Raw genomic sequence first — 57,671 nt, 5'->3', positions numbered from 1 at the left:
AGCGACTTGGTCAGGCCGATGATGCCCGCCTTGGCCGCCCCGTAGTTGGCCTGGCCGATCGTGCCCTGCAGGCCGGCGGCGGAGGTGACGTTGATGATGCGCCCGGTGCCGTCCTCCGGCAGGTAGGGCAGTACGGCCTTGCTGCACACGTAGCTGCCGACGAGGTGGATGTCGACGATGCGGCGGAAGTCGTCTTCCTCGAGATTCGCGAACATCGCCGGTGCGATGGCCCCGGCGTTGTTGACCAGGATGTGGACGACGCCGCCGCCGAGGGCGGCGGCCTGTTCCGCCGCCGCGGCGGCCTGGGCGGTGTTGCGGACGTCGAGCACAGCGGCCTTGGCGGTACCGCCGGCGGCGGTGATCTCCGCGGCGACGGCGGCGGCCGCGTCCTCGTCGACATCGGTGACGAGGACGGCGGCGCCGGCGGCGGCGTATGCGTGCGCCACGGAGGCGCCGATTCCGCTGCCCGCGCCGGTCACGAGGGCGGATCTTCCGGTGAGTTCGAACATCAGTAGCTCCTGGGAAGGCCGAGCACGTGCTCGCCGAGGTAGTTGAGAACCATTTCCTGGCTCAGCGGCGCGATGCGCGTCAGGCGCGCCTCACGGAAGTAGCGCGCGACGTGGTATTCCTCCGAGTAGCCCATGCCGCCGTGGGTCTGCAGGGCGCGGTCGGCGGCCTGGAAGCCGGCGTCGGCGCACAGGTACTTGGCCATGTTGGCCTCCCGGGCGCAGGGGCGGCCGTTGTCGTAGAGCCAGGTCGCCTTGCGCAGGACGAGCTCGGCGGCGTCGAGGTGGGCGAGGGAGTCCGCGAGGGGGAACTGGATGCCCTGGTTCATGCCGATCGGGCGGCCGAACACCTCACGGTCGGTGGCGTACTGGGTGGCGCGGTGCAGGGCGGCACGGCCGATGCCGAGGGCCTCGGAGGCGACGAGCATCCGTTCCGGGTTGAGCCCGTCGAGGATGTACTTGAAGCCCTTGCCCTCCTCGCCGACCCGATCCTCGACGGGGATCTCGAGGCCGTCGATGAACAACTCGTTGGAGGTGACGGCGTTGCGGCCCATCTTCTTGATGGGGCGGATCTCGACCTTCGAGCGGTCCAGGTCGGTGAGGAAGAGCGTGAGACCGTCGGTCTTCTTCGTCACGTCCTCGAACTTGGTGGTGCGGGTGAGCAGGAGGATCTTCTCCGACTCCATCGCCTTCGAGATCCACACCTTGCGTCCGTTGACGATGTACTTGTCGCCGTCGCGCCGCGCGAAGGTGGTGATCTTGGTGGTGTCCAGGCCCGCGCCGGGCTCGGTGACCCCGAAGCACACGTGCAGGTCTCCATTGACAATCCGCGGCAGGGTGCGCTGCTTGAGTTCCTCGGAGCCGTGCACGATCACCGGGTGCATGCCGAAGATCGACAGGTGCATCGAGCTCGCGCCGTTCATGCCGGCGCCCGACGCGGCTACTTCCTGCAGCAGGATCGAGGCCTCGGTGATGCCCAGGCCGTGTCCGCCGTACTCCTCGGGGGTGGTGATGCCCAGCCAGCCGCCCTTGGCGAACGCGTCGTAGAACTCCGTGGGGAATTCGTGGGCGGCATCCTTGTCCACCCAGTACTGCTCGTCGAACTTGCCGGCGAGTTCTCGTACCGCATCTCGGATCGTTGCCTGATCCTCGGTCAGATCGAAGTCCACAACACAGTCCCGTCGTCGTCGCTACCGTTTGGCATTAAGTTACTAAAGGACAGACCATTTAGTCAACGGTGGGTCACCCGGCCGCCGGCAGCAGAGGCAGCTCCCGAGCGAGACGCTCGTTCCACACCTCCGGGCTCCCGAACAGCTTCTCGTCGAGCTTGGCGCGCTTGTAGAACAGCTGCAGGTCGTGCTCCCACGTGTAGCCGATGGCACCGTGCATCACGAGCGCACTGTCCGCGGCCTGGACCGCACTACGGGTCACCTGCGCCTTCGCGATCGCAGCATGCATCGCACCCTCCTCGAGACCGAGATCCACCGAGGCCGCGGCATAGTAGGCGATCGACCGAGCAGCCTCCACGGACACGAGAATCGTGGCGGCGGCGTGCTTGACCGCCTGGAACGAACCGATCGGCACACCGAACTGCTGGCGCGTGCGGCTGTAGTCCACCGCCAACCGGAGCATCCGCTCCATCGCGCCGAGCGCGTCCGCCGAGACGAGCACGGCCGCGCGCAACCCCGCGTCGGCCAGCGCGGCCGGCGCGTCGACGTCGAGGCGCTGCGCGACGACGTTGTCGAACCGGACGTCGGCCGCGCCCCGGGACGGATCGAGGAAACGTCGCGACGTGACCGTGACGCCCGGGTCTGCGACCCGAACGAGGTAGAGGGCTGTTCCGTCGCCGTCGTCGGCGGGCACGACGAGGCGGGCGGCCCGTTCGGCGCCGAGCACGGCGGACACGCGACCGGTCAGCGCCCCTCGCTCGTCGGCGCGCACGGCGTCGCGGAGTCCGAGGGGACGTCCGGAATCGACTGCCAGGGCCGCGAATTCACCGTTTCCGAGCAGCTCGTCGACGACATCAGGGGGCAGCAGGGGGGCCGCAAGCACCGACGCGGTCCATGCGCTCGCCGGCGCGGCGTGCCGCCCCAGAGCCTCGGCGGTCAGCGCGAGTTCGAGCAGACCGCCGCCCTGGCCGCCCATCTCCTCTGGCAGGCCGGCCGAGAACCACCCTTCCTCCACGAACCTGCGCTCGAATTCTGCGGGGTCACCCGATTCGTCCCACTTGCGGACGTTCGCGGGTGCCGCATACCGCTCGAGCCAGCCCCCGAGGGCTTCGGTGAACATTTCTTGCTCTTCTGACAGCTCCCAACGCATGGAACTGGTCCTCTCGATGAGTCGGGGAATACCCTGCAGGATGAATGCAGCGAGAATTCGATGGTATATTAGGTCTGACCGTTAGACCAGAGAGGCGGGGAGTCATGTCACCAGCCGCACCGAGCACCACCCGGAACGGACGTTCCTCCATCCAGCTGACTCCGATGGAGGTTCCCAAGGCCTCGGATGTCCTCGCCAACGAGCTGCGCGAACGCATCCTCAGCGGGGAATACACCGAAGGGACCCCGCTACCCCCGGAACGCGAACTCGTCGTCCAGACGAAGATGAGCCGCACCACGGTCCGCGAAGCCCTGCGCATCCTCGAGGTACAAGGCCTGGTACGCATCAAGGCGGGACGCGCCGGGGGTGCCTTCGTCCAGCGGCCCGGCGAGAAGTCGATGGCCGACACCGTGGCGCTGCTCATTCGAGGACGCCAGATCCGACTGGGCGCGCTACTCGAAACGCGCGAGGCAATCGAACCGTTCTGCGCACAACTGGCTGCCCGCCATCGAACCGACGAAGACCTCGCCCGCCTCGACGCCGCGAACAAGGACATCGCGGCCGCCGGCGACAAGCTCGACGCGTTCCTCCAGGCCAACGTCGACTGGCACATCGCCGTCGCCAGCGCGAGCCACAACGAACTGCTGTCGGGGCTGATGATCTCGCTGTCCCGCGCCATCTACGCCGCCACCGAGAACGAGGGCTTCATCGACGAGAAGGTCCGCGAGATCACCGTCAAGGCCCATCGCTCGGTCACCAAAGCGATCCGAGACCGCGACCCCGACGCCGCGGTCCGTCGCATGAGCCGGCACGTCCACTCGTACGCCGAGTCGATCCGGGAGTTCGAAGAACGCACCGACATTCCACTGGACCAGGAGCCCTGAGCCACGCCTCGGTCCAGGACTGAGAGAGTCCCTCTTCCCGAACGAAAACGATGGCCGCCCATACCGCTTCGGCATGGGCGGCCATCGCATTTGCCTACGCCCGTAGGGCACCCACCTCGGTACCGGTCACCACGGCGCGGATCTCCTCCACCGCCTCCGGGTTCTCGGCACCGGACAGGTCACCCGGATCGGTGCCCAACGCCGCCGCCCGCACCGCGCGGCGCAGGATCTTCGCCGACCGCGTCTTCGGCAGACGCGACACCCGGTGAACCACGCTGGGCGCGAACGGCTTACCCAGCTCCGCGGCCACACTGGCCGCCAGCTCACCCGAAATGTCCGCCCCGTCCGCGTCCGCGCGGGGCACCCAGAACGCCCAGACCGTTTCCCCCTTCTTCGGGTCCGGGACACCGACCGCGGCGGCCTCCGACACGGCCGGGTGCGCGGTCAGGACCGCCTCGACCTCCGCCGGGGCCAGGCGCTTGCCGGCCACGTTCATGACGTCGTCGGACCGACCCCGGATGTACCACTGCCCGTCACTGTCGACAAGCGCATAGTCCCCGTGCCGCCACATACCGGGGAAGGTCGACCAGTACGCTTCGAGGTAGCGCTCCTCGTCCTTCCACACCCCGCGGGTCATCGACGGCCACGGCTGCCGGCACACGAGCTCACCCTGTTCACCGCGCAACGGACGCCCGGCGTCGTCGACGACGTCCACATCCATCCCCAGCGACGGACCGCCCAACGAGCAACTGCGGATCGGCTCCACCGGATACGGCGCGAGAAACGATCCCCCGACCTCGGTACCGCCGGAGAAGTTGATGATCGGGACACGGCCACCGAACACCTCCCGTGCGAGCCACTCGTACGAGTCCGGGTTCCACGGCTCGCCCGTCGACCCGATCGTGTGCACCGAGGACAGGTCGTACCGCGCGGCGATCTCGCTTCCCTGCCCGCGCAGCGTCCGGATGAGGGTCGGAGAAACACCGAGCATCGTCACCCGATGCCGTTCGGTCAGCTGCCACAGCCGGTCCCGGTCCGGTACGTCCGGTGAACCCTCGTACAGCAGCAACGTCCCACCGTTGGCATGCGTGCCGACGATCGACAACGGACCCATGATCCAGCCCATGTCGGTGATCCAGCAGAACACCCCGCCCGGCTTCAGATCGAACGAGTACGCCACTTCGCTCGCCGTCTTCACCAGGAACCCGGCGTGAGTGTGGACCGCCCCCTTGGGCTTACCTGTCGTGCCGGACGTATAAGCCAACGCGAACGGCTCGGAAGCGTCCATCGCCTCGATTGGGACCACGCCACCGCTCGCGAGCAACCCGGCCCACGAAATCTCGTGCTCACCCGACACCGTTCCGGCACCGAGGTTGTCGACCACGACCACCGACTCCACCGTGGGGCAGGTCTTCAGGGCCTCGGCGAGGGCCGGCTTCATCGCGACCGACTTGCCCCGGCGGACGGTGCCGTCCGCGACGACCACCACTTTCGCATCCGCATCCTGAATACGGGACGCGATCGCACTGGGAGCAAACCCCGAGAACAGCGGCACCAGAACCGCACCGAGCCGGGCGACCGCGTACACCGACACGACCGCCTCGGGAACCATGGGCAGGAACAAGGCGACGGCGTCGCCTCGACTCACCCCCAGCTCCCGCAGTCCGGCGGCCGCACGCTCCACCTCCGCCCCCAGTTCGCGATACGTCAAGGTGCGGACAGTTCCGTCTTCAGCCTCGTGCACGACGGCGAGCCGGTCGGCCGCCACCGGATCGGTGATCCAGCGCTGCAGGCAGGCGTCGACGACGTTCGTCCTTCCGCCGACGAACCAGTCGGGGTGCTCGATGCCGCGTGCGGTGTCGAGCACGTCGCGATACGGCACCTGGAACGGCAATTCCAGATCACGGACCACCGCATCCCAGTACCACCGCACGTCGGCGACGGAACGGGCACGCAACTCGTCCAGGCCGCCGAGGCCGTGGGCGCGGGCGAGCCGGGTGACGTTGGCGTTGTCGACGTAGTCGGCGGTGGGGACCCACATGTAGTCGGACATGGTCAGCTCCTCGGCATCTCGAGCATGCGCTCGGCGACGATGTTGCGCTGGATGAAGGTCGAACCACCCGCAATGGCGGTGCCGCGCGCCTGATACGCCAGCCGAAGCCAGCGTGACGTTCGCTGCTGCTCGTCCTCCAGTGCGAACTGGCCGCCGGCGGGCTCGAGGGACAGCCGGAAATCCGCCAGTTCTTCGACGAGCGGGCAGAAGAACAACTTGCCGATCGATGTCACCGGGCCGGGTGGGCCGTCGTTCGCCGCCGCAGTGATCACGCGCTGGCCGATGAGATAGTGCACGAGCGCGCGTCCGTAGAGGTCCGCGACTTTCTGCCGGATCACCGGATCCGCGCCGAGCGGGCGGCCCGACTCGTCGGTCATCTCTGCGATGTCATCGACGATGTCGTCGACGGCGCGTTTGGTGTTGACCCGGCCGGTGGCGATCGCCACTCGCTCGTAGGCGAGCGTGCCCATGGCCACCTTCCACCCGCCGTCGACGTCGCCGACGACGAGGTCGTCGGGGAGGAACACGTCGTCGAGGAAGACCTCGTTGAATTCGGCCTCACCGAGCATGTGGGCGAGCGGGCGAACCGTGATTCCCTCGCTGTCCATGGGAACCAGGAAGAAGGTGATGCCCTTGTGGCGTGGTCCCCCACCCGTGCGCGCGAGCAGGATGGCATGAGCTGCGATGTGCGCTCGGCTGGTCCAGATCTTCTGCCCGTTGATCTTCCATCCGCCGTCGACCTTCGTGGCCTTGGTGCGCAGTGACGCGAGGTCGGACCCGGCCTCCGGTTCGGAGAACAACTGGCACCAGATTTCTTCACCGGTGAGGATCGGGCGGAGGAACCGTTCCTTCTGAGCTGGGGTGCCGAAGTCGATGATGGTGGGTCCGGCGAAGTCCTCACCGATCGTGTTGAGTCGCTCCGGCGCACCCACGCGATCCATTTCCTCGGTGAAGATCGCTTTGCGGATGGGGTCGGCGGCCTGGCCGCCGTACTCCTTCGGCCACGACATTCCTCCGTAGCCGGCATCGAAGAGCAACCGCTGCCATTGCCGCCAGAACGGGACCTTGTCGACCAGATCCACCGGTTCCGGCCAGGGCAGTGTCGCGACTGCCTTTTCGGCCCATTCTCGGACTTCTGCGCGGAACCGGGCTTCGTCCGGGGAATCAGCGAGCTCCATAGAACCCCTCCTCACGTATTTAGGCCAAATGATACTATAGGTCAGGCCAAAAGAGGAGGGCCCTGATGACAGAACCGCTCCACTCCGGCGAGGTGGACCGAGCCGAGTACGACGTCGAGCGCGGCAAGATCCGCGAGTTCGCCCGCGCGACATTCACCACCGATCCCGTCCACACGGACCGGAATGCCGCCCAGGCAGCCGGATTCACCGAGGTGCCCGCGACCCTCACCCACACGGTCGTCGCCGGGCATCAGCGCGAGCAGCGCAAGTTTGTCGAGATGCTCGGCCTGGCGCTCGAGCGAGTGGTTGTCGGCTCGGTGAAATGGACATATCTGCGACCACTGAGTGCCGGCGACCATGTCGTCGGCACCCGGCGCATCGTCGACGACGTGCAGCGCGAGGGTAAGCGCGGCGGATCGATGCGCGTCGTGACGCTGGAGACCGAGTACGTCGATGCCGACGGTGATCCGGTGGTGCGACTGGAGGAAGTGCTGATCGAGCGAGGAGAACAACGATGAGAGCACCCGTGAAGGCCCCCATCGGCACGGTCACCGACATGCGCGTGGTCGGCCCGATCACTCAGACGGACATCGTGCGATTCGCCGGCGCCGGAGGCGACTTCAATCCTTTGCACCACGATCCGGAGTTCGTTGCGACGTCGGGGTTTCCGGGCGTCATCGCGATGGGCCAGATGCAGGCCGGGATACTGGCCGGCTGGCTCTCCGACACATTCGGTGTCGAGCACGTGCGTTCCTTCGGCGTTCGATTCGTCGCCCCGGTCTTTCTGGGCGACACCCTGACCGTCGGTGGGACGATCACAGCGATCACCGAGATCGACGGGGAGGCGCGGGCCGAGCTCGACCTGGTCGTCTCCGGAGCGAAGGGGCCGGTCGTCACCGGTTCGGCGACGGTTGTCGTCGCCGAAGTCTGACAGCTCGCTGACCCGGATTCCGAGGCCGCGTATTCGGCGATCACTCGGCGAGCACGAATCAACCCCCTGTCCTCCCGGGATGCCGAACATTCTCAGAAGGCGGGTACGGACGAGTCGACGCGAGAGCGGGATGAGCGCGGCGACGTGCCCTGCCGCGTCGTGACGGCCGGGGTGGGTCTCGTGGTCGGGAACGCAGTGGCGGTGTGTGCCCGCTTATCGCCCGTCGCACGAGCCGTCCCGCACGGCCGCCGTCGGCGCACCCGAGACTCGATGCCCGAGAACCGGTCCCGCAGCGTGCCCCATCCTCGGTGTGCGCCGTCCCGGTCCCGGATCCTGCAGGAGTGGACATCACCGCCGACAGCAGCCTGTTCGTGCCAGGGTGAGGTGTCGTGTACGGCGGTCGGTCCGGTCCCGGTGTCGTAGGCGCGGCTGTCACCGGGCACGGTGTCCGCGCCCGGCACCGACTGTGAGTCGCGGATCGTCGCCGTCAGAGGGGGCGCACGGCCGTCGGTGGCCCGGATCCACCCTTCCAGGACGTCGTGGATCCGCAGCCCCGCCCCGGCCCGCACGCAGCAAGCGACGATCGCGTACACCGTCGTCGCCGGCGGGCAATTCCACCTGCAGCCACCGCCACGCGATCACACCCGCACCACGTAGCGATTATAGCGAGTACCGAACGAAGACAGCGCGTCTCGGTCCCGTTCGCCCATGCCCGGCGGGGCATCGGCGGCGCGCAACGCCACCGGGTAACGGTGACGGCGGGTACACCGCACCCGGGCGCCGCGGCGGGATCAGGCAGGACGGGCACGACGCGATGAGCGCAGGTGAACTCCCGGTCGGGTCGTGACGTACGCACTCTTCGGCCTACCAGGAGTTCACCTGCTTCTCACGCTTCACGTGCACCGGGCACCGACTGCCCGGGCTTTCAAGATGCACTCTCGTCACCGAGTGCGGATTTCGACGACATCTCCGCCTCGGCTCACCCGAACGGCACCTCGACACGTGGACGAGACCGGATCATCCCAGGTCGGCGCGTGCCCGTTCCGGAGAGCCGGCAGCCAACTCTGCCGCGATGCGCTTGCGGAGGAGGTGTTTCTGAATCTTCCCGGTTGCGGTCATGGGCAACTCGGGGACCACCTCGACGCGTTCAGGTGTCTTCTGGATCGCAACTCCCCGCTCCAGCAGATAGTTGCGGAGATGGTCCAGAGTAGGAGCATTCTGCTCCTCCTTGGGCACCACGTAGCAGCACACCTTCTCCCCGAGTCGCTCGTCGGGCATCCCCACCACAGCCAGAGCGAGGATGCCGGGATGATCGGCCAACTTGTCCTCGACCTCACGCACACTGATGTTCATGCCGCCGCGGATCACGATGTCTTTGGTTCTGCCGGTAACCCGGACGAATCCGTCGGCATCCATGACTCCGAGATCGCCGGACCTCGAGAATCCCTCGGGGGTAAACAGTTCCGCGGTGTCCTCGGGCCGGTTCAGATACTCGATCATATGCGAGGGCCCGCGATAGGCGATGTCACCCTCACTCCCCCGGGCCACCTCGAGGCCGTCCTCGCCCACAACCTTGACCTCTGCACCCGGCAGCGCGGCACCGTCGGAGGTGACAGCCCGGCTCGGATCGTCCTCGATGGTGCAGGTCGTCGTGGTGAGATTCTCACTCCTCCCGTACAGCGACAGGATGGCGGTGGTGGGCAGGTCGGACTTCGCCTTCTCGACCACGGCCGCTGGAATCGGGGAGCCGGCGCACACCCACACCCGGAGGGAGGAGAGATCGGCGTCCGGATCCGCGTCGGCCGCAGCCAACAAGGTCTGCAGGAACGTGGTGGCCGTGACCGCGGCCGTACATCCGAACTTCTTGATCTCGGCCAACCCGCGCCCGGGGTCCCACTCCGCCATGATGTGGGTCGCCGCACCGCTGAGCAGAGGGATGAGCACACTGGTGACGAGCCCTGTGGTGTGGGTGATCGGGGACGGCCCGAATTGGACATCCGCCTCGGTGTGCCCGAAGGCCGTCTTCAGTGCACGCGCGCCCGACGCGTAGGTGTTGAAGGTGTGCAGGCAGCCCTTGGGACGTGAGGTGGTTCCGGAGGTGTACACGATGACGAACGGATCGTCGGGATGGGCACGAAAGTCGAGTTCCGTGTCGATGGCCTCAGGTTCGGCGTCCACGACCAGGTTCTCGAGCACCTCGATGCCCCGCTCGGCCAGTGTCCGACGGTGCTCGGCCGAAGCGCGCACCGCGATGATCGTCTCCAGCGTCTGCGACGATCGCCGGATACCGTCGAACATCGCCACATAGTCGAAGCCCTTGAACTGTGCCGGGGCGATTGCCATCCGGATCGAGGCGTCGGCGACAACGTGGGACACCTCATCCGTCCGGTAGATCGGCATGATCGGCACCGTCACCACGCCCAGCCGCGCGAGCGCAGCTGCAACGACGACGAACTCCCCCCAATTGGGCAGTTGAACGGCGACACGGTCGCCGGCCCGGAGCCCTGTTCGGTGGAGGCCGAGCGCCAGTCGCTGCGACTTGTCGTAGAGCTGCGAGAAGGTCAGCTCCTGCGCGCCGTCGGTGACGAAGATCTTGTCGGGACTGCTCTCGGCACGTGTCCGCAGAAGCTCGGTGAAGTTCTCGTCGGCCCATTGGCCACTGGCATAGAACTCCTCTATCTGCTGGGGGGTGTATCGGCCGAGGCTTCGTTCGCGCGTCATGGGAGGATTCCGTCCTTCTTGCTCTGCCACACGTTTACGTAAAGATTAGAATGGTTAGACCGAAGTAGCAAGCATCTTCGACGACATTCGCGAGCGCTCGTCGCACCCGCCGGCCGATCGGTAAACGAAGGGGCCCAGAGATGTTCGTCATCGGTGACGCACTGCTCAAACGATGTCGCATGCCGTCCGCAGCAGGAGATTTCCGGAGCCCGGCATCGACCGCGATGCCGCTACCACCCGACAGCCCCGGCCGCCGAGCCTCCTCCAGCGAGCACATCCCCGCTCGGCCATCCGGTGGCCCATCCCTCGATCCCGTCACCGAACATGCAGCCGGTCCCCGTCGACGACGGAGCCCCAGGAGCCAGCCGTGGAATCCTCATCGCATTTTCCACACCGGCGAACGTTTTTCACGGAAAGCCGTGACACCTTCGACGAGATCCTCCGTGGTGAATGCCAGGGCTAGTTGAGACTGCAGCGTCGCAAGTGCGTCCGGCAGCGACATGTCACGAGTGTTGTCGATGGCATCCTTGCCCAGGCGCATCAGCAGCGGTGACTTTCCGGCCAGTCGGCGCGCCCACGCACACACCTCCGCATCGAAGTCGCCGTCCGGAAACACGCGATTCACCAGTCCCAGTTCGCGAGCCTCTGCGGCGGTGAGCTTCTCCCCATACATCATCAGCTCATTGGCCTTGAGCCGGCCGACGTTCCGGTAGATGAGCGCGGAGATCATGAACGGGAAGACACCGACGTTGATCTCCGGACACCCGAAGTGCGCCGACTCCTTCGCCAGTACGAAGTCGCAGGCGAGCGCGAGCCCGAACGCGCCCGCGAGCACGTCGCCACCGGCCGCACAGATCACCGGCTTGCCGAGACCACCGATGAGGCGGTACAGCCGCGGGAAGCGGTCCAGACCCGCATACTTGACGATCGTCGGGGTGTCGCTCGCGAACGCCTTCAGGTCGCCACCCGCCGAGAAGATCTTCTCGTGCGACGAGGCCAGCACGACCACCCGCACGTCGCTGTCGTCCCGCGCGCGCTCGAGCGCGGCCAGGAGTTCGTCCAACAGGTCGTCGGACAAAGCGTTGCGGGTTTCCGGGCGGTCGAGAGTGAGGACCGCGACGTGCTCGTCGACGTCGTATCGCACGGGGTGAGCCATACCACCCATCCTTCCAAATTGGTCTTACCATTCGACCCTAGCGTCGCATCCGAGTCGAGACAAGAGCCGAGCGCGGCGATTTCCACCAAGGGGGTGACGAGATTGGACTGACCATATACATTGGAGGTAAGCCACAGACGGCGGCCGGACGTCCTGGCGATGCACCTCTCTATACTGTGGGATGTGTCACAGGGAGGCGCGACGCCGCCGCCGTCCGTGTGGCCGCCGCGGCGCAAGGAGTAGTGAGTGGTCATTTCGACGAGTTCGTTCGAGCTTGCCGAGCAGGCACTTGCAGAACTGCAGGAACTACTCGGAAGCGAGCCGAACCTGATTCGCCTGGCCAGTGGCGAACCCGACCCGACAGCGATCCGCGCATTCGCAGCCCGCACACTCCGGGAGGGCGCCGACTCCCCCGAGCAGGCGGTGCGGCTCGCCGAACTCGTAATGCGACTCGACGCCGCCGAACATGACGCCATCTCGCGTCGCCTGCGCGTACACACCGAGCAGTTCGAGGCGCTCCAACACGCGGTGCGCACCATCGACGCCGGAGCCGACCAGATCGCACGGACCGTGACACAGGAACTGTGCACGAACCTCGGATACGCCAAGGCGATGTTCTCCGTCGTCCGCGGTTCCATCTGGTCACCCATCGCGCTCGCCGTGCATCCGGAGCTGACAGGGGATTTCCACCCACTTCTCGAGGCCATCGACGGCCGGGAAATCTCCCTGCGGGAAGCCCCGCGGGAAGCCGAACTGGTTCGGCGCCGCCGACCGTACGCAGTGGATGCGGCCGACACCTATCGGCACACGTACCGCCCCCTGATCGACCTGTCGCGCCCGGCGGGGTACATCGCCGTTCCCGTCGTCGTCGGCTCCCGCGCAGTGGCGATGATCCACGTCGACCGGCAGAGCGACGGACTGTCCGACACCGACGTCCACATCGTCGGCGCGCTCGCCGCCGCGTGCGCCTCGTCGAAGGAACGCGCCGACCTGCGGCAGCAGATCCATACGCGCAACGAGCACGTCGAGGCCGAGATCCAACGTCTCACCCGGGCCCTGCGGCACCTCGAACAGGCACCCGTCACGATGCCGGAACTCGGGACCCGTGACCTGTCCCGCTCCGACGTAGCGGCCCTGGAGAGGGGGCCGCAGGACCCGGGCGTTCCGCGCGCGCAGTCGCTGACCACCCGTGAGCGCGAAGTGCTCACCCTCATGGCCACCGGGGCGACCAATGCGGCAATCTCCCGGCGGCTCTGCATTTCCGACGGCACCGTCAAGAGTCATGTCCAGCGGATCTTCAAGAAGCTCGGGGTATCGACGCGCGCCGAGGTGGCAGCGCTGTACGCCAACGCCAAGACGGTGACCGGTGGCGCCTGACGTACCCGAAGCGCATACACATCCGGACATGAACACCGGGGACGCCGCGTTCGATCGCGCCATCGCGGACATCCTCACCGACATGCGCACCGCCACCCCCGAGCGCGCAGCCGAACTCGGCCGGCGCCTCGTCGATCTTCTCGATCGCAGAAAGACCCTCGCGGAGAAACGGACCGCCGAGATCGGCGCACTTGCGTCAGCCATCGATCGTGCCGTCCACGCCCTGGACGATGCCGCCTCGAGTGAGGAACTCATGCGACGCGCGTGCGAGCGTGTCGCCGAACTCTGCTCTGCGCGGAAGGTCCTCCTGTCTCGGCTCGAGGGAGATCGAATCGTTCCCGTGATCTCCTTCAGCACCGACCCCGACACGTCGCCGTCGCTGCCCCCGGGGTTCGACCTCGTGTCGGGCTCTCCCGAAGCGCATGCGCTCGCGACGAACACGGTCACGGTGAACGACGTGGTTCCCGAGTCGATTCGGGAAGCCATGGGCAACAATGGTTTCTCTATCGTTCCCATCGTCGTCGACGGGAACACGACTGCGCTCGTGCACGTCGCTGCAATGTTGGACGGCCCACGACGCCACGCGCTGAGCGTGTTCGCCCGAATGCTCGGCGGTTGCTTCGAGCGGGTCGGCCTCGAATCGCGTCGCGAACGCCAGGACCTTCTTCTCCGCGACAGCGCCCGACGGTGGAGCAGCACCATCGACTTCGACGCGCTGCCCCCACGCGGCGCGGCCGACAACGCGCCGCCCTCCACGGAACACGACACCGCGGACCGACGCGTGCTCGATCCGCTCACCGAGCGCGAAGCGGACGTCGTTCGGCTGATTCTCACCGGTGCGTCGAACGCCGCGATCGCCACCGAACTGGTCATCACCGTCGACACGGTCAAGTCGCATGTGAAACGCATCCTCCGAAAACTGGGCGCTACCAACCGCGCCGAACTGATCGCGAAATATCAGTCCACCCCCCGGTGACGCCCCGGCACCGACACCGTGACCCGACCCGGCCTGGCGGGCCCGACAAGGCAGGCCCACCGAGCCGCGTCGTCAGGCGTCCGAAGCCGGAACGGTCACTGTGACGGTCTCCACGTCGGGGGTCAACACCAGCTGGCAGGCGAGGCGAGAGCACGGTTGGACGCCGTCGAGAAACTCGAGAAGGTCCTGCTCCTCTGCCGTCGGCTCCCCGAACACCGCAGCGGAGTCCTCGTCCACGTACACATGGCAGGTCGCGCACGAGCAGCTGCCCCCGCATTCGGCGACGATGCCGGGAAGGTTGTTGCGTACCGATCCGTCCATCACGCTCTGGCCGGCAGGGACGTCGACAGATGACGTCGAGCCGTCCGGAAGCTGGTACACGACAGTAGGCATGGCGATCTCCTTCAGGTTGATCGGTGAACATCTGCACGGCCGTCTCGGGTGCGGGACGTCGCCCCCAGGAAGGTGCGGCCGCGTTCTCCATGACCGAAATTGTGTCGCCGGTCACTGGCCACCCGCATCACCACATCGACCGATAACACCCCTCACAGAGGGTGAAAGTTGCAGCAGGACCACCCCCCGGACAGCAGAGTGACCGGGCACACATCCCCCGTTAGGTGGAGAAGTTTCGTTCGATGGTGTGATGCCCCTCACTCTTGCGGCTGACAGGCTGAACTCACTCCAGTCGGCGTGAGCGCCACGACGTACGGCGCCACCTCTCACTGCACCACGAAGGGGAAATCGATGAGCACTACAGAGCAGGTCACGGAGCTGATCCCGGACACCGTCGCCCGGCAGATCGTGCTGCCCGAAGGGCACCGGGACAACGACGCGTTGTTCGAGGCCTACCGCTGGCTGCGTGAGAACAACCCGCTCGGCCGCGCCGTGGTCGAGGGATACGACCCGCTGTGGCTGGTGAGCAAGCACGCCGACATCATGGAAATCGAGCGCCAGCCCGACATCTTCACCAGCGCAGGCGGCGACGACAAGGGGTCCGTCAACCCGATCCTGGCGAACCAGGCCGGCGACGAGTTCACCAAGAGCATCAACAACGGCAGTCTCCGCATCCTCGAGACCCTCACCTACCTCGATCCGCCGGAGCACACCGAGATCAAGGACATCGCGATCGACTGGTTCCGGCCGACCAACCTCGCGAAGTGGGAAACCGTCATCCGTGACCTTGCCAAGGCGTCCGTCACCCGGCTCCTCGAGACGGACGGCCGGATCGACTTCGTCAAGGACTTCGCCCTGCACTACCCGCTGCACGTCATCATGAGCCTGTTCGGGGTGCCCGAGGAGGACGAGCCCCGCATGATGGCCCTGACCCAGGAGTTCTTCGGGACGGCCGACCCCGACGCCGTCCGTGAGGATGTCGAACCGCTGACTCCGGATGCCGCCGCCAAGCAGTGGGTGGCCACGATCCAGGACTTCTACGCCTACTTCGAACAGTTGCTCCAGGATCGCCGCGCCAACCCCAAGGACGACCTCGCGACGATCATCTCCCTCGCCCGCGACAAGGACGGTGAGTACTACCCGAACGAGATGGCCTACGGTTGGTTCATCGCCATCGCGACCGCGGGCCACGACACCACCTCGAGCACCCTCGCGGGCGGCGTGCTCGAACTCGGCCGCAACCCGGACCAGCTCGCCAAGGTGAAGGCCGACCTGGCACTCGCTCCGCACCTCGTGAACGAGTCGCTGCGCTGGGCCTCGCCGGTGAAGCACTTCATGCGTCAGGCGACGCAGGACTACACGCTGCGCGGCCGCGACATCAAGAAGGGCGATCGCTTCATGCTGCTGTACCAGTCGGGCAACCGCGACGCCGAGGTCATCCCCGACCCCGATCGCTTCGACATCACCCGCCGGCCCAACAAGCACATCGCCTTCGGCTACGGCCCGCACATGTGCATCGGCCAGCACTTGGCAAAGCTGGAACTGCGCATCATGTTCGAGGAACTGCTCCCCCACATCGAGTCGGTCGAGCTGGTGGACGACACCAAGATGATCCAGACCAACTTCGTCGGTGGCCTCAAGAACATGCCCGTCAAGATCGAATTCACCGGGTAACACGATGATCACGCCACACCCGTCACCCACCGTGGTGATCGTCGGGGCCGGGCATGCCGGCGGCACACTCGCCGGCATGCTGCGGCAACAGAAGTTCGACGGCCGCATCGTCCTGTGCGGGGAGGAAACGCATCCGCCGTATCACCGTCCGCCGCTGTCGAAGAAGTACGCCGACGACGAGTTCGTGCAATGGCTCAAGCCGGAATCCTTCTACGCCGACAACGCCATCGAAACCCGGCTGGGTGATCCGGTCGTACACATCGACCGGGACGCCCGGACCGCGACGACAGCATCCGGTGCGACTCTCGAGTACACGACCCTCGTCCTCGCCACCGGCGCCGCACCGCGGACCCTGACGCTCCCCGGAAGCGACCTCGACGGTGTCCTGAGCCTGCGCACCCTCGGCGACGCCACCCAACTACGCGAGGCGGTCCACACCGGGTCCTCACTGACGATCGTCGGCGGTGGGTACGTCGGACTCGAGGTCGCAGCGTCGGCCCGCGCCCGCGGGTGCGAGGTCACGGTCGTCGAGCGTGAGGATCGGGTACTGGCACGGGTGGCCAGCCCGGAACTCTCGGCCGCCCTCACCGAGTTCCACCGCGACCGCGGCACTCACATCCTGACGGGGGCCGAGGTCCGGGAGATCACCGGGACAGCCGGTCGCGTCGGTGGAGTCACCCTTGCCGACGGCACCGATATCGCCTGTGACCTGGTGCTGGTGGGCGTCGGCGCGATCCCCAACGACGCACTGGCCCGGCAAGCGGGCATCGACTGCCTGACGGGGATCGTGGTGGACGGGTCGGCGCGCACCAGCGATCCACATGTCCTCGCCATCGGGGACGTGACCTACCGCCTGCACGACACACTGGGCAAGATGGTGCGACTGGAGAGCATTCCCAGCGCGGTAGAACAGGCGAAGCAGGCGGCAGCCGTCATCACGGGCGCACCACTGCCACCCCACGAGGTGCCGTGGTTCTGGTCGGATCAGTTCGACCTGAAAATGAAGATGGCCGGGATGGTCGATCCCGCCACCCGTGCGGTCCTGCGCGGGAATCCGTCCGAGTCCGCCTTCGCCCTGTTCCACCTCGACAGCGACGGTGTTCCGGTTGCCGTCGAGACCGTGAACGCCGCAGCCGAATTCATGGCCGGCAAACGCTTCATCGGCAACCGCACCAAGCTCGACCCCACCGCACTCGCCGATCCCGCGACCTCGTTGCGGGAAGCCGTTCTGTAGATCGTTTCGATTTCCGCCGGCCCTCCCAGGGCCGGCCCACAAGACATGGAGTACGTGACGATGGAAGCACTCGCAGCAGTCGCGAGAGAGCCGCACGCCGAATTCACCCTCGAGCCGATCACCATCGAGGGACCGAGGGCCGGCGAGGTCCTCGTCGAGATCGAAGCCGTCGGCATCTGCCACACGGACCTCGCCGCCCGCGACGGCGCCCTCCCGACCGCGCTGCCCGCCGTCCTCGGCCACGAAGGATGCGGCGTCGTACGGGAAATCGGCCCCGGCGTCACCAAGGTCGCGCCCGGCGACCGCGTGGGCATCACCTTCAACAGCTGTGGAACCTGCCCGTCGTGCACCACGGGGGCACCCTCGTACTGCCACCAGTTCATGCACCTCGCGTACGACGGGGTGCGCGAGGACGGCACGGGACCGCTGTCCACCACCGACGGTGAGCGCCTCACCGGCTTGTTCTTCGGGCAGTCCTCCTTCGCCACCTACAGCCTCGCCTTCGAGCGCAACGTCGTGAAGGTTCCCGACGACGTCCCGGCCGAACTCCTCGCTCCCCTCGGCTGCGGCATCCAGACCGGGGCGGGCGCGGTGATGCGTTCCCTGAACTGCCGGCCCGGATCTGCGGTACTCGTCGCCGGCGCCGGCTCCGTCGGCCTGGCCGCCGTCATGGGCGCCGTCGTGCAGGGCTGCACCACCATCATTGCCGTCGAACCCCATCGATCCCGGCGTGAACTCGCCCTCGAACTGGGCGCCACCCACGTCGTCGATCCTGCCGCCGGTCCACTCGTCGAGCAGGTCCGGGCCATCGTCCCGGCCGGTGTCGACTACGCGATCGACACCTCCGGCGTCCCGGCCGTGATCGAGTCGCTCGTCGGCGCCATGACCTTCCACGGCAAGATCGGTCTCATCGGCGTACCCGCCGACCCGGCGGCCTCCGTGCCGCTGAACATCATCAACTCCCTCGCCATGGGACTCACGATCACCGGGATCATCGAGGGCGACAGTGTCCCCGACGAGTTCATCCCCGAACTGGTCGAGCTCTACAAGGCGGGCAGGTTCCCGCTCGACAAGCTCGTCACCACCTTCCCCTTCGCGAAGATCAACGACGCGATCGAGGCCCAGCACCGGGGCGAGGTGCTCAAGCCCGTGCTCGTGCAGGACTGACCACCCCACCGACCCACTTTCGAGAAGGACACCCCGATGACGATCGACTACACCGATCTCTACATCCGCGGCGGATGGGTACGGCCGTCCGGCGATTCGACGATCCCGGTCATCTCGCCGAGCACCGAACAGCGGATCGGCTCGGTGCCGGACGGCACCGAGTCCGACATCGACGATGCGGTCGAGGCCGCCCGCGCGGCGTTCACCGGCCCGGACGGCTGGGCGTCGTGGAGCGCCGCCCGGCGCGCCGAGGTGCTGGGCCGCTTCGCCGACGAACTCGAATCCCGCGCCGAGGACACCGCGACCCGGGTGAGCAGCCAGAACGGCATGCCCATCAGCCTGGCCCGGCAGTTCGAGGGCGGCTTCCCGCCTATCCTGCTCCGCTACTACTCCGAGATGGCGGCGAAACAGGAGGACGAGATCCGTCCCGGCATGCTCGGCGGATCGACCCTCGTCACTCGCTCCCCCATCGGCGTGGTGGGCGCGATCGTGCCGTGGAACGTCCCCCAGGCCATCACGTTCCTCAAGCTCGCTCCGGCGCTCGCCGCCGGCTGCACCGTGGTCCTCAAGCCGTCTCCGGAGACCGTGCTCGATGCCTTCCTGATGGCCGAAGCGGCGATCGCGGCGGGCCTTCCCGCAGGTGTGCTCAACATCGTCCCGGGTGGACGTGAACTCGGCGCCTACCTGGTGGCCCACCCGGGCATCGACAAGGTCTCGTTCACCGGATCCACCGCCGCCGGCCGGGCAATCGGTCGCACGTGCGGTGAACTGCTCCGCCCCGTCACTCTCGAGCTCGGCGGCAAGTCCGCCGCCGTGGTGCTCGACGACGCCGACCTCGCCGCGAACATCGAATCCTTCTATGCGGCGACTCTGCTCAACAACGGCCAGATCTGCTGGCTCGGCACCCGCGTCCTGGCGCCGCGTTCACGCTACGACGAGATCGTCGACACCATCACAGATCTCGCGAAGAGCCTGTCGGTCGGAGACCCGCTCTCCGACACGACCCAGATGGGACCGCTGGTCTCGGCCCGTCAACGCGACCGCGTCGAGGGCTACATCGAGAAGGGCAAGTCGGACGGCGGGCGGATCACCACCGGCGGCAAGCGTCCCGCCGGGGCAGATCACGGCTGGTTCGTCGAGCCCACCATCTTCGCCGACGTCCAGACGGGGCACACCATCGCGCAGGATGAGATCTTCGGCCCGGTGCTGTCGGTCATCTCCTACACCGACGAGGCCGAGGCCGTCGCGATCGCCAACCACTCGGACTACGGCCTCGGTGGTTCGGTCTGGACCGCGGACCCCGAACGAGGTGCACGCTTCGCCCGCAACATCGCCAGCGGCACGGTCGGCATCAACGGCTACGCCAACGATCCGACTGCCCCTTTCGGTGGCATCAAGAACAGTGGACTCGGGCGAGAACTCGGGCCCGAAGGACTGGCGAGCTACCAACAGCTCAAGAGCATCTACCTCGACGTGCGATGACCCCGGCGGAAGCGCGGCGGCGTGCACGTGCACACAGCCGCGCTTCCGCGGTAGGTGTGAGAAAGGAGACACAGTGACAAAGGATGAACTCGACTTGCTCGACTTCGCGGTGAAGTGGGCACCCTACGGAGGCGGCGACGAACATGTCCTTCTCGAGTTCGGTCTCGTCCCCACCGCCTTCTACCACCGACTGCAGTGTCTCCTCGACGCACACCCGAAGATCGACGCAGGGACCCGGCAACGTCTGAAAAGCCTTTGCACACGCAAACTCGGCCATCCACCAGGCATCCATCGGAATCCGAGTTCGCGCAGCCAACGACGGTGAAATGTCCAGCGGATCCGATCCGCGACACCCGGGGTAGCCGTATCGACCTGGTACGTCGTACGCGGTTCTTCGCCTGCACGGCACGAGCACGGACCCTGCAACTCGGCTCACCGGGCGCTCGGATGATGACGGCGCGAGCTACCGAGACCGAAATTCCGCGAACCACCGTATCGCGTAGGTCTGGCGCAGCAGACCGTCTGTCCTTTCAGAGCGATACACTCGCTCGCCGTGCAGGTCGCTCAGAACGACTGGCGGGAACCGTGCACCTGGTCGTGCAGGGCCTCCATCCGGACGTCGAGGTCGCGGGCGGTCGCGGCCGCCGCCCGCAGCTCGTCGAGCAGTCCGGCGGGCACCGCCTTGTCGTACTTGTAGAAGATCTTGTGTTCGAGGCTGGCCCAGAAGTCCATCGCGACGGTGCGGATCTGCAGTTCGACGAACACCGGCTGCACGCGGTCGGACATGAAGACGGGGACCTCGACGATCGCGTGCAGGCTCCGGTATCCGTTGGGCTTCGGGCGCGCGATGTAGTCCTTGACCTGGACGACCCGGATGTCGTGCTGCCCGGTGATCAGGTCGAAGATCCGGTAGACGTCGGAGACGAAACTGCAGGTGATGCGGATGCCCGCGATGTCGTAGATGTTCTCGCGGATCGCGTCGAGGGTGAGCGGCAGGTTCTTGCGGACGGCCTTCTCGACGACCGATTCGGGAGTCTTCAGCCGCGACTTGACGTGCTCGATCGGGTTGTGGTCGTGGGTGAAGCCGAACTCCTCCCGCAGGATGTTGATCTTGGTCATCATCTCGTCGATCCCGAACTTGTAGACCATCAGGACACGGCGGAACTCCCGTTGGAGCGCGATCTGCGGTGGGTCCAGCTGGAGCTGCGCCGACTCGAGTCCTGGTTGCCTCAGCTGCACGTCGTGAGCGCCGTCCACCGTTTCCGTCACCGTCTGTCTCCTCGTCGCCTTCCCGATCGAGTCTGCCAGGTCGGCCGGGGACGCGGCCCGGCGACGACTCGCAGCCACGACGACGAGCGTGGGTACGGGGCGCAGCGACCGCGCCGGAGCGGCATGGTCGCTGCCCCGGCGCACCCCCTGACCGTCCGTCCCGAGGGATCGGATCCGGCCCCACTCAACATGTCGTATCTCCCTCCGGCACAGCAAGATCGACGAGGTAGCGCGCGACGGGAAGGTCGATGCACCACTGGCCGCTCAGCACCACCCCGTGCTGGGTCCCGCGGTACGTGACGAGCACCGCATCCAGTTGCTTCGCCAGGTCCACACCCGCCTGGTACGGCGTGGCCGGATCCTCGGTGGTGGAGACGACGACGATCGGGGGCAGGCCGTCGGCGTCCACGGCGTGCCGATCCCCCGACGGCGGCACCGGCCAGAAGGCGCACGCACCGAGCGGCGCGTTGCCGGTGCCGCGGCCGTCGTCGAGGAACGGTGCCGCTTCGCGGGACCGGGTGTCGAGTTCGCCGGCGACCGCCGGGTCGGTCACGGCGACGTCGTCGACGCACCGCACCGCTGCCATCGCCTCGCTGGAGTTCGAGTACGAGCCGTCGGCGAACCGGCCCTCGTACATGTCGGCCAGCAGCAGCAGCGTGTCGCCCCGGCCCTGCTCCAGTTCGGTGAGTCCGGTCCGCAGGTACTCCCAGCCCTGCGGCGAGTACAGGGTGGCGATGACACCGGTGATCGCGTTCGGATAGCTCAGTCCCCGCGGATCGTCCGTGGCCGCGGGACGGTCGATCAGGGGATCGACCAGCGAGCGGAACCGCTCGACCGCGGCCGCGGGATCGGCACCGAGGGGGCAGTCCTCGCCGGTCGCGCAGTTCTCGGCGAACGCGTCGAATGCCTGCTGGAAGCCGGCGGCCTGCCGCACCGCCTCCTCGACGGGGTCCTGCTGTGGATCGAGCGCCCCGTCGAGCACCATCGCGCGCACGTTGCCGGGGAACGCCTCCGCATAGGCCGAGCCGAGCCGGGTCCCGTACGAGTATCCGAGGTAGTTCAAACCGGCGTCGCCGAGCGCGGCCCGGATGACGTCCATGTCCCACACCACGTCGCGGGTGCCCACGTGTGCCAGCACGTCGGCGCCGGTGCGTTCGGCGCAGCGTGCCGCGTACTCCCGGCTCTTCTGTTCGGCCCGGGCAATGCCCTCGGCGGTCATGTCCACCACGGGATCCTGCCGCCACGCGTCGGTCTCCCCGGGTGTCAGGCAGTCGATCTGCGGTGTCGACGCCCCGATTCCGCGCGGATCGAATCCGACGACGTCGAACCGCTCGGCGAGTTCGGTGCCGTCGGCGACGACGGCCGTCCCGAGCCCGGAGGCCCCCGGCCCACCCGGGTTGACGAGCAGCGATCCGATCTTCTCCCCCGTCGCCCGTGAGCGGGACAGGGCGATCTGCGCCGTGTCGCCCTCGGGGTTGTCGTAGTCGATGGGCACGGTGACCCGCGCGCACTCGAGCCCGGCTCCGACCAGGTCCGATCCGTCGGTGCTGTATCCGTCGCACGATTCCCACCGGACCTGCTGGGTGTAGAACGGTTCGAGGCCGGGCGGGATCTCACCGGTCGTCGAAGCGAAGCCGGTCGCGACGACCGGAGACGAGAACCCGCCCACCGTCAGGGCCGTCGCCGCTCCCGTTGCGGTCACCCACTGCAGGACTCGTCGCCGGATCCCGCGTTCACCGTTCGACGCCATGAATCGACCTGCCCTCCAGTGGTACTCGACCGGAGGAAGCAGATTCCTCCGCGGACCACTACAGGGTCGGCGTCGGCGGCGATCGGTACCACCACCCCGAGGGTGCCGATGGGCACCCCCTCGACGGCACCGCGCGGCCCACTCGTGCGGTCAGTCGGGCCGCTCGGCGATGCGCTTGATCGCCTCGAGGCGACGGTCCCACTGCCGTCCGATCGAGTCCAGTTCGCCGGCCAGTTCGCCGAGCCGGGCTCCGACCGCCCGGTAGCGGATCTCCCGCCCGATCCGGAACGACTCCACGAGCCCGGCATCGGCCAGCACGGTCAGGTGCTTCGCGATCGCCTGACGGCTGACCGGCAGCCGCTCCGCGAGCGCACTCGCGGACAGGTCCTCGGCGCCGATCGCGGTGAGGATGTTCCAGCGGGTTTCATCGGCCAGTACCGCGAGCACCGCCGGAACTCCCTTCGCCACGTCGTTCACCGGGATTCCAGGAACTCCACCAAGTCGCCGAGTTCGGCGCGCCAGCCGTCGACGTTGCCGTCGTGGGCCGACTGCGGATCGACGAGTTCCTCGAAGCCGGTCTCCACCAGGGTCAGCCGGGTGCCGCCCTCGATCTCCGCGAGGTCGAACCGCACCACCGTGGAGTTGCCCGGCACCGGGTCCACGTTCGCGTCGCGCGCCCAGCGGTAGACGAGTGTCTTCGGCTCGTCCACGTGCTCGATCAGTACCCGGAAGGGACCGTCGTCATGCCCCGTCCAGCCGAACGCGCCCGTGCCGCCGGGTGTTGCGTCGAATTCGATTCTGTCGCCGAACCATTGCGCGATGAGCTCGGGTTCGGTCAGTGCGGCCCACACCTTGGTGGCCGGGGCCGCGATGTCGATGGTGCGGGTGATGTCGAGCAGGGCCATGATCGCCTCCAGTCCGGGGATACGATTTGTGCAACTCCAGAGTTGCACTTTTTCCCCCGATATGCAACCCCGAAGTTGCACAAATCCCGGTCTTCGCCGCCCCGACCGTCTCTCAGTGCGCCCGGTCGACGACCAGCACCTGGACGGCACCGAACCAGGGGAGGATCCGACCCACCAGGGCCGCAACCGGTTCGAGCCGATGCCCGAACCGCGCCGCGGTGAACAACCGGCCTCGCACCCGGGCCCGGCCGTGTCGATCACCCAGGCGGCGCAGCTCTCGCCGAGAGACGAATCGCGCGGCCGAGTACGGCGCTCGGCCGGTGGGCCGATCGAGCCACCCCCACGGACTGGTCGGATCGAGGGCGAGCGCGACGATGCGCCCGCCCGGGCGAGTGATGCGGGCCATCTCGGCGAGCACCGCCGCCGCATCGGTGAACTCGAGGGCCGCGATCGTCACGGCGGCGTCGGCAACGGCATCCGGCACGGGCAGGCGAGTGGCGTCGGCGCGCACGAGCCGGGCGGGTGCCCGGCCGGCCGCGACGGACAGCATGCCCGCCGAGAGGTCCACGCCGAGCACGCGGGCACCACGGTGGGCGAGATGACTCACGAGCCGCCCGGTTCCGCAGCCGACTTCGATCACGCTCCGGCCGGCCACCTCGGGGAGGATCTCGTCGACCGCGTCCCGCTCCACGGCCCAGGCGTGGGCGCCCCACGGGGTGTCGAACCAGGTGTCGTAGTCCCGCGCCCGCGCAGCGTCGGTCGTCATCCGTCGCGCGGGGGCGTGGGAGTGCGGAACGGGGACTCGGAGTGCCGATCATTCTGTTCGCCGCGTTCGGATTCCACGGCCCGGGCGTCCTCGGCGGTGGTGGGCGGCGCGGAGTCGGTTCCCGGGGCGCCCTGCCCCGGATCCGCAGCGTCGATCTCTTCCCCGGATGCGCGTTTGAACGGCATGAACGGCTCGTTGACGGACATGCTGTCGGGTTCCCCGCCTCCGAGCCTCGAAACAACGGCTCGAGCCGGGCCTCGGCTGCGGGGACGCCGTCAGTCGAAGTCCGGAACGGCAACGGTGTCGGACACCACGTCGTAGACGAGCAGCAGGACGCCGTTGTCGAGGACCTTGCAGTCGCGGAGGTCGAGGGTCGCCTGCGCCTCGACGGGGTCGAACAGGCGCCGGCCCGAGCCGACCAGCACGGGGTAGACGGCGAGCCGGTACTCGTCGACGAGTCCCTGACCGCGCAGGAACTCGACGAGGCTGCCGCTCCCCATGACCAGCAGGTTCTTCTCGGCCTTGAGTGCGCGGATCCCCTGCGCGACGTCGCCCTCGATGCGGCTCGCGTTCCACTCCAGTTCGGTGAGAGTGGTCGTGGCGACGTGTTTGGGAATGTCGTTCATCTGGGCCTTGGACGCATCGTCCTCCCCGGGGTGGTCGGGCCAGACCGCGGCGAACTCCTGGTAGGTGGTGCGGCCGAGGAGCAGCGCGTCCGCCTCGTTCAGTTCGGCGTCCTTGAACGCGGCGATCGTGTCGTTCCAGTACGGGAACGTCCACGCGGGGTTCTCCATGATGCCGTCCGCAGAGACGAACTCGGTGACGGTGACCTTGCCCATGACATCCACTCCTCTTCGGCCTCCCCCGTCCGCGCGGACGGGTGTGCTGTCCCGGATACAGACCGGCCGGCTCCGCCGAACTCATCGCGGCACGGACCGGACGGACTCAGACGACCCGCTCGAGGCTACTGCCCTCGTCGAGCCGGCGCAGCGTCCGCAGTGTGGTCCACAGCAGCGCGGTGACCACCAGCCCGACGGCGCCGTACGCAGGCAGCGCCGCAGAGATCGGTACCGACGTCGCCACCGCACCGGCGACCACCGCGCCGACGGAGGCGCCGGCGGTGACCTGCGCCGCCCACACCGCCGCGATGCGGCCCCGGTACTCGTCGGGGGTGTGCTTCTGGACCGTCGCGTACCGGACGATGTCGGTGAGCGCATCGCCGAAGCCGTGCGCGGCCAGACCGATCAGCGCCACCGCGACGGTCGCGGTGAGGCCCGCCCCGGCGAGTCCCGCGGCGGAGACGGCCATGAGCACGAAGACCGCCTGTCCGGACCGGCGCAGACGGCCGGTCCAGCCGCTGGTGAGGGAGCCGATCACCGCGCCGACTGCCGGGGCGGTGTAGAGCAGTCCCACCACCGACGGTCCCGCGCCGAGCACCTCGGTCGCGTACTCGGGGACGAGCACCGACCAGCCGGCGAGCAGCATCGTCACGAACCCGCAGACGAGCACGCCGCCGAGGACGCGGTTCGACGCCGCGTAGCGGAAGCCGCTCACTACCGAACGCAGTGGCGACTCGTCGGCGACGTGGGTCGGCGGTAGCGCCGGCAGCCGGGTGATGCAGAAGGTCGTGATCGCGGTGGTGAACGCGGCCAGCGCGTAGGCCACCCCGACTCCCCCGGTGGCGATGACGACGCCGCCGAGCGCCGGCCCGATCATCGCGCCCAGGTCGCCGGTCAGCGCCATGAGGGCACCGGCGGCGGCCATCTTCTCCCGGGGCAGCAGGCTGGGTGTGACGGCCATGAGCGCCGTCGCGGAGATGCCCCCGCACACCCCGTCGATCACCGCCGCCACGTAGACGACCGACATCTTCGGATCGGGCAGGAACGCGTTGACCGCGAGCACCGCGAACGCCACTCCCGCCGTGCCGCGCGCGAGCGCGATGACCCGCCGCCGGTCGTAGCGATCGGCGAGTACCCCGCCGGCGAAGGTGGCGGCGAACGTGGTCACGCCGAGCACCGCCGAGACCGCGGCGACCTGCGCGGTGGATCCGGTGAGCCGATACACCTGCAGGGGCACGGCGACGACGAGGAAGCCGAGTCCGAACAGCGACACGACCCGGGCAGTGAAGAGGTAGCGGAATTCGCGGCTGGTGCGCAGCGGGTCGAGGTCGAGGACCAGCTTGTCGATCAGGGCCACGGCCGGGTCACCGCGAGGTGAGCAGGTCGTACCACGCCTCGAGCTGCGGTTCGGTGGCCAGGGAGACGAAGTCGACGTCCGCGCCGGCGCCGCGCCACTGTTCCACGAGCGCCATCAGGCGCACCGAGTCGAGGCCCTGATCGACGAGGCTGACTGCGGGATCCAGTTCGTCTGCCTCGATCTCGAGAAGCCGCGCGATATCGATGCGGATCGTTTCGCGGTCCAGGATGCCGGGCTGTGCTGACATGAGGTCACTCCTTTTCGGTGGCAACGGGTTCGGGGATGCGGGCGGCGACGGTCAGGGCCTGGACCCAGCGCCGGGCCACGAGGTCGACGGTGTGCTCGTCGAGCACCTCGGCGGGCGCGGCGAATTCGCAGTCGAGCACGGGGCCTTCCGCGGTGTCCTCGACGACGGCGTCGACATGCAGGACGTGGTCGAGCGGGGTGGCCGGGTCGACGGAACCGCCGAGCGCGACGGCCTCGGGCGCGCCGGACCACGGGGCGCCGGTGTCCTCCCCCAGCGTCATCCGGCCGAGGTAGTTGAACACCACCTGCGGTCGTCGATAGTCGTCGAAGGCAGGGTCCGGGGCGAGACGGTGCAGCAGCCCGAATCCGATCCCGTTGTCGGGCAGCGCTTTCAGCGCTTCCGCGACGCGTGTGCGGACCGCATGCGCGGCAGCCGCTCCGGCCAGGGCGTCCTCGGGGTCGACGCCGGTCAGACTCAACGCCACCGGGAACATCGAGGTGAACCATCCGACGGTGCGCGCGACGTCGGACCCGGGCACGATCTGCTCCTCGCGTCCGTGGCCTTCGAGTTCGACGCGCACGACGTCGCCGCCACGGACCGAGGCCACCGCCACGGCGAGCGCCGCGAGCAGGGCCTCGTTCACCGCCCCGGAGGCGAGGACGTCCTCGGTGACGGGCACGGGGACCCGCACGTGCGTCGAGCGCAGCGCCGCGACCGTGTCGCGGACCGGGTCGAGCGGCCGAGCGCCGAGCGGTGGTTCGACCGCATCGACCGCGGGTTGCCATGCGGGCAGCGAGGTCCTGACCCGCTCGGAACGCGCGGCCTCGGCGAGTCCGGTCGCCCACGCCCGGAACGACGTGCCGGGCGGCGTCAGCGCGACGGTCTCGCCGCGTGCGGCCTGTTCGACGGCGTCTGCCAGATCCGGGACGAGGATGCGCCACGACACGCCGTCGATCACCAGATGGTGCACGGCGACGAACACGCGGCCGGGGCGGTCCGGCCCGAAGTCGAACCAGATCACCTGCATCATCACGCCGGCTTCCGGATCGAGTGCCCCGTACGCTGTTTCGCGCTCGGCGGCGAAACGGTCCGACCACCGTTCGTCCTCGAGGCCGGTGACGTCGACCCGTCGCACCAGTGTCTCGATGCCGGGCGCGTCCTCGGGGACGGTCCAGCGTGGCACGCCGTCGGCGACGACGAACCGGGACCGCAGCATCGGATGGGTGCCGAGCAGCGCCGCGACGGCCGTTCCGAGCACGTCGGCGGTGAGACCGACGGGTGCGACGAGCAGCCGGGCCTGCGAGAAACGCGCGAGATCACCACCCCAGGCGAGGGCCTCCCACACGATCGGGGTGATCGGCACGTCACCCGTCGCGGCCATCGCCGGCACCGGGACGTCCGGTTCGTCGACCGCGGCCAGGGCCGCGACGGTGCGCAGCTCGAACACCTGACGGGCCGTCAGCCGGATCCCGGCAGCCCGGGCGCGGGAGACCAGCTGGATGGCGACGATCGAGTCGCCGCCCAGGGCGAAGAAATCGTCGTCGATGCCGACCCGGTCCAGGCCGAGCACCTCGGCGGCGACGTCCGCGAGCGCGGCCTCCCGCTCGGTGCGCGGCTCACCCGAGCCGGCCAGCGCACCGAAGTCCGGATCCGGCAGTGCTTTCCGGTCAACCTTGCCGTTGGCGGTGACGGGGAACGCGGCCAGCACGAGCACTGCGGCCGGCACCAGGTAGTCCGGGACCCGCTCGGCGAGGACGGCCCGCACGACGGCGGGGTCGACGTCGCCGTCGGGTACGACGTAGCCGACGAGCCGGCGCACGCCGCGGTCGTCGGTGTGGGCGACGGCGACGGCGTCGCGCACCCCCCGCACCGCGGTCAGCGCCGCCTCGACCTCGCCGAGCTCGACCCGGAAACCGCGGATCTTGACCTGGTCGTCGCCGCGGCCGAGGAACTCGAGGGTGACCCGGCCGTCGCCGGCCGGGACCCGGCGCACGACGTCGCCGGTGCGGTACATGCGGGTGCCGGGCGGACCGAACGGGTCGGGCAGGAAGCGGGTGCCGGTCAGGCCGGGACGGCCGAGGTACCCCCGGGCGACGCCGGATCCGGCGACGTACAGCTCACCCGCGGCGCCGACCGGCACGGGGCGCAGCATCCGGTCGAGAACGTAGGCGGCGGCGCCGTGTACGGCCCGGCCCAGGCACGGGGTCTCGGCGTCGGTGACCTGCCCGACGAGCGAATCGACGGTGCACTCGGTGGGCCCGTAGAGGTTGAACGCACGTCCGTCGGTCAGTTCCCGCAGCCGCCGCCACAGCGCCGGGTTGACGGCCTCACCGCCGAATCCGACCGTGGCGGGGCGGTGCTCGCCGTCGAACAGCCCGGCAGCGACCATCCGGTCGAGGAACGACGGGGTGACCTCGAGGAAGTCGAGGGCGTGTTCGGCGACGTATCCGGCCATCGCCTCGGGGTCACGCACGGTGTCCTCGTCGAACACGTGCACGGCGTGCCCGTCGAGCAGCCACAGCATCGGCTGCCAGGAGGCGTCGAACCCGAACGACCACGCGTGCCCGACCCCCACGCTCGGCCGGCCCGCCGCCGCCACGGTGGGTACGTACAGGTCGGCGCGGTGGCTGTCGAACAGGCCGAGCAGGTTCGCGTGCGTGACCGCCACCCCCTTCGGAAGTCCGGTGGAGCCGGAGGTGTAGATGACGTACACCGGATGCTCGGGCCGCAGCGGTGCGATTCGCTCGCGATCGGTGACAGGGGCGGCCGGACGGACCGCGAGGTCGGCACGGACCGCCTCGTCGTCGAGATCGAACACCGGCACTGCACCGAGCGCCGGTCGCAGCGTGTGCGCGACGGCTCCCCCGGTGACCACGACCCGCGGCCGGGAGTCGCCGACCATGTGGGCGAGGCGCTCGGCCGGATACGACGGGTCCATCGGCACGTAGGCGCCGCCGGCGGCGTGCACGGCACAGATCGCGACCATTGTCTCGGCCGAGCGGGGCAGGGCCAGACCCACCAGTGTCTCGGGTCCGACGCCTGCGTCGATCAGCCGCCGTGCCAGCCGCGCCGAGGCGGCGCCGAGCTCGGCGAAGGTCAGGCGCTCGTTCCCGCACACCACGGCCGTCGCGTCCGGGGTGCGGGCGATCTGCGCCGCGAGCAGGTCGGGCACGGTGGCGTGCCCGCTCGACGGTGCCGGAGCGGTCGACGAGAGCTCGTGCCACCGTTCCCGTTCGGCCGGACCGAGGATGTCGAGCTGCGCGACGCGCCGCGGTCGGCCGCCGGCGAACTGCTCGAGGAGGTGCACGAGCCGGCGGCCGATCCCCTCGGCGTCGTCGGCGGTGAACAGCGCCCGCTGGTATTCGAGGGTGAGGGCGAGCTCGTCGTCGAGTCCGGCGACGAGCACAAGCGGGAAGTTGGTGGCGTCGTGGCCGCGGACGTCGGCGACGTCGAGGCCGCCGGAACGCTGCGCCCGGGCGAGGGCGTCGGTGTCGATCGGGTAGCTCTCGAACACGACGAGGGTGTCGAACAGTTCTCCGACGCCGACGGCGCGCTGGATGTCGGCGAGTCCGACGTACTGGTGATCGAGGAGCCGGTTCTGCTCGTCCTGGACGCGGCGGAGCAGATCGTCGGTGGGTTCGCCGGGGCGCAGCGCGACGCGCACGGGCACGGTGTTGATGAACAGACCGATCATCGTCTCGATGCCGGGCACGTCCGGGACGCGGCCGGAGACGACGGCACCGAAGGTCACGTCCGTGCGGTCGAGCCGGGCGCCGAGAAGGACCGCCCACGCGGTCTGCACCGCGGTGTTCACGGTGACGCCGAGCTCGCGGCAGCGGCGCTGCAGTCCCGCAGCCAGTCCGGCCGGAACCGGCACGGGGAGTTCGACGGGCAGCGTGGCGTCGAGCGACGAGCCGGCGGGGGTGAGCAGCGTGGGTTCCTCGACCCCGGCGAGCGCCTCGGTCCAGCGGCGCAGTCCGTCGTCGGTGTCGCGGGCGCCCAGCCAGGCGAGATAGTCGGTGAACGGCCGGACCGTGGGCAGCGCCGCCGGATCGGCCCCCGCCCCGTACAGGGCGAACAGTTCCTGCACGAGCAGCGGCGACGACCACCCGTCGAGCAGCAGGTGGTGCGCGGCGAAGATCAACCGGTGCCGGTCCGGCGCGAGACGCACGAGCGTGAACCGCACCAGCGGCGCGGCTGCGACGTCGAACCGCGTGGCGCGGTCCGCGGCGACGAGCTCGTCGCTGCGCTCCTCCACCGACCGAATGTCACATCGGGTCGATCCAACCGACGCGATGTGACATTCGGCCACGGCCACGGCCACGGGGTCGGGGGCGGGGGTGGGGCCGGAGGCGGGTGTGAGGTCGATGTGCGTCCACTGCAGGCCCGGCTCCCGGAGGACGACACCGATCGGGTCGCCCGCCGCGGTGGTGCGGAACCCGGTCCGTAGAATCGCGTGCCGGTCCAGCAGCGCGGCGGCGCTGCGGCGCAGAGTGTCCCGGTCGAGATCACCGTGCAGATCGAGGACGGTCTGCATCGAGTACACGTCCGTTCCGGCGCCGCCGTCGAGACCGGCGAGGAAGAACATGCCGCGCTGCAACGGCGTCAGCGGCACGACGTCGTCGATCGGGCCGAGTTCGGTGGTGAGCGAGGCGAGTTCGGGAACGGTCAGTCCACGGTAGGTCAGATCCGACGGGGTGGGACCGCCGGCATCGGGGTCGTCGGCGTGCCGGGCCAGCGCGGCGAGGGCCGCCACCCAGTGACGGGCGACAAGGGTGAGGGTTTCCTCGTCGAGGACCTCCGCCGCCGTGAATTCACAGACGAGCTCGGGTCCGGCCGGGCCGTCCTCGGTGACGGCGTTGACGTCGAGGACGTGGTCGAGCGGGGTGCCGGGATCGACGGCACCGCCGAGCGCGCCTGTCTCCGGCGCGGTGGACCATGCCTGACCGATGTTCTCCCCCAGCGTCATCCGGCCGAGGTAGTTGAACATCACGTCGGGAGAACGGTATCCGGGGAAGTTCCGCGTTCCCTCGGGAGTGAGCCGGCGCAGCAGCCCGAATCCGATGCCGCCGTCGGGCAGGGCCCGCAGCGACTCCTTGACCTGCGCGAGCGCGGTCCCGGTTGCGGCAGTTCCGGCCAGGGCCTCGTGCGGGTCGATGCCGGAGACGTCGAGCACGGCGGGGTACAGGGTGGTGAACCAGCCGACGGTGCGGGACAGGTCGGCGCCCGGCACGACGTGTTCGGCGCGGCCGTGACCTTCGAGGTGCACGCGCAGCCGGTCGCCGCCGCGCACCGACGTCACGGCCAGCGCGAGGGCGGTGAGCAGCACATCCGCAACGCCCGCCCGGTACGCGGCGGGCACGGTGGTGAGCACCTTCTCGGTGACCGCCGCGGGGACCCGCACCTCACGCGACCGGGCGGTGGCGACGGTGTCGCGTGCCGGATCCAGCGGGCGGGCACCGAGTCGCGGCTCGGCGCTGCCGGCGATCTGCTGCCAGCGCGGCAGGGACCGTGCGACACCGTCGGACGCGGCGGCCGCCGTGAGCCCGAGCGCCCAGTCCCGGAAGGAGGTGCCGGCCGCATCGAGATCCGGTGCGATGCCGCGCCGCGCCTGATCGACGGCGGCCGCGAGGTCGGGGACGAGGATCCGCCACGACACGCCGTCGACGACGAGGTGGTGCACGACGACGAACACCCGTCCCGCGGCGCCGGGGCCGGCGTCGAGGAACAGCACTCGGATCATCCGCCCGTCCGCGGGGTCGAGTTCCGCCAGGGCGCGGTCACGCTCCGCCTCGAACAGCGCATGCCACCGTGGGCCGCCGAGGCCTGTCGCGTCGATGCGGCGCACTGCGGCCTCGGGATCCGGAACATGCTCGGGGACCATCCATTCCGCATCCTCTCCGGCCGTGGTGAGACGGGAGCGCAGCATGGGGTGGGTGCGCAGCAGCGCGCCGACGGCGGCAACGAGGTGCGCTTCGGTGAGTCCGGCTGGAGCGACGAGCAGGCGCGATTGCGCGAGGCGCCGCAGATCCCCTCCGTGATCGAGAGTTTCGCGCACGATCGGGGTGAGCGGGACCGGGCCGGTGGCTGCGACGACGGGCCGCGACGGCTGTGCGGCGACCGTGTCGGACTCGCAGGCGGCGGCGAGCGCGGCGACGGTGCGCAGTTCGAACACCTGACGGGCGGTGATCCGCACGTCGGCGGCACGTGCGCGGGACACCAACTGGATCGAGACGATGGAATCTCCGCCGAGGGTGAAGAAGTCGTCGTCGACGCCGACGCGGTCGAGGCCGAGGACCTCCGCGAACGCGGAGCACAGCGTCGCCTCCGTATCGGTGCGGGGCGCACCGGATCCGGCGAGGGCGCCGAAGTCCGGCTCCGGCAGGGCCTTTCGATCGACCTTTCCGTTCGCGGTGGTCGGCAGTACCGGCAGCGGCAGGATCGCGGCGGGCACCAGGTAGTCGGGCAGCCGGGCGGCGACGGCAGCGCGCACGGCCCCGGGGTCCGCCGTGCCGGTGACGTAGCCGACCAGGCGGCGCACGTCGCGAGCGTCGGTATGGGCGACGACGACGGCAGCATGCACCCCCGGCACGGCACCCAGCGCGGCCTCGACCTCGCCGAGTTCGACCCGGAAACCGCGGATCTTGACCTGGTCGTCGGCGCGGCCCACGTATTCGAGGGCGCCGCGCTCGGCGTCGACCGGGTCCGGTAGCCACCGAACGATGTCACCGGTGCGGTACATCCGCTCCCCGGTGAACGGATCGGCGACGAACCGCTCCCCCGTCCGGCCGGGCTGTCCCAGGTAGCCGCGGGCGAGACCGCCGCCGGCGACGTACAGTTCCCCGGCCACACCGGGCGGTGCCGGTCGCAGCCACCGGTCCAGCACGTACAGCCGGGTGCCGGGGGTCGGGCCGCCGATGGTGACGGTGTCGCCGCCGATGCGGGTGTATGCGGCGTCGACGGTACATTCGGTGGGGCCGTAGCAGTTGTAGGCCTCGACGCCGTCCGCGGCACCGAGCCGCTGCCACAGCGCCGACCCGACGGCCTCGCCGCCGACGGTCACCTTGGCGGGCCGGTGGTCGTCGCCGTCGAGCAGTCCGGCATCGAGCAGTCCGCTCATCAGCACGGGCACGCAGTCGACGTGGTCGATGCGGTGGGTGCGCACGTAGTCGACGACGAATGCGGTGTCGGTGCGGTGCTCGTCGGGCAGCACGTGCAGGGTGTGCCCGGACAGCAGCCAGGTCAGGGCGGCGACGGCCGAGTCGAACGCGAACGGGTAGGTGAGCAGCACCCGCCATGTGCCGGACGCCGACCGCATGATCGTCTCCCGTTGCGCGGCAACGAGATCGGTGAGATTGGCGTGGGTGACTGCGACGCCCTTGGGGAGGCCGGTGGAGCCGGAGGTGTAGACGACGTACGCGGTGTGACCGGGGCGGATCGGCCGGCGACGGTCGGCGTCGGTGACCGCGGCGGCGGGCAGCGCGGCGAGCCGGGCCTGCACGTCCGGATCATCCAGCACAACGACGTGCGCACCGGTGAGGCACGCTCCGAGCTCTGCGGCGACGGCGCCGGTGGTGAGCACGACGCTCGGACGGGCGTCGACGACCATGTGGGCGAGCCGCTCCGCAGGGTACGACGGGTCGAGCGGCAGATACGCACCGCCTGCGGCGAGCACCGCGAGGAGGGCCTCGACGGTCACGGCAGAGCGCGGCAGCGCGAGGCCCACGAGCACATCGGGTCCGACACCGAGCTCGATCAGCAGCCGCGCGAGCCGCGCCGAGTTCGCTTCGAGTTCCGCGAAGGTGCGCCGGTCGGCACCGCACACCACCGCGGGGGTGTCGGGCTCCGCGGAGTCGGGCAGTCCCGCGACGGTGCCGTCCGAGGGCGCGGCCGGTGCGACGGACCACGTCCCGAGGACGCGGCCGCGCTCGGCGCCGGTGAGCACGTCCAGCCCGGCGGCCGGGCGGTCCGGTCCAGCAGCGAGGGCGCCGAGGATGTGGACGAGACGGCCGGCGAGGGCGGCGGCGTCGTCCGCGGTGAACACACCGGGCCGATAGTCGAGGGTCATGACGAGGGTCTCGGCGACGCCCGCGGTGAGCACGAGCGGATAGTTGGTGGCGTCGCGGCCCTCGACGGCGGCGATCGTGACCCCGCCCGCGCGCTGGGCCCGGTCGAGTGCGTCCCGGTCGACGGGGTAGCTCTCGAAGACGGTGAGGGTGTCGAACAACTCCCCGAGGCCGGTCTCGCGCTGGACCTCGGCGAGGCCGAGGTACTGGTGGTCGACGGTGCGGGACTGTGCGAGCTGCACCTGTCGCAGCAGCTCGGTGACGGTGGCGCGGGGATCGAGCCGTACCCGCACGGGCACGGTGTTGATGAACAGGCCGACCATGGATTCGACGCCGGTCAGTTCCGGCGGTCGTCCGGAGACGGTGGCGCCGAAGACGATGTCGTCGCGGCCGAGAAGTCCGGACAGGAGCAGCGCCCAGCCGGTCTGCAGGACGGTGTTGAGGGTCACCCCGGCGTCGCGGGCGAGGCCGGTGAGCCGGTCGTGCAGCCCGGCCGGCACGTCGACGGCGAGCGCGGCGGAGGGTGTGGTGGCGCGGGTGGCGCCGGGTGGGGCGACGAGGCTCGGTTCGGTGAGCCCGTCGAGGGATTCGCGCCACAGCGCGCGGGCGGCGTCGTGGTCCTGCCGGTCGAGCCAGGCGAGGTAGTCGCGGTAGGGCCGTACCGGGGCCAGCCCGGCGGCGGTGCCGCCGGCGGCGTAGATCTCGAGGAGTTCGCGCACCAGGATCGGGGTGGACCAGCCGTCGACGACGATGTGGTGGGCGGTGAGCACCAGCCGCACGTCATCGGACCCGAACCGCACGAACAGCCAGCGGATCAGCGGCGGCCGGGTGAGGTCGAACCAGTCCCGCAAGTCCTCGGTGAGCAGAGCCGCGAGACGCCGCTCGGACTCGTCGACCGGGAGTCCGGTGAGATCGACTCTGCGCCAGGGGGCTTCGATGCCACGTACGACGAGTCCGGCGGTGCGGCCGTCCTTGCGGGGACGGAAACACGTGCGCAGCGCGGGATGCCGTTCCAGCAGCGCCTGCGCGGAGGCACGCAGTCCGTCCTCGTCCACCCGCCCGGTCAGGTGCAGCACGGACTGCACGGTGTAGGCGTCCGGTTCGACGGCTTCGGCGGCAAGGGCGGCGTCGTCGGGCGCGGCGACGGTGCTGAGGTAGAGCAGGCCCTGCTGCAGCGGCGAGAGGGGAACGATGTCTTCGAGCGCGGAGGTGCGGGTCATGTCTGCCTAACGGAGCGGGTGTGCGACGAGCACGGCCCCCGGGTCGCCGGACGCGGGGGCCGTGGGTGCCGGGAGGGCTACTGCTGCTGGTTCGCGGGCAACGCGGCGAGTGCCTGATCGATGGAATCGAGTGCGAGCAGCGCGGTCTCGTAGGTCGCGGCGTGGGAGTGCCGGACCGGGACCAGGTTACCGGCCTGCACGGCGGGCAGGGCCTGCCACAGCGGGGAGGCCATCAGCTCCTGCAATTCGGGCGAGACGGAACCGTCGGCCTCGACGCCGTAGACGATGACGTCGACGTCCCCGAGGTTCCGGCCGATCTCCTCGACGGAGAGATACTCGCCGTGCACGGCCTCGGGGTCGGCGGGCTGACCGGGGAACTGCAGGTCGAGGTCCTGGAAGAGGTTGGTGGTGTACGAGGAGGCGTACTCGCGGTAGAACTCACCCGGCTCGGTACCGCACACGTTGCAGACCCCGGCGAAGGTCAGGTTCCCGAGGGTGCCGCGGTACTTGCCGGCGATCTCGGCGGCACGCGCCTCGTACTGCTCCTTGTACTCGCCGTACTCCTCGGAGACGCCGGCGGCGTCGGCGTACTGCTCGCCGAGCACGCGCCAGTCACCGGGATCGGTCAGGCCGAGGAAGACCACCGGAGCGAGGGCCTCGAGTTTGGCCGTGTCGAGCTGCGACTGCACCCGCGCGGGCACGCCCATGATGATCAGGTCGGGCGCGGCGGCGGCCACGGCCTCGTAGTCGAGTTCGCTCACGGCGCCGTCCGGCGCCACCTTGGGCAGGGCCTCGTACGCGGCCGCGGTCTCGGCGTCCATGTTGTCGAGCTCGCGGGTCCATTCGCAGGCCGCAGCCAGGTTCGCCTCGGCCTGGAGCAGCGGTAGGACCGCGTACCCGCAGGCGACGATGCGCTGCGGATCGGCCGGGATCTCGACCGACCCGTTTTGCGCCTCGAACGTGCGCGTGGTGCTCGCGCTGGACTCCTCACCGGTGTCGGTGTCGCTGCCGCATCCCGCGAGGCCGATCGCCAGCATCGCCGCCGCGCCGATCGCCGCGGCGTGGCGCACCCGGCCCAGTCCCTCAACCCGCATCGCTCACTCCCACATGTCTGTTCGCCGGGCATCCGCCCGGGCTCAGTTGGTTAGGCTAACCGAACCTACTCTGCGCGCCAAGCGCTACGTTCCCGGACCACGGCGCCCCTCTACACACGTCGCGTCGGTCCGAGCCGCCGGCTCCCCCGCCCACCGCGTCGCCACCACCTCAGCCGCACACGCACCGCCCCTCCGCGACGGCGCCCCGCCTCATACCACCGCTCCGGCCGGCACAGTATCGGCGCGCCCCCAGGCCGGCAGGCGTGACGCCCGGTTCTCCGACTCACACGTTCCCAGGGCTCAGTCTGTGGGCTCAGTCTGTCTTTTCGGTTTCCGAACTCCTGCGTTACGAACCGGGAGTCAGGTGCCAAGGTTCGATGACGCAATCTCCAAGGGGCGTCCCCGGGTACAGACTCGCCGGGTACCGAATCTCCGCTGGTTGTCAGCACACGCCGGGAGAATGATCCGGTGGCGCTCAGGGACCGGCAACGCACGAGATCGCGTACCAAGTGGCCGACTGCGGCCTTCTGGATCATCACGTTCTTGTTCGCATACGCATTGCGCGATCTCTTCGGCTGGTGGGCATGACTGGTGTATCTCGGCGCAGGACTGGCAATTACCTGTTTCTGACGGAAGCGGCGGCAACGCAGTCGATATATGATCTTGTTCGGCTCGAGCCGCGCAGTGCTGGTCGCCATGGCACCAGCCATGTCCATGGTCGCCGCTCAGCGGATGGCGGCGACGGGAGAAACCCGACACCCGAAACGTGAGGGAACTCGGATCTACTTGGATCGCCGATCCCGCCGGCGCCGGTTCCGCGGCAATCCCGGAGAGCGTCCGCTGTCGCACACCGCACCACCGGCAAAGAACGACGGCCCAAGGAGATCGCACCGCGCCCTCCCTATGCCGGTGTGGACCACAGGGGACGGTACGGCCGACCCTGCCGCAACCCCGACCTCGGCGAGGCAGCAACACCGCCTCGGTGGACACCCTCGCCTCCGTGGAGACGGCCCCCTCGCCGGCGCGGTCGGAGTTGAACGCAGTGCGGAACCCGACGGCAGGGCGGCACCGACCCGATCCTGGAGAAATGGCACGATGACGCGATGAGCATCGGTAGCTATCTTGCCCTGATGGGCGTCTGGCTGGTCGGGGTCGTCTCCCCCGGACCGGATGCTGTTGTGGTGATGCGACAGTCGGTCCTGGGATCCCGCCGACTCGGGATGGCCACAGCCCTCGGAATCGCCACAGGAATCGCGGTCTGGGTCACCGTGGCGATGCTGGGTGTGGCGGCCGGACCACCGAAGGTGCTCGCCGCCGTCCAGATCCTCGGGGCGGTGCTGCTGCTGTACCTGGCCATGGCGACCCTCCGGGCGCGGCCACTCACCGACACCACAACGGTCGCATCACCGCGATCGCCCTCGACATCCTTCGCCCTCGGCGTCGCCACCAACATCACCAACCCGAAAGCGGTGATGTTCTTCATGGCCGTGTTCGCCACACTGATACCGCAGCACGCTTCCGGAGTAGACAAACTCACCGCGGCGGTGTTGCTGATCGCCTCCGAAACCGCGTGGTTCGGCGCCCTCGCCTGGTTCGCATCCGCGAAAGCCGTCGACCACTGGCTGCGGTCCCATGCCCGCGCGTTCGCCCGCACCACCTCCGCGGTCCTGACGATTCTCGCCGGGGTCGCACTGTGGTCGGGCACAACAGAACTACTTGCCTGACCCCCGGGCGACCTCTAGTCGGGCGCACCGGCCCGGCCACCCCCTCCACTCGGGCAATCGGAGGGTGCCACGTCCACGACCTCCGCGTACTGCTCCCGCGCAACCGCATCTGCGCGCGACGGGCTCGCCGCAGGGCCCGTACCCCCAGATTCCCGAGACCCTCATTTCGACGATGCCGAGAGGATAACGTCACCCCTCGACTACGTGCGCGACCCTGCTGCGCGCCGGTTCTCCGGCCTGTCGGAGGGTTTCATCGCCCCGGACGGGGACATCGGCGGAAGTCAGAGGGCCGGTGTGCCTACCGTTCAGGTCGGGACACCCTCGGGAGAGGCGGCGTTCAGCTGCTGGACGTCGGCGTTGTGGGCGCGCAACGCTGCGCGGACTTCGACGCCGGCGCGGCGTCGGCACTTTCGCCGTCCCGGTCGTGGACGACCACAATCAGCACGGCGCGTGACGGCGACACCGATCGGACGCGATGGGGGGTATTCGCGTCGAAGTAGAGGCTGTCCCCCTCGTCCAGGGTGATCACCTGATCGGGGATGCTCACCTCGACAGCCCCCTCTTTGACGAAGATGAACTCTTCACCCGGGTGCTCCATGTAGTCGGATCCGGGTTGCGTCGTCGGGTGAACAATGAACGGCTGCATAGATTTACCGATCATGCGGGTGGCGACGGCGTCGTAGACCGCACTCCCGTCGCGCTCGTCGACCTGCGCGCGCTCATCTCGCCGTTCGACCGTCATCATGCTGTTGTCGGGGCTGTCGGAGAACAGCTGACTGACATCGGCGTCCAGGGCCCGCGCGATCTTCAGCGCGACCGCGATCGACGGTGTACTGATCCCTCGCTCGACCTTCGACAGGTAGCTCTTGGTCAGCCCGGTGCCCTCGGCGAGGGCCTCCAAGGTCAACCCCGCCCGGCGTCGATGCGACCGCAGTAGCGCCGCCATCGTGTCCACACCTCCCTCTCGGTTGCGCCCGCGAAGACAGGCGTCCCCGCACACGCCCACCCTACCGACCACATCACCAGGTTGCACTATAGGACACTTTGTGTCCTATAGTGCTCTACGTGTCATGAATTTGTCCCTGTTGAAAGGAGCCCCAAGGATGGCGACAACGATGAATCTCGGCAAAGCCGAGTTGATGGAGACCGCCAAGAAGACCATGCGCACCGAGGTCGCGGCGGCTGAGTGGACGGACCGACAGAAGATCGCCCTGACCTGCCGGGCTCTGTTCGATGCCGGACACGACTCCGGTCTGGCGGGCCAGATCTCCGCGCGCGGCGAGGCGCCGGGGACCTTCCTCACACAGCGGCTCGGTCTCGGCTTCGACGAGATCACCGAAAGCAACCTGCTCCTCGTCGACGAGGACCTTCAGGTTCTCGAAGGCAGCGGCATGGCGAACCCGGCCAACCGGTTCCACAGCTGGATCTACCGGGCACGGCCGGATGTGAACTGCATCGTCCACACGCATCCTCTGCACGCGGCGGCATTGTCCATGCTCGAGATCCCCCTGCAGGTCTCTCAGATGGACGTCGCCCCGCTCTACGACGACTGTGCGTTCCTGCCGGACTGGCCGGGAGTTCCAGTCGGCAACGAGGAGGGCGAAATCATCTCTGCCGCGCTCGGGGACAAGCGCGCGATCCTGCTCGCCCACCACGGCCAACTCGTCGTCGGATCAACCATCGAAGAGGCGTGCTCGCTGGCGCACCTGATCGAACGGGCGGCTCGCTTGCAACTGCTCGCGATGGCGGCCGGCGAGATCAAGCCTCTTCCTCCACGGCTGGCGCGGGAGGCCCACGACTGGACCCTCACCCCACGCCGCAGCGACGCCAACTTCGGCTACTACGCACGCAAGGCCCTGCGCTCGCACCCGGACGCGATCGACTGTCACTGACCCCGGCCACCCACCACCCGAATCCCTCTTGGAGTGCACCTTGACCACAATCAGCGGAATCGTTGCGTACCCCGTCACACCGTTCGACAACCGAGACCCCGACACGATCAACGTCGACATCCTGCACCTGCTGCTGGACCGCATGATCGATGCAGGCGTCGACGCGATCGCGCCTCTCGGGAGCACCGGAGAGAGCGCCTACCTCGACCACAACGAGTGGATCACCGTCGCAACCGAAACCATCCAGCACACCGACGGCCGGGTGCCGACGGTCGTCGGAGTCTCGGACCTGACCACTGCCGGCACGATCCGTCGCGCGCAGATCGCCGAACGCCTCGGCGCCACGGCCGTGATGGCGCTGCCCACCTCGTACTGGCGCCTCACCGAGGAAGAGGTCCGGCTGCACTTCACCACCCTCGCCGAATCGATCGGAATCCCGGTGATGGTCTACAACAACCCAGCTACCACCGGCATCGACATGACCGCCGAGTTCCTGTTCGACCTCGTCACCACCGTTGAGAACATCACGATGGTCAAAGAGTCCACCGGCGACATTGCGCGCATGCACCGCCTGAACGAACTCAGCGGCAACACACTTGCGTTCTTCAACGGCAGCAACCCGCTGGCGCAGAGGGCCTTTCAGGCGGGGGCCGCAGGCTGGTGCACGGCGGCACCGTGCCTGATCCCGCACCGGATCGTCGAGTTCCACCGCGCGATCACCACGGGCCGGGAGGACGAGGCGGCCGAACTCTTCGACCGGCTCCGTCCGCTCCTCGACATGATCGTCAGCCGCGGGCTTCCGGCCACGATCAAGGCGGGCCTGCGCAGCGTCGGCGTCGAGGCGGGAACCCCGCGCCGGCCCCTGCTTCCCCTCGATGAACCCGAAACCACCCGACTCGAGGAACTCATCGCCGCCTGCCGGTGACGGGCCACCACCGCTCGTATTTCCGCGCAGCACTGCTCGAACGCTGCCTCTCGCTGGGCGCAGCGCATCCCGCATCGAACTTCGCAGGCGCAGGGCCCGCGGACACTACGCACTGGTACCGCTCGACCCGAGATCTTCGAACACATACAGGAGCAACCGAATTGGCAACGACCACCCCTACGACGGTCCGACCGCTCGCCCCCGCCGACGAGACTCGCTGGCGCGTCCTCTTCCGTGAATACCGCACGTTCTACAAGCTGCCCGAGTCAGAGGACGTCGTCTCCCGCGTATGGGGATGGTTCATGGATCCCCGACACGAATGCAAGGCGCTCGTCGCGGAGGCGCACGGCGAGATCCTCGGGTTCGCACACCACCGTCGTTTCTCCTCGCCCTACACCGGCACCACCGGTCTCTTCCTCGACGACCTGTTCACCGACCCCGCGGCCCGGGGCCGGGGTGTCGGACGTGCACTGATCGAGCGTCTCACCGAGATGGCCGCAGCCGAGGGCCGCGCCGTGGTGCAGTGGGTGACCGCCGAGGACAACCACCGAGCCCAGGCGCTCTACAACACCCTCGCCACACGAACGAACTGGGTCACCTACGAAGCCCAGCCCTCGGCGAAGTGATCACTGCCCCATGAGCGGGTTCCTTGCATAGACCCTTCGAGTGGCGCCTGTGCTGGGGCGGCAAGATGCGAGTCGATCCCTTGCCCCGCCGCCCCAGCACCGCCGATCCGGCCGCGCAGCGGCACTCCGCCGGGAGGGTCCCCGTCGTGCGTTCCACATCTCGGCCGTGGCGTGGACCGATCCGCGGGCAGGATTCGACGCCGAGAGACCGGCCACGCTGCCGAGTCGGGACTCGGATACAGAACTCGCGCTCCAGCGCATCTGCTGTCCACCGGCGGGCGATCGAAGAGCACGTCGTCACCCGGCGGTGGACGGCCCGAATCAGTGATGCCGCGTGCTTCATTGCCCAGGGCGGTGAAACTCATCCGAACTCCAGGGCGAACTCGTCGATCTCGGACTGGTCGAGGTCGCTCAGCGTCAGATCGGAGGGCGTGAAGCCGCCCGCGTCGTCGCGCGCGGCGTGGTCGGCGAGCGCACACAGTGCCGCGACCCAGCCATGCGCCAACTCGGCGACGACGGACGCCGGCACGACGCCGGTGGCGTAGCCCCACGTCGCGCGGAGCACCGGTCCGGCCGGCGTCTCCTCGGTGACGGCACCGACCTCGATCGCGTGGCTCACCGGCATCGCGTCGTCGGTGGCGCCACCGAGCACGTCGGCCTCCGGAGCGGCCGTCCACGGCGCGCCGGTCCCCTCACCGAGGGTCAGCCGGCCGAGATAGTTGAACCCGATCTCCGCTGCCGGCGCGGCCCCGAGTTCGGTCCGGGACTCGGGATCGAGGTGCCGGAGCATGCCGAATCCGATTCCGCTGTCCGGGATCTCCCGCAGTTGCTCCTTGACCAGTTTGAGCGCCGCGCCGGCGGCGTCCCCACCGGCGAAGGCCTCGGCGAGGTCCACCCCCGACACGTCGAGACGGACCGGATACAGGGTGGTGAACCAGCCGACGGTGCGGGACAGGTCGGCGCCGGGCACCACCTGCTCCTCGCGTCCGTGCCCCTCCCGGTCCACCGGGACCGCCCCACCGCCGCACGCCCGGCCCACCGTCAGCGCCAGGGCGGTGAGCAGCACGTCGTCGACCCCGGCGCGGAAACGCTCCGGCACCGTCGTCAGCAGCGCCTCGGTCACCGACGCCGGAACCTGCACCTGCACCCGCGAGACCGTCGCCAGCGTGTCACGCGCCGGATCCACACCCCGCCCGGCGATTCGCACGCATCCGGCCGGTTCGAGGGCGCGGCGCCACAATGCCAGTTCGCCGCGCCGCGCCGGAACCTGCTCCAGCAGTCCCCGCGCCCACGTACGCAGAGGCGTTCCCCCGCCGGCCGGTTCGGTGCCCTCGCACGCGGCGGCCAGGTCCGGGACCAGGATCCGCCACGAGACCCCGTCGACCACCAGGTGGTGTATCACCACCAGGATCCGACCCGGACGGTCCGGCCCGGCGTCGAAGAAGACCACCCGCAGCATCGCGCCGGTCTCGGGATCGAGAGCGGCGCAGGCGACGTCGGTCTGCTCGGACAGCACCGACGAGCACGCCCGCTCGTCGAGGCCACGGACGTCCACCCGGGCGACGAGCGTGGCGGGAGCGACCGCCTCCACCGGACGGATGTCGAAGGTCCGTGCGGTCGGATCGAACACGGCGCGCAGGGCGTCGTGTGCCGCGAGCACTCGGCCCACCGCGCCCACCAGGGTGGCGAGGTCGAGCCCGGCGGGTGCGATCAGCAGCCGGGACTGGGCGAAGCTCCGGTAGGGACCACCGCGGTCGAGGAGGTCGTGCACGATCGGGGTCGCGGGCACGAGCCCCAGGGCCGCGGTTCGATCCGTCGCCTCCGCCACCGGGTCGACCTGCACGATCCGGGCCAGGCCCGCCGGGGTGCGGTGTTCGAACACGTCGCGCGCGGCGAACCGCAGTCCCGCCGCGCGAGCACGCGACACGAGCTGGATCGAGACGATCGAATCGCCACCGAGGGAGAAGAAGTCGTCGTCCGGACCGACGGCGTGCAGGTGCAGCACCTCGGCCACCACCGCGCACAGGCGCCGCTCGAGGTCGTTCGCCGGGGCGCGGGACGCACCGGCGGGTGCGAAGACCGGAGCGGGCAGCGCCCGCCGATCGACCTTGCCGTTCGGGGTGATCGGGAACGCGTCGAGCACCACGATCGCGGCCGGCACCATGTGCTCGGGCAGGCGGCGGGACACGTGCTGCCGCAACGCCTCCGGGTCGGGTGCCGCGCCGACGACATAGCCGACGAGCCGGCGACGGCCCGGCTCGTCCTCCCGGGCCACGACCACGCAGCCCGCGACCGACGGGTGCGTCGACAGCACGGTCTCGATCTCGCCGAGTTCGATGCGGAACCCGCGGATCTTGACCTGATCGTCGCTGCGGCCGAGGTATTCGAGGACCGGGCGGTCGCCACCGACGTCGAGCCACCGCACCCGATCGCCGGTGCGGTAGAGGCGGATTCCGGAGGCACCGAACGGATCGGCCACGTAGCGGGCCGCACTCGGCCCGGGGCGGTTCAGGTAGCCGCGGGTCACACCGGGCCCGCCGACGTACAACTCCCCGGCCACACCCGTCGGCACGAGGCGCAGGCGCTCGTCGAGCACGTACACCCGGGCGCCGTCGATCGGCGCCCCGAGGTGCGGGCGCGCGCCGCCGATCTCGGCGACGGTGGCGTCGACCGTGCACTCGGTGGGGCCGTACATGTTCAGCGCCCGCACCCCGTCGATCGACCCGAGCGTCGACCACAGGTCCGCGGACACGGCCTCCCCGCCGACGGCGAGCAGGCCCGGCCGGTGCGGTGCCGCGGGATCGCACAGGCCGGCGGCGAGCAGTTCGGTCATGAGCAGCGGTACGCAGTCGACGGCGTCGATGCGGTGGGCTCGCACGTAGTCCACGGTGGCGGCGGCGTCGGCGAGCAGGTCGGCGTCCGGCAGGTACAGCGCGTGCCCGGCCAGCATGGACAGCAACGGATCGATCGAGGAGTCGAACGACAGCGCGTAGGTCAGCAGCACCCGCAGCGGCCGGTCCTCCGCACGGCCGACGGTCCGGCGCCGCTGGGTCGCGACCAGGTTCACGACGCCGCGGTGCGGCACCACGACGCCCTTGGGGAGGCCGGTCGAACCGGAGGTGTAGACGACGTAGGCGGCTCCGTCGCCGGAGACGGCGCCGGGACGCTCGCCCGGCTCGAGCGGGGTGTCCGGGAGCGTCGGGTCCACCGCGGCGAGCGCGACCTCGTCGAGGACGAGGACGGGCCGGCAGTCGGCGAGCATGTGCTCGATGCGTTCGGCCGGGTACCCGGGATCGACCGGCACGTAGGCGCCGCCGGCCTGCCACACCGCGAGGGCCGCAACTATCGCGTCGGTGCCGCGCGGCAGCATCAGCCCGACCACCGTCTCGGGTCCCACACCGCGGCGGATCAGGTGCCGCGCGAGCCGACTGGTACGGGCGTGCAGTTCCCCGAAGGTGAGCGTCCCGGTGGCGGTGACCAGCGCGGTCGCGGTCGGGGTGCGCCGCGCCTGGCGGGTGAACAGCTCACCCAGGGTATCCACGCCGACGTCTTCGATCTCGTCCATACATACGTACGGGCTGCCGGAGCGGAGACGGTCACGTTCGTCGTCGGCGAGCAGGTCGAGCGCGGACAGCCGGGTCCGCGGATCCGTCGCGAGCGCCTCGAAGGCACGCACCACGCGCCCCGCGAGCGCGTCGGCGGTGGGCGCGTCGAACAGGTCCCGCGCGTACTCCACCCGCACCCGCAGGCCGTCGCCCGCGTCCTCGACAACGTCGAAGGTCAGGTCGAACAGGGCGGCGCCGGTGTCGACGGTGGACACCCGCGGTTCCAGGTCTGCGAAGGCGTCGACGACCGGCGGGGTGCGGTGCTGCACGAGCACCTGGAACAGCGGGTGCCGGCCGACGCTGCGGGACGGGTTCAGGGCCTCGACAAGCCGGTCGAACGGCAGGTCCTGATTCGCGTAGGCGTCGAGGTCGGTGCTGCGGACCCGGGCGAGCAGTTCGGCGAGCGTGGGATCGCCGGACAGGTCCGTCCGCAGCACCACCATGTTGACGAAGAACCCGACGAGGCCGTCCAGTTCAGCGGCGGGGCGGCCCGCGGTGGGCGAGCCGATCGGGAGGTCCTCCCCCGCGCCGCTGCGCGCGAGGGCGACAGCGACCGCGGTGTGCACGAGCATGAACATCGTGGCGCCCGCACCGCGCGCGACGGCCCGCAGCGCATCGGCCACGTGCGACGGGACCGTCCGTTCGACCGTGCCGCCCGCGAACGTGGCCGTCGCGCCGCGCGGCCGGTCGGTGAGCAGGGCGAGTTCCTCGGGCATCCCGTCCAGCCGGGCGCGCCAGTAGTCCAGCTGTCGATCCGCGAGTCCGCCTGCACCGCCGAGTATCTCGCGATGCCACACCGCGAAGTCGGCGTACTGCACCGGCAGCGGCGACGGCGTCCAGGTGCTTCCGGCGGCCGCCGCGGCGTAGGCCGCGCCGAGTTCGCGCAGCAGGATCGGGGCGGACAGTTCGTCGGCGGCGACGTGGTGCACGAGCACCAGCAGCACAGCCTCCGCGGATCCGCCGTCGAAAAGCGCCACCCTGATCGGGATCTCGCGTTCGAGATCGAACGCGTGCCGCGCCTCGGCCGCCACCGCCGCGTCCAGGTCGGCCGCCGCGACGGTGCGGGCGGTGAACGGCACGCCGGGTGCGGCGAGCACGCGCTGCCGGCCGACGCCGTCGTGGTCCTCGAGCACGGTGCGCAGGACCTCGTGCCGGTCCAGTACCGCGCGCACCGCGCCGCGCAGCGCCACCGGATCGGGGACACCGCGCAGGCGCAGCGTCAGCGGCACGTTGTAGGTCGGGCTCGGACCCTCGAGCCGGAACTGGAACCACAGCCGCTGCTGCCCCGCCGACAGCGGCGCGTGCTCGCCGCGTTCGACCGGACGCAGCGGGATCCGCAGGGCCGCAGCGTCGTCCGGGCACTGCGCGGCGAGGGCCTCGACGGTCGGGTGGTCGAAGACGGTGCGGATCGGCAGTTCCACGCCGAGCGCGTCGCGGACCTTCGCGATCAGCTTGGCCGCCGCGAGGGAGTGACCGCCGAGGAGGAAGAAGTCGTCGTCGACGCCGACGGTGTCGAGGCCCAGGACGTCCGCGAACACGGCGCACAGCAGGCGTTCGCGTTCGGTAGCGGCCGCGCGGCCGCCGACGAGGGCCCCGAAGTCCGGTTCCGGCAACGACGTGCGGTCCACCTTCCCGTTGGTGGTGAGCGGCAGCGCGTCGAGGAACACGAACGCCGACGGCATCATGTGCGCCGGCAGCCGCCGCGCCACGCGCTCGCGGGCCGCCGCCGCGTCACCGCCACCGCCCACCAGGTAGGCGACGAGCCGCGCGGTGCCGGTGGGGTCGGGACGCGCCACGGCGACGGCCCGCGCGACGCCGGGCAGTTCCTGCAGAGCCGCCTCGACCTCGCCGAGTTCGACGCGGAAGCCGCGGATCTTGACCTGGTCGTCCCGGCGGCCGCGGTAGACGAGGTGGCCGTCCGCGGTCCACCGCAGCACGTCGCCGGTCCGGTACATGCGGCTTTCGTTGTCGCCGAACGGGTTTGCCACGAACCGCGCCGCGGTCGCGCCGGGCGCGCCGAGGTAGCCGCGCACCACGCCGGGGCCGGCGACGTACAGTTCGCCGTCCACGCCCTCCGGGACGGGCTCGAGCGCGGCGTCGAGCACGTAGGCCCGCAGGTTCGCCACCGGCCGGCCGATCACGGGTTCCGCCGCGTCCCCCACCTCGGCGACGAGGACGTCGACGGTGCCCTCCGTGGGGCCGTAGAAGTTGAACGCGGCGCGGTCGCGGTCGCGCAGGCGTCGCCACAGGGTGTCGGTGACGGCGTCGCCGCCGAACCCGAGGGTCGGCACGTCGGGCAGCAGGTCGGCCTCGACGATCTGCTCGAGTTGCGCGGGCGACAGTTCGACGAAGTGCCACCCCTCGTTGCGGGCGAGTTCGGCGAGCCGGTGCGGGTCACGCTGGGTGACCTCGTCGACGATGCTCAGCTCGTGCCCGTCGAGCAGCCACAGGTGCGGGCCCCACGAGGCGTCGAACGCGAACGACCAGGCGTGCCCGACCCGCAGGCGGTCGCGGCCGGCCTCGGCGCGGGCCCGGGAGAAGACGCGCTCGCGGTGGCTGTGAAAAAGGTTGACGGCGCCGCGGTGCGGGACCTCCACGCCCTTGGGCCGGCCGGTCGAACCGGAGGTGTGGATGATGTAGGCGACGTCGAGCTCGTGCAGCGGACGGCCGCGGTCGGCGTGGGTCAGCGGCTCGGCGTCGTAGCCGGACAGGTCCAGCCCGTCGAGGTTCACCGGATCGGGTAGGCCCGCGGTGCCGGAGATCTCGGCGATACGTGCGGCGCCGTCGCCGCCGGTGAGCACGACACCGGGCGCGGTCTCGGCGAGCACGTGGGCGAGCCGCTCGGGGGGATGGTCGGGGTCCAGCGGGACACCCGTCGCACCGGCCTCGAGGACGGCGAACAGCGCAACCAGCGTGTCGGCGCGGCGCGGCAGTGCGACGGCGACGCGCCGCTGCGGACCGAGCCCGAGGCTCAGGAGATGACGGGCGAGGCGGCGCGAGCGCGCGGCCAGTTCACCGAAGGTCAGGGCGGTGGCCGCATCGCGCACCGCGGGTGCGTCCGGGTCGCGGGCCACCTGCGCGGCCAGCAGGTCCGGCAGCGTGAGACCCGCAGGGACCGGCAGGTCGTCGCCGCTGCGCTCGACGAGGAGGCGGCGGCGCTCGCCGGGGTCGAGGATCTGCAGCCGGGCCAGCGGCCGGTGCGGGTCGGTGAGCGCGGCGACCTGCGTGAGGAGCAGTTCGAGCCGGCGGGCGTGCCGCTCGAGGTCGTCGGCGGTGTAGGCGTCGGCGTCCGCGTCCACCCAGATCTCGAGGCCACCGGTGTGGTCGAGCGGCCGCACGGTGACCATGAAGTCCTGCAGCGGGCCCCGGGCCACGGAGTGCACCGCGGCGTGCAGGTCCGCGAAACGCAACCGGTCGCCGAACGGTTTGACGTTGACGGAGGGCCCGACGACGCCCCGGGAGCCGGCGGGCAGCCGGAGGTCGTTCTGGATGTCCTCCCCGCGGTAGCGGTGGTGCGGGCGGCAGTCCGCCACCGCGGTGCGCACATCGCCGACGAGGTCGGCGAGGGTGCGGGCGGGGTCGGGACGCAGGCGCAGCGGTACGACGTTGACTGCGGACATCGGTACGGTCGCCGCGGCGCTGCCCAGCCGGTTCATCACCGGAAATCCCACGATCACGTCGCCGCGTCCGGTCGCGGCCCGCAGGTACGCGGCGACAGCGGCGGTGACGACGTCGCCCCAGCTCGCCCCGATGGCCTTGCCGAGCCGCGAGAGTCCCTGCTGCTGTTCGGCGGTCAGGGTCAGACGCAGACCCCGGCAGCGGACGGCGATGCCGCCGGGACCGTCGGCGAGGGCCACGGCGTCCTCGGCGCCGTCGAGGTACCCGGCCCAGAAGTCCCGGTCGGCGGCGAAGTCCGCGGACGCGCGGTAGGCGGCCTCCTCGGCCACGATGGGGGCGAGCGGGGCGAACCTCGCCGGCGGCACCGGGCGTCCGAGCACGTCGGCGGTGTAGCGCTCGGCGATGCGCCGGGTGAGCAGTCCGAAGCCGTAGGCATCGATCACCAGGTGGTGGATGCACAGGTAGAGAATCGCGTGCCGGTCGTCGAGCCGGAGCACGGCGGCCCGCAGGCAGAGTTCCCGCGCGGGGTCGAGTACGCGCGTGTGGTCCTCGCGCATCCAGCGCCGCGCGGCCGCTTCCGGGTCGGGTTCGCCGCGCAGATCGACCACGGCGGGGTCCGGCGGCTCGTGCGCGCCGGGACGGATGACGACCGACCCGTCGGCCTGCGCGACGAAGGCCGCGGTCAGCACCTCGGCCTCGGCGACGGTCTCCCGGACCGCGCGCGTCACGGCAGCCACGTCGACCTCGCCGCGGAGTTCGACGCATTCCGCGGTGTTGAAGACGGGGTTCGCGGGGTCGAGCTGCTGGGCGAACCACACGCCGGACTGGGCCCGCGTCAGCGGAAACTCCGAGGTCGACAGGCCGGACGTGGGCACGATCGATCCCCTTTCTACGGTCGAATTCGACTGTGCCGTATCGCATCACGAGCCGTGAGGTCGGTCCGGCGCGAAACGTGACGATACCAAAGGTTAGGCTAACCGTATATGTTCTGCTGGGTCGGGTGCGCGGCACCACGACCGTCCCTGTCACCGCTACGAGAGGTCTGTGCACATGCAAGCACCGGTCGCCGCCCGCGGCACCGCCGCCTCGCGGCAGGTCGATACCGCCGCCTCGCGGCAGGTCACGGCCGCCGCCCCGTTCGTGCTGTCGCGTCCGCACGGCACCGTCGTAGCGGACGGCGTCGACGTCCGGTTCGACTCGGCCGACGAGGCCGCAGCCGCGCTGCGCGCCGGCTCGGTGGCGGCCGTCGTGGGCGCCCTGCCGTTCGCCCCCGATCACCGCGCCGCGCTCACGGCACCCGTCGCGCTGCGGCACGAGCCCGACCCCCTCGGGGACGGCACCGTCCCGCTCGCGCCGGTGCGGATCGCCGCGACGATGCCCGCCGAGGACGAACACCTCGACCGGGTGGCGACGGCGTTGCGGCAGCTGCGCGACCCGGCCGACGACCTGGCGAAGGTGGTGCTGGCCCGGGCACTGCTCCTGCGGGCGGACGCACCCGTGGCACCGATGTCGCTGCTCGCCCGGCTGGCCGGAAACGACCCCGCCGGCAACGGTTTCGCCGTCGACCTCACCGCCGCCGGCGGGGCGTGGACCGGCCGGCATCTCGTCGGTGCCAGTCCCGAGGTACTCGTCCGCCGCCGTGGCGATCTCGTCACCTGTCATCCGCTGGCCGGGTCCGCACCCCGGCATCCGGACCCCGAGGTGGACGGGCGCACCGCGCAACGTCTCGCCGCATCGGAGAAGAACCTCGCCGAGCACGCCCATGTCGTCGAGGCTCTGCGCGCGAGTCTCGACCCGCTGTGCAGCGACCTCGACATCCCCCGTACGCCGACGCTGACGAGCACCCGGCAGCTCTGGCACCTGGGCACCCCGATCTCGGGCCGGTTGCGGGACCGGTCGGTCACCGCGCTCGACCTGGCTCTGGCCGTGCATCCGACCCCCGCGATCTGCGGCACGCCGACCGCTGCGGCCCGGGCACTGATCCGCGAGCTGGAGGGCGACCGCGGCTTCTACGCCGGTGCCGTGGGCTGGGCCGACCGGGACGGTGACGGCGAATGGATGGTGACGATCCGCTGCGCCGTCCTCGACGCCGACGGCACCACGCTCACCACCCATGCCGGCGGCGGCATCGTCGCCGGGTCGGATCCGGCCGACGAACTCGCCGAGACCACAACGAAGTTCGGCACAGTGCTCGACGCGCTCGGGGTACGGCGATGAGCCGGTCCGTCACCCTCGTCGTCGGCGCCGCCCACGGCATCGGCCGCGCCACCGCCCGCACCCTCGCGAAGGCCGGGCACCGCGTCGTCCTCGCCGACCGGGATCTCGACGGCCTGGCCGAGACCGCCGCGCTGCTCGACGTGCCCGCCCCCGTGCACGGTCTCGACGTGTGCGATGCGGCCGCCGTCACCGAGACGGTCGCGCACATCGAAGCCGAGCACGGACCGGTCGACGCGCTGGCCCACGTCGCGGGTGTGTTCACCACCGGATCGGTGCTCGACTGCGATCCCGCCGAATGGCGGAAGATGTTCGACGTCAACGTCACCGGCCTGGTCAACGTGCTGCGCGTCGTCGGCCGCGGGATGCGCGAACGCCGGCACGGCGCGATCGTCACGGTCGGTTCGAACTCGGCGGGCGTGCCCCGCCTCGGGATGGGCGCCTACGGGGCGTCGAAGTCCGCCGCCCACATGATCGTCCGGGTGCTCGGTCTCGAGCTGGCCCGGTTCGGGGTGCGCGCCAACGTCGTCGCGCCCGGTTCCACGGACACTGCGATGCAGCGGTCCCTGTGGCCGGATCCGGCCGACGACGCGGGTGCCCGCACCGCGATCGACGGGGACGCCGCCTCGTTCAAGGTGGGTATTCCCCTGGGCCGCATCGCCGAGCCCGCCGACATCGCCGACGCCGTCGAGTTCCTGCTCTCCGACCGCGCCCGCCACATCACCATGCAGACCCTGTACGTCGACGGCGGCGCCACGCTGCGCGCCTGACCCGAAAGGACCCCCGTGACGATCGCCGCCACCCGGACTCCCCTGGCCGCCACCGCCGGTTACCCGCGGGAGTTCGCGGAACTCTATCGCGCCGCAGGCTACTGGACGGACGAGACGTTCGTCCGGTTCCTGTCCGCACGGGCCGACCGCCACGGCGGGCGCATCGCGATCGTCGGCCGCGACACCCACGGCTCCGAACGACGGATCACTTACCGCGAGTTGTCCGATACGGCGGACCGGATCGCCGCGGGCCTCGCGGCGACCGGGGTGCAGCGCGGCGACCGGGTCCTGGTGCAGCTGCCCAACATCGTCGAGTACACCGAGGTGGTCTTCGCGGTGTTCCGTCTCGGTGCGCTGCCGGTGTTCGCATTGCCCGCGCACCGCAGCGCCGAGATCGGGTACTTCTGCCGGTTCACCGACGCCGCCGCATACGTGATCGCCGGCGAGCACGGCGGATTCGACTACCGGGGTCTGGCCCGGCAGGTGTGCGCGGATCTCGACCGACCACCCGTCGTGGTCGTCGCCGGCGACGCTCAGGAGTTCACCCCGCTCGATGCGCTGCGCGAGCACGAGCCGGACGTGCGCGCCGACGTCGACCCGGAATCCGTCGCGTTCCTGCAGCTCTCGGGTGGGACGACCGGAACCCCGAAGCTGATCCCGCGCACCCACACCGACTACCTGTACTCCGTGCGCGAGTCGGCCCGCATCTGCGGCGTCGACGCCGGCACCCGGATGCTCGTGGTTCTGCCGGCGGCACACAACTTTCCGATGAGCTCACCCGGGATCCTCGGGGTCCTGCACGCCGGCGGCACGATCGTGCTGGCGCCGGACCCGAGCCCCGACACCGCCTTCGAGCTGATCGAGCAGGAGCGGATCACCATGGCGTCGCTCGTGCCCCCACTCGCACTGGCGTGGCTGTCGGCGCGGGCCCGCACCGGCCGCGACTTGTCGTCGCTGCAGGTCCTGCAGGTCGGCGGCGCGAAGTTCGGCGCCGAAGCGGCCGCGCGGGTGCGGCCCGAACTCGGCTGCACCCTGCAGCAGGTGTTCGGGATGGCGGAGGGCCTGGTCAACTACACCCGGCTCGACGACCCCGACGCCACCGTCGTCGGTACGCAGGGCCGTCCCGTCAGCCCGCACGACGAGATCCGGATCGTCGACGACGAGGATCGGCCCGTCGCCCCCGGTGCGACGGGCCATCTGCTCACCCGCGGCCCGTACACGATCCGCGGCTACTACGCCGCACCCGAGCACAATGCGACGGCGTTCACCCCCGACGGGTTCTACCGCACCGGCGACCTCGTGCGCCTGACCGAGGACGGCTACGTCGTCGTCGAGGGCCGCGCGAAGGACCAGATCAATCGGGGTGGCGAGAAGATCGCCGCCGAAGAGGTGGAGAACCACCTGCTCGCCCACCCGGGTGTCCTGGACGCCGCGGTGGTGGCCGTGCCCGACGCCTACCTCGGGGAGCGCACGTGCGCGTTCGTCGTCGCCGACGGGACAGCGCCGAAGACCCCGGCGCTGAAGGCGTTCCTGCGGGAACGGGGACTGGCCGCGTACAAGATCCCCGACAAGGTGGTCCTCGTCGACGCCTTCCCCGTCACCGGGGTGGGCAAGACCAGCCGCGCCGAGTTGCGTCGCGCGCTCGCCGCGACCCTGCAGCACTGAGCCCCCCGACGACAGAAAGCGAATCCTGTGATGGCCCTGCCGAAGTCCGTCTCCTATCCGCTGCCCACGGACCTGCCGGAGAACACCGTCGACTGGACGATCGATCCGCGGCGGGCGGTGCTGCTCGTGCACGACATGCAGGAGTACTTCGTCCGCGCGTTCGACCGCACGGCGGATCCGCTGGCAACGGTGGTGCCGAACATCGATGCGATCCGGCGGTCGGCGTACGAGGCGGGCATTCCCGTCGTCTACACCGCCCAGCCGGGCGATCAGGATCCGGCCGAGCGCGCACTGCTCACCGACTTCTGGGGCCCCGGCCTGGCCGACGACCCGGCTCTGACGTCCGTCGTCGCCGAACTGGCGCCGCGCGAGGACGACGTGCAGCTCACCAAGTGGCGCTACAGCGCGTTCATCCGCACCGACCTGCGGGAGCGGATGCGCGTGTGGGGCCGGGACCAGCTCGTCGTGACCGGCGTCTACGCCCACATCGGGTGCCTGAGCACCGCGCTGGACGGCTTCATGCAGGACGTGCAGGTCTTCGTCGTCGCGGACGGGGTCGCGGACTTCTCCCGGCGTGAGCACACCGAGGCGCTGCAGTACCTCGCGGCGCGATGCGCTGCTGTGGTGCCGACGGCGGATGCGGTGCGGCGCCTGCGGACCGGCGCCCTCTCCGTGTCCGGGTGAGCGGCGGTCACACGCCGACTTCCAGCGGTCGGGTGCGGGCCGCGAGCGCGGCGTATCTGCCGTCGCGGGCGAGCAGTTCGTCGTGGCTGCCTTGTTCCACAATGCGGCCGTGGTCGAGGACGACGATGGTGTCGGCGTCGCGGACGGTCGAGAGGCGGTGTGCGACGGTGAGGGTCGTGCGATCGCGGCGGGCCGCGTCCAGGGCGGCCTGCACCGCGCGTTCGGTCTCGTTGTCGAGGGCGCTGGTCGCCTCGTCCAGCACCAGGATGCGCGGGTCGCGCAGCAGGGTGCGGGCGATGGCGAGGCGCTGCTTCTCGCCGCCGGAGAAGCGGTGCCCGCGCGCCCCGACGACGGTGTCGTAGCCGTCCGGCAGCGAGCACAGCAGGTCGTGGATGTGCGCGGCGCGCGCGGCCTGCTCGATCTCGGCGTCGGTCGCGTCGGGCTTGGCATGACGCAGGTTCTCCCGGACCGTGGCGTGCAGCAGGTACGTCTCCTGGGAGACGACACCGACCAGGCTCGCGATGTCGGCGAGCGGCAGGTCGCGTACGTCGACGCCGTCGATCGTCACCCGCCCCGACGTGGGGTCGTACAGTCGCGCGACGAGCGACCCGAGAGTTGTCTTCCCCGAACCGGTCTCGCCGACGAGCGCGGCGTGTGAACCCGCGGGCACATCGAGGGTGATGCCGGCGAGCGCGTCCCGGTCGGCGCCGTCGTAGCGGAAGCGGACGTCGTCGAACCGCACGGCACCGGCGACGCGTTCGAGGTCCAGGTGCACCGGTTTCGTGGGTTCGCCGATCTCGACGGAGAGGTCGAGGTACTCGAAGATACGGCTGAACAGCGCCAGCGACCCGGTGACGGAGACACCCACGTCGAGCAGGCTCATCAGCGGCCGGAACAGGGTGGCCTGCAGACCGGTGAACGCGACGAGGGTGCCTATGGTCATCCCGCCCGACGTCGCGGGCAGGCCGGCGACGAGGTAGAGCAGGGCGGGGATGGCGGCGAAGACGATGTTCATCGTGGCCATGCGCCAGCGCCCGGACAACTGGGAGCGCACCTCGAGGTCGGCGAGTTCGGTGGAGGTGCGGGCGAAGCGCTCCGACATGGCCGGCCCGGTGCCGAGGGTCTTGCCGAGCAGGACGCCGCTGAGCGAGAGGCTCTCCTCGATCTGGGTCTGCATGTCGGCGAGCCGGCGCTGGCGCACGGTGGTGATCTCGCGGCGCATCAGGGCGACCTTGCGGGTGAGCCAGATCGCCGGCGGCAGCACCAGCAGGGACAGCAGCGACAACCGCCAGCTGAGCACCGCCATCGCGACGGCCGTGCCGACGACGGTGGTGACGTTGGAGGCGATCGAGGTCGCCGTGGAGGTGACGACGTTCTGCATGCCGCCGATGTCGTTGGTCAGCCGGGACTGGATCTCCCCGCCGCGGGTACGGGTGAAGAAGCCGAGGGACTGCCGCTGCAGATGGTCGAACACGCGGGTGCGCAGGTCGTGCATGACGTGCTGGCCCACCGTGGTGGAGATCCATGTCTGCACCACACCGAGGATCGAGGCGACGACGGTGACGGCGAGCATCGCGCCGACCGCACCGAACAGCAGCGGCACGTCCTGGTCGGGGATCGCGTGATCGATGAGGGTGCGGACGAGGAACGGGTTGGCGAGCGTGATCACCGACGACACCACGATGAGCGCGACGACGAGCGCGACCTGCCAGCGGTAGGGCGCGAAGAGCGCGCCGATGCGGCGCACGCTCACGGGCGACTCCTCGAGCTGGGCGCGGTCGCGGGGGTCGGGCTTGGCGGGGCGCATCGGCCCCGGCCCGCCGCCCGGCGGAGGCTGCATCATGCCCATCACCTCCTTCGTGAGGCAGGAAACGTACTTGTTGAGGTTGCCTCACTAAGAGGCAACCGTCAAGTGAGGTATGATCCGCATCATGTCCGACGTCCCCACCGACCCGGCGCTGCGCGACCTGCTGATGACCGCCACCCGCACGCTGCGCCGCCGCTGGCACGCCACCCTCGGTCCGTGGGACCTGTCCCCGCACGAGCACCGCGCGCTGCACGTCGTCGGACATTCTCCCGAGCCGCTGCGCCTCGGCGACGTCGCCAAGGCCCTGCGCATCGCGCCGCGCTCGGCGACCGAGGTGATCGACCGGCTCGAGACCCGCGGCCTGACCCGCCGCGTAGCCGACCCCGCCGACCGTCGCGCCGTGTGCGTCCACCTCACCGACGAGGGCCGCCGCATCACCGCCGAACTCGATGCCGCGCGCGACGCCGAGGCCACCGAGTTCTTCGCCCACCTCGACGGCCCCGAACGCACCGAACTCGCCCGCCTGCTCACGAAGCTCGCCGACGGGTGACTGCCGCGACGAGCGGGAGCTTGTTGC

The 57,671-nt window shown here is 69.9% G+C and carries 40 protein-coding genes (1 of these 40 running past the window's edge); 18 read left to right on the top strand and 22 right to left on the bottom strand.

Annotated elements, in window-relative coordinates; all coding sequences use genetic code 11:
* The 3 genes from QYS60_RS13675 to QYS60_RS13665 all read right to left on the bottom strand — a co-directional run.
* Window positions 1-509, bottom strand: the 5' portion of a protein-coding gene (locus QYS60_RS13675; protein ID WP_119699414.1) for an SDR family NAD(P)-dependent oxidoreductase. 241 nt of this gene lie to the left of the window's left edge; only the first 509 of its 750 coding nucleotides appear in the window; the start codon lies at window positions 507-509; its stop codon lies beyond the left edge, outside the window.
* Entirely contained in the window at window positions 509-1,675 is a 1,167-nt protein-coding gene (locus QYS60_RS13670) for an acyl-CoA dehydrogenase family protein (protein ID WP_119699413.1), read from the bottom strand. The genes QYS60_RS13675 and QYS60_RS13670 overlap by 1 nt, the downstream gene beginning before the upstream one ends.
* Window positions 1,676-1,748: 73 nt before the next feature.
* Complete coding sequence (locus QYS60_RS13665) at window positions 1,749-2,825, bottom strand: acyl-CoA dehydrogenase family protein (RefSeq protein WP_119699412.1); 1,077 nt, start codon at window positions 2,823-2,825, stop codon at window positions 1,749-1,751.
* 104 nt (window positions 2,826-2,929) lie between these two features.
* Between QYS60_RS13665 and QYS60_RS13660 the strand changes: the two genes are divergently transcribed.
* Window positions 2,930-3,709 carry a FadR/GntR family transcriptional regulator gene (locus QYS60_RS13660; RefSeq protein ID WP_371383431.1) on the top strand — a complete coding sequence of 260 codons (780 nt, stop codon included), beginning with the start codon at window positions 2,930-2,932 and terminating at the stop codon, window positions 3,707-3,709.
* Between the two features lie 94 nt (window positions 3,710-3,803).
* On the opposite strand, the gene QYS60_RS13655 is transcribed toward QYS60_RS13660, so the two are convergent.
* Both QYS60_RS13655 and QYS60_RS13650 read right to left on the bottom strand, forming a co-directional pair.
* Window positions 3,804-5,762, bottom strand: a complete 1,959-nt coding sequence (locus tag QYS60_RS13655; RefSeq protein ID WP_119699410.1) for an AMP-binding protein — start codon at window positions 5,760-5,762, stop codon at window positions 3,804-3,806.
* Window positions 5,763-5,764: 2 nt separating this feature from the next.
* Window positions 5,765-6,940, bottom strand: coding sequence for an acyl-CoA dehydrogenase family protein (locus QYS60_RS13650; RefSeq protein ID WP_119699409.1), 1,176 nt, complete (start codon window positions 6,938-6,940; stop codon window positions 5,765-5,767).
* A 65-nt stretch (window positions 6,941-7,005) separates the two neighbouring features.
* Here QYS60_RS13650 and QYS60_RS13645 point away from each other — a divergent pair, with 65 nt between their 5' ends.
* Together QYS60_RS13645 and QYS60_RS13640 are read left to right on the top strand one after the other, a co-directional pair.
* The gene (locus tag QYS60_RS13645) at window positions 7,006-7,458 is read left to right on the top strand and encodes a MaoC family dehydratase N-terminal domain-containing protein (RefSeq protein ID WP_102031068.1); all 453 of its coding nucleotides are present in this window, start codon (window positions 7,006-7,008) and stop codon (window positions 7,456-7,458) included.
* On the top strand, window positions 7,455-7,871 hold the full coding sequence (locus QYS60_RS13640) for a MaoC family dehydratase (protein ID WP_102031069.1): 417 nt from the start codon (window positions 7,455-7,457) through the stop codon (window positions 7,869-7,871). Before QYS60_RS13645 ends, QYS60_RS13640 begins: the two co-directional genes overlap by 4 nt.
* 1,017 nt (window positions 7,872-8,888) lie before the next feature.
* On the opposite strand, the gene QYS60_RS13635 is transcribed toward QYS60_RS13640, so the two are convergent.
* Both QYS60_RS13635 and QYS60_RS13630 read right to left on the bottom strand, forming a co-directional pair.
* Window positions 8,889-10,592: an AMP-binding protein gene (locus QYS60_RS13635; protein ID WP_210062596.1), complete on the bottom strand. Its 1,704-nt coding sequence runs from the start codon at window positions 10,590-10,592 to the stop codon at window positions 8,889-8,891.
* Between the two features lie 376 nt (window positions 10,593-10,968).
* Window positions 10,969-11,748 (bottom strand): enoyl-CoA hydratase/isomerase family protein, encoded by a 780-nt coding sequence (locus tag QYS60_RS13630; RefSeq protein ID WP_102031072.1) that lies wholly within the window; start codon window positions 11,746-11,748, stop codon window positions 10,969-10,971.
* A gap of 246 nt (window positions 11,749-11,994) precedes the next feature.
* Here QYS60_RS13630 and QYS60_RS13625 point away from each other — a divergent pair, with 246 nt between their 5' ends.
* Both QYS60_RS13625 and QYS60_RS13620 read left to right on the top strand, forming a co-directional pair.
* Window positions 11,995-13,125, top strand: coding sequence for a LuxR C-terminal-related transcriptional regulator (locus QYS60_RS13625; protein ID WP_102031073.1), 1,131 nt, complete (start codon window positions 11,995-11,997; stop codon window positions 13,123-13,125).
* Between the two features lie 28 nt (window positions 13,126-13,153).
* Entirely contained in the window at window positions 13,154-14,101 is a 948-nt protein-coding gene (locus tag QYS60_RS13620; protein WP_102031074.1) for a helix-turn-helix transcriptional regulator, read from the top strand.
* 72 nt (window positions 14,102-14,173) lie between these two features.
* Here QYS60_RS13620 and QYS60_RS13615 read toward each other — a convergent pair whose 3' ends face one another.
* Entirely contained in the window at window positions 14,174-14,494 is a 321-nt protein-coding gene (locus QYS60_RS13615; protein ID WP_102031075.1) for a 2Fe-2S iron-sulfur cluster-binding protein, read from the bottom strand.
* Between the two features lie 351 nt (window positions 14,495-14,845).
* On the opposite strand from QYS60_RS13615, the gene QYS60_RS13610 reads away from it, so the two are divergent.
* Genes QYS60_RS13610 through QYS60_RS13595 form a run of 4 tightly spaced genes read left to right on the top strand, consistent with a single transcriptional unit; the run spans window position 14,846 to window position 20,051 of the window.
* Entirely contained in the window at window positions 14,846-16,168 is a 1,323-nt protein-coding gene (locus QYS60_RS13610; protein ID WP_289378098.1) for a cytochrome P450, read from the top strand.
* Between the two features lie 4 nt (window positions 16,169-16,172).
* On the top strand, window positions 16,173-17,402 hold the full coding sequence (locus QYS60_RS13605) for an NAD(P)/FAD-dependent oxidoreductase (RefSeq protein ID WP_289378097.1): 1,230 nt from the start codon (window positions 16,173-16,175) through the stop codon (window positions 17,400-17,402).
* 60 nt (window positions 17,403-17,462) lie between these two features.
* On the top strand, window positions 17,463-18,569 hold the full coding sequence (locus tag QYS60_RS13600; RefSeq protein ID WP_119700269.1) for an NAD(P)-dependent alcohol dehydrogenase: 1,107 nt from the start codon (window positions 17,463-17,465) through the stop codon (window positions 18,567-18,569).
* A gap of 36 nt (window positions 18,570-18,605) precedes the next feature.
* A complete protein-coding gene (locus tag QYS60_RS13595; RefSeq protein WP_119699407.1) occupies window positions 18,606-20,051 on the top strand; it encodes an aldehyde dehydrogenase in 1,446 nt (481 codons plus the stop codon).
* 564 nt (window positions 20,052-20,615) lie between these two features.
* On the opposite strand, the gene QYS60_RS13590 is transcribed toward QYS60_RS13595, so the two are convergent.
* The 11 genes from QYS60_RS13590 to QYS60_RS13540 form a co-directional block, all read right to left on the bottom strand.
* Window positions 20,616-21,320: a GTP pyrophosphokinase family protein gene (locus QYS60_RS13590; RefSeq protein ID WP_371383430.1), complete on the bottom strand. Its 705-nt coding sequence runs from the start codon at window positions 21,318-21,320 to the stop codon at window positions 20,616-20,618.
* A gap of 184 nt (window positions 21,321-21,504) precedes the next feature.
* The gene (locus tag QYS60_RS13585) at window positions 21,505-23,070 is read right to left on the bottom strand and encodes an alpha/beta hydrolase (RefSeq protein ID WP_289378096.1); all 1,566 of its coding nucleotides are present in this window, start codon (window positions 23,068-23,070) and stop codon (window positions 21,505-21,507) included.
* Window positions 23,071-23,220: 150 nt separating this feature from the next.
* Window positions 23,221-23,547: a helix-turn-helix transcriptional regulator gene (locus QYS60_RS13580; RefSeq protein ID WP_003936742.1), complete on the bottom strand. Its 327-nt coding sequence runs from the start codon at window positions 23,545-23,547 to the stop codon at window positions 23,221-23,223.
* On the bottom strand, window positions 23,544-23,975 hold the full coding sequence (locus tag QYS60_RS13575; protein WP_289378095.1) for an SRPBCC family protein: 432 nt from the start codon (window positions 23,973-23,975) through the stop codon (window positions 23,544-23,546). Before QYS60_RS13575 ends, QYS60_RS13580 begins: the two co-directional genes overlap by 4 nt.
* A gap of 112 nt (window positions 23,976-24,087) precedes the next feature.
* Entirely contained in the window at window positions 24,088-24,741 is a 654-nt protein-coding gene (locus tag QYS60_RS13570; protein ID WP_371383429.1) for a class I SAM-dependent methyltransferase, read from the bottom strand.
* Window positions 24,738-24,947, bottom strand: a complete 210-nt coding sequence (locus tag QYS60_RS13565; protein WP_289378093.1) for a hypothetical protein — start codon at window positions 24,945-24,947, stop codon at window positions 24,738-24,740. The genes QYS60_RS13570 and QYS60_RS13565 overlap by 4 nt, the downstream gene beginning before the upstream one ends.
* Window positions 24,948-25,016: 69 nt before the next feature.
* The gene (locus QYS60_RS13560; protein WP_289378092.1) at window positions 25,017-25,580 is read right to left on the bottom strand and encodes a dihydrofolate reductase family protein; all 564 of its coding nucleotides are present in this window, start codon (window positions 25,578-25,580) and stop codon (window positions 25,017-25,019) included.
* A gap of 106 nt (window positions 25,581-25,686) precedes the next feature.
* Entirely contained in the window at window positions 25,687-26,937 is a 1,251-nt protein-coding gene (entS, locus tag QYS60_RS13555) for an enterobactin transporter EntS (protein WP_289378091.1), read from the bottom strand.
* Between the two features lie 7 nt (window positions 26,938-26,944).
* The gene (locus QYS60_RS13550) at window positions 26,945-27,184 is read right to left on the bottom strand and encodes a phosphopantetheine-binding protein (RefSeq protein WP_289378090.1); all 240 of its coding nucleotides are present in this window, start codon (window positions 27,182-27,184) and stop codon (window positions 26,945-26,947) included.
* Between the two features lie 4 nt (window positions 27,185-27,188).
* Window positions 27,189-36,470, bottom strand: a complete 9,282-nt coding sequence (locus tag QYS60_RS13545) for an amino acid adenylation domain-containing protein (RefSeq protein ID WP_371383428.1) — start codon at window positions 36,468-36,470, stop codon at window positions 27,189-27,191.
* Between the two features lie 77 nt (window positions 36,471-36,547).
* The gene (locus QYS60_RS13540; protein ID WP_371383427.1) at window positions 36,548-37,564 is read right to left on the bottom strand and encodes an ABC transporter substrate-binding protein; all 1,017 of its coding nucleotides are present in this window, start codon (window positions 37,562-37,564) and stop codon (window positions 36,548-36,550) included.
* A gap of 1,103 nt (window positions 37,565-38,667) precedes the next feature.
* Here QYS60_RS13540 and QYS60_RS13535 point away from each other — a divergent pair.
* On the top strand, window positions 38,668-39,288 hold the full coding sequence (locus tag QYS60_RS13535; RefSeq protein WP_371383426.1) for a LysE family translocator: 621 nt from the start codon (window positions 38,668-38,670) through the stop codon (window positions 39,286-39,288).
* A 337-nt stretch (window positions 39,289-39,625) separates the two neighbouring features.
* Here the strand turns inward: QYS60_RS13535 and QYS60_RS13530 are convergent, their stop codons facing one another.
* The gene (locus QYS60_RS13530; protein WP_371383438.1) at window positions 39,626-40,234 is read right to left on the bottom strand and encodes a helix-turn-helix domain-containing protein; all 609 of its coding nucleotides are present in this window, start codon (window positions 40,232-40,234) and stop codon (window positions 39,626-39,628) included.
* A gap of 157 nt (window positions 40,235-40,391) precedes the next feature.
* Here QYS60_RS13530 and QYS60_RS13525 point away from each other — a divergent pair, with 157 nt between their 5' ends.
* The 3 genes from QYS60_RS13525 to QYS60_RS13515 all read left to right on the top strand — a co-directional run bounded on the left by QYS60_RS13525 (window position 40,392) and on the right by QYS60_RS13515 (window position 42,731).
* Entirely contained in the window at window positions 40,392-41,180 is a 789-nt protein-coding gene (locus tag QYS60_RS13525) for an aldolase (protein WP_210062589.1), read from the top strand.
* Between the two features lie 40 nt (window positions 41,181-41,220).
* Entirely contained in the window at window positions 41,221-42,105 is an 885-nt protein-coding gene (locus QYS60_RS13520) for a dihydrodipicolinate synthase family protein (RefSeq protein ID WP_371383425.1), read from the top strand.
* Window positions 42,106-42,266: 161 nt separating this feature from the next.
* Window positions 42,267-42,731 carry an N-acetyltransferase family protein gene (locus QYS60_RS13515; protein ID WP_371383424.1) on the top strand — a complete coding sequence of 155 codons (465 nt, stop codon included), beginning with the start codon at window positions 42,267-42,269 and terminating at the stop codon, window positions 42,729-42,731.
* A gap of 361 nt (window positions 42,732-43,092) precedes the next feature.
* Here QYS60_RS13515 and QYS60_RS13510 read toward each other — a convergent pair whose 3' ends face one another.
* Window positions 43,093-50,829, bottom strand: a complete 7,737-nt coding sequence (locus tag QYS60_RS13510) for an amino acid adenylation domain-containing protein (RefSeq protein WP_371383423.1) — start codon at window positions 50,827-50,829, stop codon at window positions 43,093-43,095.
* Window positions 50,830-51,004: 175 nt separating this feature from the next.
* Between QYS60_RS13510 and QYS60_RS13505 the strand changes: the two genes are divergently transcribed.
* From QYS60_RS13505 to QYS60_RS13490, 4 genes are read left to right on the top strand one after another with little or no spacing between them, the layout of a single operon-like run.
* Window positions 51,005-52,171, top strand: coding sequence for an isochorismate synthase MenF (locus QYS60_RS13505; RefSeq protein WP_371383422.1), 1,167 nt, complete (start codon window positions 51,005-51,007; stop codon window positions 52,169-52,171).
* A complete protein-coding gene (locus QYS60_RS13500) occupies window positions 52,168-52,938 on the top strand; it encodes a 2,3-dihydro-2,3-dihydroxybenzoate dehydrogenase (protein ID WP_289377525.1) in 771 nt (256 codons plus the stop codon). Before QYS60_RS13505 ends, QYS60_RS13500 begins: the two co-directional genes overlap by 4 nt.
* 15 nt (window positions 52,939-52,953) lie before the next feature.
* Window positions 52,954-54,603, top strand: coding sequence for a (2,3-dihydroxybenzoyl)adenylate synthase (locus QYS60_RS13495; protein WP_371383421.1), 1,650 nt, complete (start codon window positions 52,954-52,956; stop codon window positions 54,601-54,603).
* A 30-nt stretch (window positions 54,604-54,633) separates the two neighbouring features.
* Entirely contained in the window at window positions 54,634-55,287 is a 654-nt protein-coding gene (locus QYS60_RS13490; RefSeq protein WP_289377523.1) for an isochorismatase family protein, read from the top strand.
* A gap of 7 nt (window positions 55,288-55,294) precedes the next feature.
* Here QYS60_RS13490 and QYS60_RS13485 read toward each other — a convergent pair whose 3' ends face one another.
* Window positions 55,295-57,130 (bottom strand): ABC transporter ATP-binding protein, encoded by a 1,836-nt coding sequence (locus QYS60_RS13485; RefSeq protein WP_371383420.1) that lies wholly within the window; start codon window positions 57,128-57,130, stop codon window positions 55,295-55,297.
* A gap of 76 nt (window positions 57,131-57,206) precedes the next feature.
* On the opposite strand from QYS60_RS13485, the gene QYS60_RS13480 reads away from it, so the two are divergent.
* Entirely contained in the window at window positions 57,207-57,644 is a 438-nt protein-coding gene (locus QYS60_RS13480) for a MarR family winged helix-turn-helix transcriptional regulator (RefSeq protein WP_003936762.1), read from the top strand.
* Window positions 57,645-57,671 lie beyond the last annotated feature (27 nt).

It is taken from the genome of Rhodococcus sp. GXMU-t2271 (assembly GCF_041414735.1).
Classification (GTDB): domain Bacteria; phylum Actinomycetota; class Actinomycetes; order Mycobacteriales; family Mycobacteriaceae; genus Rhodococcus; species Rhodococcus indonesiensis.
Note: the sequence above shows the minus strand (reverse complement) of the source record. Positions and strands in the feature narration are given on the sequence as shown.

Excerpts from the sequence above, each read along its gene's own strand:
- QYS60_RS13665 (WP_119699412.1), bottom strand. The coding sequence starts at position 2,825 with ATGCGTTGGGAGCTGTCAGAAGAGCAAGAAATGTTCACCGAAGCCCTC.
- QYS60_RS13660 (WP_371383431.1), top strand. The coding sequence starts at position 2,930 with ATGTCACCAGCCGCACCGAGCACCACCCGGAACGGACGTTCCTCCATC.
- QYS60_RS13655 (WP_119699410.1), bottom strand. The coding sequence starts at position 5,762 with ATGTCCGACTACATGTGGGTCCCCACCGCCGACTACGTCGACAACGCC.
- QYS60_RS13650 (WP_119699409.1), bottom strand. The coding sequence starts at position 6,940 with ATGGAGCTCGCTGATTCCCCGGACGAAGCCCGGTTCCGCGCAGAAGTC.
- QYS60_RS13645 (WP_102031068.1), top strand. The coding sequence starts at position 7,006 with ATGACAGAACCGCTCCACTCCGGCGAGGTGGACCGAGCCGAGTACGAC.
- QYS60_RS13640 (WP_102031069.1), top strand. The coding sequence starts at position 7,455 with ATGAGAGCACCCGTGAAGGCCCCCATCGGCACGGTCACCGACATGCGC.
- QYS60_RS13635 (WP_210062596.1), bottom strand. The coding sequence starts at position 10,592 with ATGACGCGCGAACGAAGCCTCGGCCGATACACCCCCCAGCAGATAGAG.
- QYS60_RS13630 (WP_102031072.1), bottom strand. The coding sequence starts at position 11,748 with ATGGCTCACCCCGTGCGATACGACGTCGACGAGCACGTCGCGGTCCTC.
- QYS60_RS13620 (WP_102031074.1), top strand. The coding sequence starts at position 13,154 with ATGAACACCGGGGACGCCGCGTTCGATCGCGCCATCGCGGACATCCTC.
- QYS60_RS13615 (WP_102031075.1), bottom strand. The coding sequence starts at position 14,494 with ATGCCTACTGTCGTGTACCAGCTTCCGGACGGCTCGACGTCATCTGTC.
- QYS60_RS13610 (WP_289378098.1), top strand. The coding sequence starts at position 14,846 with ATGAGCACTACAGAGCAGGTCACGGAGCTGATCCCGGACACCGTCGCC.
- QYS60_RS13605 (WP_289378097.1), top strand. The coding sequence starts at position 16,173 with ATGATCACGCCACACCCGTCACCCACCGTGGTGATCGTCGGGGCCGGG.
- QYS60_RS13600 (WP_119700269.1), top strand. The coding sequence starts at position 17,463 with ATGGAAGCACTCGCAGCAGTCGCGAGAGAGCCGCACGCCGAATTCACC.
- QYS60_RS13595 (WP_119699407.1), top strand. The coding sequence starts at position 18,606 with ATGACGATCGACTACACCGATCTCTACATCCGCGGCGGATGGGTACGG.
- QYS60_RS13585 (WP_289378096.1), bottom strand. The coding sequence starts at position 23,070 with ATGGCGTCGAACGGTGAACGCGGGATCCGGCGACGAGTCCTGCAGTGG.
- QYS60_RS13575 (WP_289378095.1), bottom strand. The coding sequence starts at position 23,975 with ATGGCCCTGCTCGACATCACCCGCACCATCGACATCGCGGCCCCGGCC.
- QYS60_RS13570 (WP_371383429.1), bottom strand. The coding sequence starts at position 24,741 with ATGACGACCGACGCTGCGCGGGCGCGGGACTACGACACCTGGTTCGAC.
- QYS60_RS13565 (WP_289378093.1), bottom strand. The coding sequence starts at position 24,947 with ATGTCCGTCAACGAGCCGTTCATGCCGTTCAAACGCGCATCCGGGGAA.
- QYS60_RS13560 (WP_289378092.1), bottom strand. The coding sequence starts at position 25,580 with ATGGGCAAGGTCACCGTCACCGAGTTCGTCTCTGCGGACGGCATCATG.
- QYS60_RS13550 (WP_289378090.1), bottom strand. The coding sequence starts at position 27,184 with ATGTCAGCACAGCCCGGCATCCTGGACCGCGAAACGATCCGCATCGAT.
- QYS60_RS13545 (WP_371383428.1), bottom strand. The coding sequence starts at position 36,470 with ATGACCCGCACCTCCGCGCTCGAAGACATCGTTCCCCTCTCGCCGCTG.
- QYS60_RS13540 (WP_371383427.1), bottom strand. The coding sequence starts at position 37,564 with ATGCGGGTTGAGGGACTGGGCCGGGTGCGCCACGCCGCGGCGATCGGC.
- QYS60_RS13535 (WP_371383426.1), top strand. The coding sequence starts at position 38,668 with ATGAGCATCGGTAGCTATCTTGCCCTGATGGGCGTCTGGCTGGTCGGG.
- QYS60_RS13530 (WP_371383438.1), bottom strand. The coding sequence starts at position 40,234 with ATGGCGGCGCTACTGCGGTCGCATCGACGCCGGGCGGGGTTGACCTTG.
- QYS60_RS13525 (WP_210062589.1), top strand. The coding sequence starts at position 40,392 with ATGGCGACAACGATGAATCTCGGCAAAGCCGAGTTGATGGAGACCGCC.
- QYS60_RS13505 (WP_371383422.1), top strand. The coding sequence starts at position 51,005 with ATGCAAGCACCGGTCGCCGCCCGCGGCACCGCCGCCTCGCGGCAGGTC.
- QYS60_RS13500 (WP_289377525.1), top strand. The coding sequence starts at position 52,168 with ATGAGCCGGTCCGTCACCCTCGTCGTCGGCGCCGCCCACGGCATCGGC.
- QYS60_RS13490 (WP_289377523.1), top strand. The coding sequence starts at position 54,634 with ATGGCCCTGCCGAAGTCCGTCTCCTATCCGCTGCCCACGGACCTGCCG.
- QYS60_RS13485 (WP_371383420.1), bottom strand. The coding sequence starts at position 57,130 with ATGATGCAGCCTCCGCCGGGCGGCGGGCCGGGGCCGATGCGCCCCGCC.
- QYS60_RS13480 (WP_003936762.1), top strand. The coding sequence starts at position 57,207 with ATGATCCGCATCATGTCCGACGTCCCCACCGACCCGGCGCTGCGCGAC.